The 57671-nt window shown below is 66.6% G+C and carries 48 protein-coding genes (2 of these 48 running past the window's edge); 34 read left to right on the top strand and 14 right to left on the bottom strand.

Going from position 1 to position 57671, the window contains the following annotated elements; all coding sequences use genetic code 11:
* From OR37_RS02580 to OR37_RS02570, 3 genes are all read left to right on the top strand, one after another.
* Positions 1-705, top strand: partial view of a TonB-dependent receptor plug domain-containing protein gene (locus OR37_RS02580; protein ID WP_004615612.1) — the final stretch only. 1578 nt of this gene lie to the left of the window's left edge; 705 of the gene's 2283 nt are visible here — the last part of the coding sequence; the start codon falls outside the window, past its left edge; its stop codon occupies positions 703-705.
* 238 nt (positions 706-943) lie between these two features.
* Complete coding sequence (locus OR37_RS02575) at positions 944-1792, top strand: LytR/AlgR family response regulator transcription factor (RefSeq protein ID WP_004615611.1); 849 nt, start codon at positions 944-946, stop codon at positions 1790-1792.
* A gap of 95 nt (positions 1793-1887) precedes the next feature.
* The gene (locus OR37_RS02570) at positions 1888-2814 is read left to right on the top strand and encodes a DUF6615 family protein (RefSeq protein WP_131368801.1); all 927 of its coding nucleotides are present in this window, start codon (positions 1888-1890) and stop codon (positions 2812-2814) included.
* A gap of 157 nt (positions 2815-2971) precedes the next feature.
* On the opposite strand, the gene OR37_RS02565 is transcribed toward OR37_RS02570, so the two are convergent.
* Positions 2972-3628 carry an NADPH-dependent F420 reductase gene (locus tag OR37_RS02565; RefSeq protein WP_004615607.1) on the bottom strand — a complete coding sequence of 219 codons (657 nt, stop codon included), beginning with the start codon at positions 3626-3628 and terminating at the stop codon, positions 2972-2974.
* A 637-nt stretch (positions 3629-4265) separates the two neighbouring features.
* A complete protein-coding gene (locus tag OR37_RS02560) occupies positions 4266-4466 on the bottom strand; it encodes a hypothetical protein (RefSeq protein WP_004615605.1) in 201 nt (66 codons plus the stop codon).
* Between the two features lie 223 nt (positions 4467-4689).
* Here OR37_RS02560 and OR37_RS02555 point away from each other — a divergent pair, with 223 nt between their 5' ends.
* The 16 genes from OR37_RS02555 (at position 4690) to OR37_RS02480 (ending at position 18842) form a co-directional block, all read left to right on the top strand.
* Positions 4690-4887: a Flp family type IVb pilin gene (locus OR37_RS02555; protein WP_035016819.1), complete on the top strand. Its 198-nt coding sequence runs from the start codon at positions 4690-4692 to the stop codon at positions 4885-4887.
* An 81-nt stretch (positions 4888-4968) separates the two neighbouring features.
* Positions 4969-5412: an A24 family peptidase gene (locus tag OR37_RS02550; protein WP_054508489.1), complete on the top strand. Its 444-nt coding sequence runs from the start codon at positions 4969-4971 to the stop codon at positions 5410-5412.
* 194 nt (positions 5413-5606) lie between these two features.
* Positions 5607-6497 carry an RcpC/CpaB family pilus assembly protein gene (locus OR37_RS02545; protein WP_004615601.1) on the top strand — a complete coding sequence of 297 codons (891 nt, stop codon included), beginning with the start codon at positions 5607-5609 and terminating at the stop codon, positions 6495-6497.
* A gap of 32 nt (positions 6498-6529) precedes the next feature.
* The gene (locus OR37_RS02540) at positions 6530-7765 is read left to right on the top strand and encodes a type II and III secretion system protein family protein (protein ID WP_268743938.1); all 1236 of its coding nucleotides are present in this window, start codon (positions 6530-6532) and stop codon (positions 7763-7765) included.
* A complete protein-coding gene (locus OR37_RS20575) occupies positions 7765-8850 on the top strand; it encodes a CpaF family protein (protein WP_004615599.1) in 1086 nt (361 codons plus the stop codon). Before OR37_RS02540 ends, OR37_RS20575 begins: the two co-directional genes overlap by 1 nt.
* Complete coding sequence (locus tag OR37_RS02530; protein WP_004615598.1) at positions 8847-9548, top strand: type II secretion system F family protein; 702 nt, start codon at positions 8847-8849, stop codon at positions 9546-9548. The genes OR37_RS20575 and OR37_RS02530 overlap by 4 nt, the downstream gene beginning before the upstream one ends.
* Positions 9545-10018, top strand: coding sequence for a type II secretion system F family protein (locus OR37_RS02525; protein WP_004615597.1), 474 nt, complete (start codon positions 9545-9547; stop codon positions 10016-10018). Before OR37_RS02530 ends, OR37_RS02525 begins: the two co-directional genes overlap by 4 nt.
* 102 nt (positions 10019-10120) lie before the next feature.
* A complete protein-coding gene (locus OR37_RS20570; protein ID WP_004615596.1) occupies positions 10121-10492 on the top strand; it encodes a hypothetical protein in 372 nt (123 codons plus the stop codon).
* A 56-nt stretch (positions 10493-10548) separates the two neighbouring features.
* Entirely contained in the window at positions 10549-10734 is a 186-nt protein-coding gene (locus tag OR37_RS02515; protein ID WP_131368800.1) for a hypothetical protein, read from the top strand.
* A 494-nt stretch (positions 10735-11228) separates the two neighbouring features.
* Positions 11229-11591 (top strand): hypothetical protein, encoded by a 363-nt coding sequence (locus OR37_RS21600; RefSeq protein ID WP_131368799.1) that lies wholly within the window; start codon positions 11229-11231, stop codon positions 11589-11591.
* Between the two features lie 454 nt (positions 11592-12045).
* Positions 12046-12441 (top strand): Zn-ribbon domain-containing OB-fold protein, encoded by a 396-nt coding sequence (locus tag OR37_RS20910; RefSeq protein ID WP_081612851.1) that lies wholly within the window; start codon positions 12046-12048, stop codon positions 12439-12441.
* The gene (locus OR37_RS02500; protein ID WP_004615591.1) at positions 12438-13598 is read left to right on the top strand and encodes a thiolase C-terminal domain-containing protein; all 1161 of its coding nucleotides are present in this window, start codon (positions 12438-12440) and stop codon (positions 13596-13598) included. Before OR37_RS20910 ends, OR37_RS02500 begins: the two co-directional genes overlap by 4 nt.
* Positions 13598-14836, top strand: coding sequence for an NAD(P)/FAD-dependent oxidoreductase (locus OR37_RS02495; RefSeq protein ID WP_004615590.1), 1239 nt, complete (start codon positions 13598-13600; stop codon positions 14834-14836). The genes OR37_RS02500 and OR37_RS02495 overlap by 1 nt, the downstream gene beginning before the upstream one ends.
* 59 nt (positions 14837-14895) lie before the next feature.
* The gene (locus tag OR37_RS02490; protein ID WP_004615589.1) at positions 14896-16077 is read left to right on the top strand and encodes an aromatic ring-hydroxylating oxygenase subunit alpha; all 1182 of its coding nucleotides are present in this window, start codon (positions 14896-14898) and stop codon (positions 16075-16077) included.
* Positions 16078-16114: 37 nt separating this feature from the next.
* Complete coding sequence (locus OR37_RS02485) at positions 16115-17614, top strand: class I adenylate-forming enzyme family protein (protein WP_004615588.1); 1500 nt, start codon at positions 16115-16117, stop codon at positions 17612-17614.
* A 10-nt stretch (positions 17615-17624) separates the two neighbouring features.
* The gene (locus tag OR37_RS02480; protein WP_004615587.1) at positions 17625-18842 is read left to right on the top strand and encodes a cytochrome P450; all 1218 of its coding nucleotides are present in this window, start codon (positions 17625-17627) and stop codon (positions 18840-18842) included.
* A 19-nt stretch (positions 18843-18861) separates the two neighbouring features.
* Here the strand turns inward: OR37_RS02480 and OR37_RS02475 are convergent, their stop codons facing one another.
* Positions 18862-19548, bottom strand: coding sequence for a TetR/AcrR family transcriptional regulator (locus OR37_RS02475; protein WP_054508488.1), 687 nt, complete (start codon positions 19546-19548; stop codon positions 18862-18864).
* A 220-nt stretch (positions 19549-19768) separates the two neighbouring features.
* On the opposite strand from OR37_RS02475, the gene OR37_RS02470 reads away from it, so the two are divergent.
* The 4 genes from OR37_RS02470 (at position 19769) to OR37_RS02455 (ending at position 25229) form a co-directional block, all read left to right on the top strand.
* A complete protein-coding gene (locus tag OR37_RS02470) occupies positions 19769-22219 on the top strand; it encodes a TonB-dependent receptor (RefSeq protein WP_004615585.1) in 2451 nt (816 codons plus the stop codon).
* 64 nt (positions 22220-22283) lie between these two features.
* Positions 22284-22601, top strand: a complete 318-nt coding sequence (locus OR37_RS02465; protein ID WP_035016814.1) for a 2Fe-2S iron-sulfur cluster-binding protein — start codon at positions 22284-22286, stop codon at positions 22599-22601.
* A 22-nt stretch (positions 22602-22623) separates the two neighbouring features.
* A complete protein-coding gene (locus tag OR37_RS02460; RefSeq protein ID WP_004615583.1) occupies positions 22624-24234 on the top strand; it encodes a GMC family oxidoreductase in 1611 nt (536 codons plus the stop codon).
* A complete protein-coding gene (locus OR37_RS02455) occupies positions 24231-25229 on the top strand; it encodes an acyl-CoA dehydrogenase family protein (protein WP_004615582.1) in 999 nt (332 codons plus the stop codon). Before OR37_RS02460 ends, OR37_RS02455 begins: the two co-directional genes overlap by 4 nt.
* Before the next feature lie 19 nt (positions 25230-25248).
* Here the strand turns inward: OR37_RS02455 and OR37_RS02450 are convergent, their stop codons facing one another.
* Both OR37_RS02450 and OR37_RS02445 read right to left on the bottom strand, forming a co-directional pair.
* The gene (locus OR37_RS02450; protein WP_004615580.1) at positions 25249-26457 is read right to left on the bottom strand and encodes an acyl-CoA dehydrogenase family protein; all 1209 of its coding nucleotides are present in this window, start codon (positions 26455-26457) and stop codon (positions 25249-25251) included.
* Complete coding sequence (locus OR37_RS02445) at positions 26454-27881, bottom strand: aldehyde dehydrogenase family protein (RefSeq protein ID WP_035016867.1); 1428 nt, start codon at positions 27879-27881, stop codon at positions 26454-26456. The genes OR37_RS02450 and OR37_RS02445 overlap by 4 nt, the downstream gene beginning before the upstream one ends.
* Positions 27882-28007: 126 nt before the next feature.
* On the opposite strand from OR37_RS02445, the gene OR37_RS02440 reads away from it, so the two are divergent.
* Together OR37_RS02440 and OR37_RS02435 are read left to right on the top strand one after the other, a co-directional pair.
* Positions 28008-28430 (top strand): GFA family protein, encoded by a 423-nt coding sequence (locus OR37_RS02440; protein ID WP_004615578.1) that lies wholly within the window; start codon positions 28008-28010, stop codon positions 28428-28430.
* Positions 28427-30661 (top strand): CaiB/BaiF CoA-transferase family protein, encoded by a 2235-nt coding sequence (locus OR37_RS02435; protein ID WP_004615577.1) that lies wholly within the window; start codon positions 28427-28429, stop codon positions 30659-30661. The genes OR37_RS02440 and OR37_RS02435 overlap by 4 nt, the downstream gene beginning before the upstream one ends.
* 58 nt (positions 30662-30719) lie before the next feature.
* Here the strand turns inward: OR37_RS02435 and OR37_RS02430 are convergent, their stop codons facing one another.
* The 3 genes from OR37_RS02430 to OR37_RS02420 are packed head-to-tail and all read right to left on the bottom strand — an operon-like array spanning position 30720 to position 35124.
* Positions 30720-32246: a PepSY-associated TM helix domain-containing protein gene (locus OR37_RS02430; RefSeq protein WP_004615576.1), complete on the bottom strand. Its 1527-nt coding sequence runs from the start codon at positions 32244-32246 to the stop codon at positions 30720-30722.
* Positions 32246-32809 carry a hypothetical protein gene (locus OR37_RS02425; RefSeq protein WP_004615575.1) on the bottom strand — a complete coding sequence of 188 codons (564 nt, stop codon included), beginning with the start codon at positions 32807-32809 and terminating at the stop codon, positions 32246-32248. Before OR37_RS02425 ends, OR37_RS02430 begins: the two co-directional genes overlap by 1 nt.
* Positions 32806-35124, bottom strand: a complete 2319-nt coding sequence (locus OR37_RS02420) for a TonB-dependent receptor (RefSeq protein WP_004615574.1) — start codon at positions 35122-35124, stop codon at positions 32806-32808. The genes OR37_RS02425 and OR37_RS02420 overlap by 4 nt, the downstream gene beginning before the upstream one ends.
* A gap of 275 nt (positions 35125-35399) precedes the next feature.
* Here OR37_RS02420 and OR37_RS02415 point away from each other — a divergent pair, with 275 nt between their 5' ends.
* From OR37_RS02415 to OR37_RS02395, 5 genes are all read left to right on the top strand, one after another.
* On the top strand, positions 35400-36440 hold the full coding sequence (locus tag OR37_RS02415) for a LacI family DNA-binding transcriptional regulator (RefSeq protein WP_004615573.1): 1041 nt from the start codon (positions 35400-35402) through the stop codon (positions 36438-36440).
* A gap of 156 nt (positions 36441-36596) precedes the next feature.
* Positions 36597-39452: a TonB-dependent receptor gene (locus tag OR37_RS02410; RefSeq protein WP_004615572.1), complete on the top strand. Its 2856-nt coding sequence runs from the start codon at positions 36597-36599 to the stop codon at positions 39450-39452.
* A 117-nt stretch (positions 39453-39569) separates the two neighbouring features.
* Positions 39570-41102 carry a tryptophan halogenase family protein gene (locus OR37_RS02405; protein ID WP_004615571.1) on the top strand — a complete coding sequence of 511 codons (1533 nt, stop codon included), beginning with the start codon at positions 39570-39572 and terminating at the stop codon, positions 41100-41102.
* A 20-nt stretch (positions 41103-41122) separates the two neighbouring features.
* Complete coding sequence (locus tag OR37_RS02400; RefSeq protein WP_004615569.1) at positions 41123-43408, top strand: beta-glucosidase; 2286 nt, start codon at positions 41123-41125, stop codon at positions 43406-43408.
* Complete coding sequence (locus tag OR37_RS02395) at positions 43408-44811, top strand: glycoside hydrolase family 30 protein (RefSeq protein ID WP_004615567.1); 1404 nt, start codon at positions 43408-43410, stop codon at positions 44809-44811. The genes OR37_RS02400 and OR37_RS02395 overlap by 1 nt, the downstream gene beginning before the upstream one ends.
* Positions 44812-44951: 140 nt before the next feature.
* Here the strand turns inward: OR37_RS02395 and OR37_RS02390 are convergent, their stop codons facing one another.
* Genes OR37_RS02390 through OR37_RS02370 form a run of 5 tightly spaced genes read right to left on the bottom strand, consistent with a single transcriptional unit; the run spans position 44952 to position 50342 of the window.
* On the bottom strand, positions 44952-46274 hold the full coding sequence (locus OR37_RS02390) for an aminotransferase class III-fold pyridoxal phosphate-dependent enzyme (protein WP_004615566.1): 1323 nt from the start codon (positions 46272-46274) through the stop codon (positions 44952-44954).
* Entirely contained in the window at positions 46271-47305 is a 1035-nt protein-coding gene (locus tag OR37_RS02385; protein ID WP_004615565.1) for an asparaginase, read from the bottom strand. Before OR37_RS02385 ends, OR37_RS02390 begins: the two co-directional genes overlap by 4 nt.
* Positions 47306-47328: 23 nt before the next feature.
* The gene (locus tag OR37_RS02380) at positions 47329-48312 is read right to left on the bottom strand and encodes a dipeptide epimerase (RefSeq protein ID WP_004615564.1); all 984 of its coding nucleotides are present in this window, start codon (positions 48310-48312) and stop codon (positions 47329-47331) included.
* Between the two features lie 2 nt (positions 48313-48314).
* On the bottom strand, positions 48315-49496 hold the full coding sequence (locus OR37_RS02375) for an acetyl-CoA C-acyltransferase (protein ID WP_004615563.1): 1182 nt from the start codon (positions 49494-49496) through the stop codon (positions 48315-48317).
* Between the two features lie 24 nt (positions 49497-49520).
* Positions 49521-50342 carry an enoyl-CoA hydratase/isomerase family protein gene (locus OR37_RS02370; RefSeq protein WP_004615562.1) on the bottom strand — a complete coding sequence of 274 codons (822 nt, stop codon included), beginning with the start codon at positions 50340-50342 and terminating at the stop codon, positions 49521-49523.
* Positions 50343-50453: 111 nt separating this feature from the next.
* Here OR37_RS02370 and OR37_RS02365 point away from each other — a divergent pair, with 111 nt between their 5' ends.
* Both OR37_RS02365 and OR37_RS02360 read left to right on the top strand, forming a co-directional pair.
* Positions 50454-51665, top strand: coding sequence for a pyridoxal phosphate-dependent aminotransferase (locus OR37_RS02365; RefSeq protein WP_004615561.1), 1212 nt, complete (start codon positions 50454-50456; stop codon positions 51663-51665).
* A gap of 23 nt (positions 51666-51688) precedes the next feature.
* Positions 51689-52003, top strand: a complete 315-nt coding sequence (locus OR37_RS02360) for a DUF1330 domain-containing protein (protein WP_004615560.1) — start codon at positions 51689-51691, stop codon at positions 52001-52003.
* A 7-nt stretch (positions 52004-52010) separates the two neighbouring features.
* Here OR37_RS02360 and OR37_RS02355 read toward each other — a convergent pair whose 3' ends face one another.
* Complete coding sequence (locus tag OR37_RS02355) at positions 52011-53621, bottom strand: class I adenylate-forming enzyme family protein (RefSeq protein ID WP_004615559.1); 1611 nt, start codon at positions 53619-53621, stop codon at positions 52011-52013.
* Positions 53622-53735: 114 nt separating this feature from the next.
* Between OR37_RS02355 and OR37_RS02350 the strand changes: the two genes are divergently transcribed.
* Positions 53736-55133 carry a serine hydrolase domain-containing protein gene (locus OR37_RS02350; protein ID WP_004615558.1) on the top strand — a complete coding sequence of 466 codons (1398 nt, stop codon included), beginning with the start codon at positions 53736-53738 and terminating at the stop codon, positions 55131-55133.
* On the top strand, positions 55130-57671 hold the 5' portion of the coding sequence (gene pepN, locus OR37_RS02345; RefSeq protein ID WP_004615557.1) for an aminopeptidase N. It continues 47 nt past the right edge of the window; only the first 2542 of its 2589 coding nucleotides appear in the window; it begins with the start codon at positions 55130-55132; its stop codon lies beyond the right edge, outside the window. Before OR37_RS02350 ends, pepN begins: the two co-directional genes overlap by 4 nt.

Raw genomic sequence — 57671 nt, 5'->3', positions numbered from 1 at the left:
CATAATCTCAGCGCCGGCCTGGTGGTGACGCCAGCCGCAGGCTTCTCGTTCACCGCCGACGTCTTTCGGATCAGGATCGAAGATCGCATCGCGCTCAGCGAAACCCTGAGCGGCGCCGCCGTGACCGCCGTCCTGAAGGCGGCCGGGGTCACCAACGCCAGCCAGGCGCGTTTCTTCACCAACGCCGCCGACACCACCACGCGCGGCTATGAGCTGACGGCGAACTGGCGCGGGCGGCTGGGCGCGAACGGCCGGTTCGACGTGACCGCAGGCCACACCCAGACCGATACCGACCTGGACCGGCTGCGAGCCAATCTGGTCTTACCGTCCTTGCCCTTACTGGGTGTCGCCGCGATCGACCTGATGGCCGACGCCCTGCCGCGAACCAAGACCACACTGACCGCGCGCGCCGACTGGCGGGCTTGGAGCGCGGGCGTGAATCTGGCTCGCTTCGGGTCGTTCCGCGCTGTTCAGGTGGCTAGCGAGCAGGTCTTCGGGCCGATCACCACGATCGACCTTACCCTCGACTACGCCGTCAATTCGCGCCTGAAGGTCGGGTTGTCGGTTCTGAATCTGAGCGACGCCTATCCCGACAAAATCGCTGACCGGGCCCTGACACAGGGTGGCGGCATCCAATATCCTGAGGTCGGTGGCGTCGGCACGAACGGTCGCGAGTACGTGCTTCGACTATCATCGCGCTTCTGAGGGCGGCCGCCGGCATTCAAGGCAGGTGAACGTCCGTCTCCAGACAATGCACGAACGTCCGCGTCTGGCGCTGGCCGGCCGGCGACGCCGACCTGCGGATCGGCAGAGTAATGAAGTCCTGCAAACGGCGCTGGCGACGGTCGGGCGATAGCAAGCGCACGCAGATCTCGGGTAACTATTGCGTCCTGAAGAGTGTCGTGAGGGGACTGTCATTGTGGAAGCGCCGAGCTCGCCCCTCATGCGTACTGGTTTAGCGCTGGGGTCACGCGCCTTCGACATGCTCGCGGTCGCTGTCATCGGCTGCGCCTATACGGTGACGATCTTCGTTGCGCGTGACGATACCAATCTTGGCGCCGCGATTGTGGGCGGCATTGCCAACACGGTGCCCGTTATCCTCTTCGGCGGCTTGGTGCGGCGCTTAGTCATCGAGAAACTAGTCGGTCGCGGCGCGGTCCGCCAAACCCTAGGCCACGCCGTTCTGTGCACGGCGTTTTCGGTGTTGTCGTTCTGGGTTCTGATCATACTGCTGGGCATGGCGAACGACGCCTCTCCCTTCGCCTTCGAAGTGAAGCCATTTGGGAAGGGAAGCGCCTGGCAGTTGCTGGAAAACGCGACGACCTATGCCGTCATCGCCGCCTTGTCCTATCTCCAAGCCTGGCGGCCTGTTCCGAACGCCAAGTGGGCAACCGGTGAATTGGAGGTCACGCTTCCCGCACCGCCTTCGGATCGGGAAGTCCCGCGCAAACGGCAGGCGTCACGCCATTTCATCCGTAGCGGCGAGGACATCCTCCCGGTGGACGTCAGCCGTGTCGTCTGCATCACCGGCGCCGACGACTATTCCGACGTGGCGACGCTCGATCGCAATAATCTCGTCCGAATGACGCTAGCCGAGTTCGAGAAGACCCTCGACACTGCCCTGTTCGTGCGTGTGCACCGCTCGTCGATCGTCAATGTCGATCTGATCGAGCGTGCGGAACCAGCCGGCGGGGGCCGGATGCTGCTTCATATGGCCAATGGCCAGACTATCCAGTCGAGTCGTGATCTTCAACAGCGCCATCGGCCGTCTCCCTCGAACGGCAAAGGTTAACATGGATATTCGTGTTATGCGAATTTTCGTGCAACGTTCGCGACCTGAGGGTGAAATTCGGCGCCGCCGTGACCGCAAACGTTCTACGAGACTGGATGGGACTTATGACGCTGGCGCCGCTGTTCGACTCCCCCTGCGATCTGGCCCAGCGCATCCCATCGATGGTCTCCTACTTCCTCGATCTGGAGGCTAAAATCGGCCGCCGCTTTCGCGAGGATAGCGTCACCGATATCGTCATCGCCTCGCTGCTGAAGATCGCCGGCTCCAACGCCACGGTCCTCGTGCCGCCGGAGGTGAAGACCGGCGGCGACTTCGACATCCTCATCGTCGAGCCAGCGACGGGCGAGGCGATCCAGTACAGGATCCAAGCCAAGCGCCTTTCGCCGCATCCGACCACCTGGGGCTGGGGCTCCTATCGCGAGCTCGACCATCCCCACGGCCAAGGAAAGCAGGCTTCCACCCTGATCCGGTCTTCGGCCAAGGAGGCGATCAAAACCATTCCGCTCTATGCCTTCTACAATCCCGAGACCGGGTGCGCGGCCTCCGGTGGCGAGATCTCCGGCATCGAGCTGGCGGACGGGCGAGAGATCAACCAGATCGTAAAGACCCTGGTGAAGGCCAAGGCCGCCTCCAAGCGGCCGCGCCTGAAGCGCCTAGATCATCTGCGCGATCTCTTCTTTCCCCTATCGACGATACTGTGCCCGCCGTTGGGCGCGGAGAGGCCCGCGTCGACGGGGATCATCCCACCCCGAACCTCCCGTCTGGCAATCGAGACCCGGGGTCGTCCTCATTGGATGTGGGTCAAGAAAATCCCCCGACTGCCGCGTGACCGCCAGGAGAACCTAGCCCTGCCGTCGCCCACCCAAGAAACGTCGCGGCGATCGCGCGGCGCGCGCCAAGTGTCCGCGGCTCGCCGGTTTCCGGCGGTGGTCGAGCGCGCCTTGGCGCGGCGCGAGGAGGAGGCGATCCAGGTTGCTCTGGTCAAGCGGCCGAAGATCGTCCTCGTCTCCAAGGGTGGCTAACAGACCCCGCATGGGTCGGAGAAGAGCCGTTCGCTGCCAGCGGCGCCGGCCTGAAGGTCCGGAGCTTGGCAAGGTGCCAACGTCCGCAATTGGCGCACTGTTGCCTCGAAGGGGCTTAGTTCAGGGCCTTAGGCGTCCTAGCAATTGAACCGAGCTCCTATCGCCAAGAACCTTCGGGCAGGAGCACGTTGCGATCCGCATGGACGATGGCTTCGTGCAACGCGGCCTTGCTGAGTGGCAGGCAGTAGGCTGGTCTCGCGCGTTCAAACCGCCAGCTCTCACCTAGCGAGCCTGCATCATACGGTTCGAATCCGAATTGCGCCACGAGCTCGGACACGACGCGTTTTGCATCGTCGTCGTCGCCTGCCAGCGGCAGTGCGCGGCGCGCCCCTGAGGTCAGCCGGGATCCCGTATGGTTCAGGTCGCGGGCCAGGATAGCGTTGAACGCCTTGACGAGGCGGGCGCCGGGAAAGCGCTGCGCGACGAGCTCACTGGTTGTTGTGCGGTTTGCGTCGAGTTCGACGATCGCGCCGTCACGATCCGGATAATAGTTGTTTGCGTCGACGACGATCTTGCCGGCTAGGCCTGGATGTTGAAGTTCTAGTGCCCGGGCAAGAGGGATGGCGATCAGGACGATCTCCCCATAAGCGACCGCGTCGTCAACGCCGCCAGCCCTAGCGCCAATTTTCTGCGCGAAGTCGTCTAGCGTCACCGGGTCACGCGAGTTGCTCACCATGACTTCGTGTCCGGCGTCGACCGCAAGTCTAGCGAAGGCGCGGCCGATGTTCCCCGCGCCAATCGTGCTGATCCGCATTGCAACGCCCTCTTCACTGTTCGGGACAGGTGGTGGCGTCCTCTCGCTCGCTCAAGCTTTAGGCGCTGATTTCAGCGGCGTTGGTTGGGGTGAGAGGCGCCTGTCCGACGAGATACCAAGGTCTCAGGCGCTCAGGCCGACCTCATCATCGGCTTGGCGGAGTCGTTTCCTGTCAGCGGCGTCGCTAGCTGAAGGTCCGGAAGCTGGCAAGGTGCCAATGTCAGCAAGTGGCGCGCCCCGGCCAACCCACCTACAGCGATCAGCGCGCGGAGTGCGGACCCTGCCTATGGTGGAGAGGGGGGATGAAATCCTACCTCGCGGCGAAAAGATCTTCGAACTTACGCAGCAGGTCGAAAGTCACCTTCGCCAATGTCGTCGGGAGAGGGCGGCTACGCGCCATTAGCGGGCGCTTGTAGCTTCGCAACCACAGCTTCTCGGGGCCGGACCGAATGGACAACCTATTGAGAGCTCGCATCTAGATGGCCAGGGGCCATTCACAGTTCTCACGGGTGTCCGCTTCAGCGCACCTACGCCCCAAGTACGCACCGACGCTCGTGCGGTACGTTTAAGGCGCATGTGTGTGCGGGGAGGGGGCTTGAACGGCCGCTTGCCTCGTAACCGGAGCGTTCGGATCACCCTAGCCGCCTGGCGCGATCATCCGCTGAATGGCCGCGTCCTGCGCCGCGCGCATGGCATGAGCGCCCCAGACGATCAATCCCGACAACACCCCCCCGGCCGTGCAATATTCCACGGCGGTCAGCCCTTCCTCGTCGCGCCAGAGCGCGATCAAGGCCTCATTCAAGCGGAGGCGACGAAGGTGGGCGATCACGAAGGTCATGGGCCTTTGGCTTGAAGCTGCGTCCCGCCAAACCTCCCACCTCGGACTTAAGATCGCGCCAAGCAACGTGGTTGAACCGTCTTAACGCCCCCTCGGCGCGGGCGCTGCGGGACCGCGATGCTGCCCAATTTGGGCGGTGGGGGCGTTGCCGCGCGGGGGGCGCGTCGGCCAAGGTTTTAATTATTGAGCAACCATGCTCAGGGGTTTCTGGGGAGTGGGCGACATGCTTCGCGAATTCATCAATCAAGTTTCGGCGCTGCTGAAGGACGAGTCGGGGCTGACCTCGACCGAATATTCGACCATGGGCGGCGCCATGGCCGGCGGCGTGTTCACGATGTCGGACGCCCTGTCGCAAGCCTCGGGCACGGCCTTCGACAACGTCGTCAACGCCGTGGCCGGCGACGACGGTTCGGCCGGTTAAGCGTAACGGCGCGCCCGGGTCGCTTCACGAGCCGGGCGCGTTGAAGCCATGATTGGCGTTAATAGGGTCATAGACGCGACTTTGGTCGCACTGCTGGCCGGCTGCATCTTCTCGGATGTCCGTCGACGGATCATTCCGAACGGTCTTTGCCTCGCGGTTGCCCTGCTGGGCCTGATCGCTGGACTGATCGAGGATCCCGCCGCCGTGATCTATCCGGTCCTTGGCGGCGCCTTGCTGATCGTCGGTGGTCTCGCGTTGCATCGCAAGGGCGTGCTGGGCGGCGGCGACGTCAAACTGATGGCCGCCTTGGCCATCTGGCTCACCCCGATCGAGATGGGGCGGTTCGTTCTGTGCACCATGATGGCGGGCGGCGTGGTCGGAGCGGCCTATCTGCTCGCTGGTTTCGCACGGCGCTTACGCGACAAGACCGCGCCGGCCGCGAGCGGCGTGCCCTACGCCTTGGCGATCGTGGTGGGGTTCTATTTCCTGCGCCCTGATCGCGTACTTCTTCTCCTGCAGGCCTAGGGACGGGAGACAGTCGCCATGAGCCAGAATGAAACCGGCGCTTCGCCGCGGGGTGGTTTTCTCCTGCTCTTGAAAAACGTTGGAATGTTCGTCCTCGCCGCGGTTGTCGCTGGCGTAGTTATACAGCTGGGCAAGCACATCGCGCCCTCGTTGTTTGGCCGCCCCGCAGAGCGCCCTGTCCAGGAACAAGGTCGATGACGCCCTCCGACCCTTTCGGGCTCGGCCCGACAAGCGCTCCGGCCAAGCCGACCTCGTCGCTGCTGACCGGCCTGAAGAATATCGGCATGTTCTTCGCGGCCCTAATCGCGACCGTTCTAATCGCCAGCCTCTTCAAGTCGGCCCTGGCCTCGACCGGCGGCCACGCGGCCGGCCGCTATTATTTGGAGACGTCCACGGCGATCCGGGCCGGCGAGACCCTCTCGCCAAGCAATACCGTCTGGCGGGCGGGCGCGGCCAAACGCGGTCCCGATGTGTTGTCTTCCGACACCAAGGGCGCCGATGTCTACTGGGGTTGGCAGGCGCTCGCGCCCATCCGCGCGGGCCAGGCCGTGACCAAGAGCGCCGTCGTCGATGCGCGGGCCGATGCCGCGACGCTGTCGCCGCCGCCCGGCAAGGTCGGTTTCATTCTCGCCGGCGATGAACTGACCTCGGTCAGCCAGGTTCTGCGTCCCGGCGCGCGCGTCGACGTTATCGCGGTCGCCGGCGGAGGTCGCAACGCTAGCGCTGCGGCCGCCGTCGCCACCTTGGTGCAGGCCGCGCCGGTGCTGCATGTGCGAGGCGGACTGAAGCGCGGCGGCCGCGGGTTGGACGCTTCGGTGACCCTGGCGGTCTCGCCCGAGGAGGCCGAGGACATGGCCGCCTGGCGGCGCAATGGCAGCCTCGTCCTCACGGTCTCGGGGCCGAACAGCGCCGATCCGTCGCGACTGGGGCAATGGCGTGCGCTTTATGACGACGCCGAGGTCGACGCCAGCGACGCCGCCGAACATGCCTCGAGCGGCGCGAAAGGGTCGGTCGCGACGCCGCCTCCGTCTTCCAGCGTCGCGGTGATCACGCCCAGTGGCGCCCGTCAGCAGGCCTTGCCTTGACCCTCAAAGCCTTTTTCGTCGCGTCCGCGACAGTGTTGTGGACCGTCAACGCGGCGGGGGCCGAGCGCGAAACGCTGCGCGAGGGCTCCGTCTTGACGTTCAAGCCCGCCAGCGATGTCGCGTCGGTCGTGCTGTCGAACGAGGACGCCCTGGCGGTCGATGTGCGCGGCCCGCGTCAAGTGGTGGTGTTCGGCAAGAAGGAGGGGGTGGGCGAGCTTCTGCTGCTCGACGCGCGCGGCCGCGACATCGAGCGCCACGCCTTCACTGTGGTGGGCGACCTGTCCAATCTCGAGTCGGTGCTCAACGGCGCCTTGCCCGGCGCCAGGATCCACGCCGAGCGCGCGAGCGGCGTCGTCGTGCTCAGCGGCGAGGCGGCGACCAGCGCCCAGGTGGCTACCGCCGGGACCATCACCGCCGGGGCGTTTCCGGCCCTGAAGCTGGTCAATCTGGTGCGAAGCCGCGCCAGCGACCAGTTGGCGGTGTCCGTGCGGGTGATGGAGGTGCGCAAGAGCCGCCTCAAGGCCCTGGGCATTCGCTGGTCGGCGATGAACCGCTTCAACCAGGGGACAGGCGCGGTGGGCAACACCTTCGCCTCGGCCTTGGGGCAGCCGGGGTCGGCCGATTTGTTCGCCTCGGCCAAGTTCACGCTCAATCGTCTGACCCTGGACGCCTATATCAACTTCCTGCGGACGGAGGGGGCGGCCACCATGCTGGCCGAGCCGACCTTGGTGGCGACCAGCGGCCAGAAGGCGCGCTTCCTGGCCGGCGGCGAGATCCCGGTGCCCACCCCCTATATAAATGGCGCTGGGGTGAGCAATTCTCTTGGCTACACGTTCAAGCCCTACGGCGTGACTCTGGAGTTCACTCCCGAGATTCTCGACGGCGAGCGGGTCAAGCTTGAGCTCGCCCCCGAGGTCTCCGCCATCGACGATAGCCACGTGGTCGAGTTCGGCGGCGCCAAGGTGCCCGGCCTCGTCAGCCGGAAGACCGCGACCACGGTGACCTTGCGTTTCGGCGAGAGCCTCGCCATTGCCGGTTTGCGCACGCGCGACACTCAGAAGGACCGGCGTGGACTGCCGTTCAAGACCCCATTCAATCTGGGCGACGCCCTGGCCGGGGCCAATAACACGCAAGACTCCGACACCGAGCTGGTGCTGATCGTAACGCCCGAGACCGTGGCCGACGCCCAAGGTCGGATGCCGACCGCCCGGGAAGCGGACCCGCCGCCGGTGTCGAACCCGGCCAGCCACGCTCCAGGGCGGCCCTGATGACCGACGCCGAACGGTTGGTGGCCGGACTGGTCGACGCCGCCGCTCGCGCCTTTCCTGGCGATGATCATGGCGAGCTCGTCGTCGAGCGTCCGGCGCTGGAGGCCCATCTGTCCAGGATCATCGCCGGGCGTCGTGATTTAGCGGGCTCCGAGGCGGAGGCCCTGGTGGACCGGGCCTGCGACGAGATCCTCGCCTTTGGACCGATCACCGCCCTGATGACCGCGCCGGGCGTCACCGACATCCTGATCAACGGTTGGAACCGGATCGTCTATGAGCAAGATGGCCGACTCCATGATTTCGACGGGCGCTTCTTTGGCCCTGAACACCTGAACAGCTTCGTGCATCGCCACGTGGCCAGGGCCGGCCGGGCGGTCAATCGCGCCAATCCGTGGGCGGACGTCGAACTGCGTGACGGCTCGCGCATGCACGTCGTCAGCGCTCCCGTCGCCCAGGGCGGCCCCTTCGTGTCGATCCGACGCTTTCCCGAACAGCCTTTCAGCCTGGAGGCTCTTGAAACGCTCGGCGCCATCGATCGGGCCCAGCGATCCTGGTTGGAGAGCGCCGTGCGCGACCGGCTGAACCTCGTCATCGCCGGCGCGCCTGGAGCGGGCAAGACCACCTTGCTCGGCGCGTTGCTGGCCAAGGCGCCGCCGCATGAGCGCATCGTGCTGATCGAGGATGTCAGCGAGCTCAAGGTCGAGCATCCTCATTGCGTTAAGCTTCAGACGCGCCGCATCGCGCATGGCGAGGGCCAGCCGGCGTCGATCCGTCAGTTGGTGCGGGAGACGCTGCGGATGCGGCCCGACAGGCTCGTCGTTGGCGAGGTCCGCGGCGAGGAAGTGTTCGACATGGTCGCGGCCATGTCGATCGGCCTGGCCGGCTCGCTGAGCACCCTGCACGCCGGTTCGGTGGATGGCGCGATGCGGCGGCTGGCGTCGCTCTATGCCGCGGCGGCTCTTGGCCAGGCGGGTGTGGAGCCGCGGGCGGCCATCGCCCACGCCGTCGACGCCATCGTTTTCCTGGCGCGCGATGAAGCAGGCCGCCGCCGCGTGGTCGATATTCGCGGCCTGGTGGGCGTGTGAGCGGCTGGGCCGACCGACTGGGCGTGACGCCACGCCCGGAGGCCGCGCTGGCGGCCGCTGGGGCTGGCGTGTTCGCGGGACTATGGAGCGGGGTGGCGCCGTTAGGCTTGGCTCTGGGTTTGGGCGGCGGCCTCTTGATCGGACAGGTCCTCCACCAGCGCAGGGACGCGGGCGAGGCGCGCGATCGCGACCAGGTTCGGCGATTGATCGAGACCGCCGCGCCCCTCGCGCGGGCCGGGATGTCGCTGGACGCGGCCCTGCGGCGGGCGGCGCGGGCGGCCAGCGGCCCCGGCGCGTCCGTCCTCGCCGACGGACTATCCGCCCAGGCGGCTGGCCGCTCGGTCGATATGGAAGCCTTCCGACCCTATCCTTACACCACCCTGCTGTTCGAACTGCTGCGGTTGCATCGTGAACAGGGCGGCGATCCTCAACCCTTCCTGACCGCGTACCGAACGGCCTTGGGCATGAGCGAGGATCTGGCCAAGAAAAAGCAACTCGCCCTGACCCAGATTCGCTGGCAGGCCAATGTCATCACCGTGTTCTTTTTCCTGGTGCTCGGCTTCTCGGCCGCCCATGCGGGCGTCTTCGTCTCGGCGCTGCTGGAAAGTCCCGACGGTCGCTGGATGACCACCCTGGCCGCCACGCTGGTGATTTGGGGCCGCGTGGCGTTGAACGGTCTCGCCAGGACCATGTCATGAGCCTCGAGGAGCGCTACCAGGGAGAGATCGAGGCCGCCTGCGAATTCGTGGCCATCGCGGCGTTGGCCGCGGCCGAGGCCGGCGCTCCGCCCGCCTGGGCTCTGGGTCTTGGTCTGAAGCTGGCCGATGCGCGCGAGATGGACATGTCCGCGGCCGCCGCGCATTGGCGGCGACTGCGCGCCGCGCCCGACCCGGGTCTTCTGCCCGCCATGTCGGACGCGCCAGCCCCGGTCCGGGCCTTGCTGGCGCTAGCGATCGAGGCCGAGGAAAACGGCGATGATCTGCGCGAACGCTTGCGCATCTACCTGGCCAACAGTTTCGAACGACGTGAGTTTTCGTTGCGGCGGCGGATCGAGACCGTGCCGGTCTATATGATCATCGTGCTGGTGCTGTTCTTCATGCCCGCCATCCTGCTGATGCTGATCGGCCCCTCTTTCCTGGCCCTGTTGCGCGCTCTCTACGCGGCCTGAACATGCCGCCCAATCTGGGCAGTCGTCGCATGGAGAGCCAACTGGCCACTCCCTATAGTTTACGAGATGTCACCATAAGGGTGCGGGGGTTTAGGGGGTATCATGTTCAAGCTCTTCCGTGCGGCCGTCGTCGCCTTGGCGGCCCTCTTCGCCGTCTCCACGATCGTGCCCGACGCGACCGCGCAGGCCGCGACCACGCCTTCGGGCAAGACCCTGACGAAGGTCAAGAAGTCGCCCGTCAAGAAGAAGGCCAAGAAGGTCAAGAAGGACCCGACCAAGCGCGGCGCCAAGAAGGTCAAGAAGGACCCGACCAAGAAGGGCGCCAAGAAGGTCAAGAAGACGCCCACCAAGAAGGGCGCCAAGAAGATCAAGAAGGCCCCCTCGAAGAAGAAGAGCGTCAAGTCGACCAAGAAGCCGGTTAAGAAGGTCGTGCCGAAGCCCGGCTCGACCCCGTCCAAGACCAATACGCCCTAACCAGGGCGCTCTGGCGAACCATGTCGCGCGCTGTCTTCTGGCGGGACGAAAAAGGCGTGGCCTCAGTCGAGGCCACGATCCTTTTGGCGGTCCTCGGCATGGCGCTGCTGGCCGGCGGATATCGCCTAGGGCCGGCTATCAAGGCCTACAGCGATCGATTGTCGGCCGCCGTGCGCGAAGCGCGTTGTCTGGCGGCCGGCGATCCCAGCGCCCCGCCGCCGCCCTGTCAGGTCGGGGTCTAAGGCGGTGTTGGGGGTTCAGGTGCTCATTCTGTCGCTGGTGTTTTTCCTGATCGGAGCCGAGGCGGCCGCGCCGGGCGTGAGCCGAAGCGTAGTGGTCGCGGCCGCCGAGACGACGGTGGCGGTGCGTGATCACACCTACGGTCATCTCTGCGCCCGCTTGTCCGCGCATGGCCGGCCCTGCCCAGCTTCAGCGGCCGAATCCAAAGTATAGGCGAAGGCAATTTTGCTTCGGCGCTATAGGGTGTCCTACAGGTGTAGATTTAAAGCGAAGCGAGCTTTATCTCCGAATATCGGAGTCTTTTCTCGTATTCGTCGATCGTCCGCCATCAATATACTCATACTGAGTGCAACTATAAATTAAGTTATCCATAATTTCCTGTTATTTATTTCAACCTGCAATAAAAGCCTCCTCGGGGACATGTTCGGGGGCGAGCAATATGCGGTGCGCGGCGCCGGTCAGGCAGCGTCAATCAGACGCGCCTTTGGGTTTGGACTTGGTTGGGCTGCGACTGCAGGTCGCCTCTCGGCTTTTCAACTATTTTTCGAGAGTGCGGCGCCGGCTTGGCCTCGATAGCGACAGTCAACAGATCCTGTTCTCGTTCATGCTGACAGGGCTGGCGGAGGCAAGTCGGGTGCGCGGGTCGCAGGCCACGTTCGCGCCCGAAGACTTCTGCGCCCGCCTCAACGCCTCGACCATCGCCGACATGACCGGCATCCCGCGCGAGACTGTGCGCCGCAAACTGATCAAATTGGGAGCCGAAGGCTTCTTGATCAACGAGGGGCTCGGCGTCTACGTCATGGATCGCTACTGGAGCGATCTGGACATTGTCGAAGCGCTGGCCTGGATCCTGCGCTAGCCAAGCGGAGCCTTCTCAACCGCTTCTCAAGCCTTTGCGATGCCGCGATCACCTACAATGCCCGGAAAACGGCCTCCAACGAACGGACGCTCAGCCCCGGGGAACTGACAACTTAACTGCGCGGCGCCGATCGAAGGCGTTATAGTAAGCGTCGCGCGATAATGCCCAATCGGTTTCATCTGCGCGCGCCACTCCGGTACGCGAGAAGGAATTGCGACGCCGCAGTCTTCACGCGACTCGAAGCCGCCAGGGATCGAAGCCGTTCGTCCAGGCAGCCGGCGACTTCCAAATCCACCTTCACCTGATCTCGACGCGCAGGACGATGACATGCTCGGTCGCGTGGCGCTGCGTGCCTATAAATCTAACGATATTAGGAAACCATTTGATCCCGAAACCTAACGGCTTTAAGTGATCGACTAAGAACGTCGCGAATGGCGTCGCCAGGGAGATCGCCGTGAAGGGACTGGGTCAGGACGGCCGGTACTGGGAGGCCTTGTCGCGAGGCCGGCTGGAGCTGCCGCGTTGCGCGGCCTGTGGGCGGTGGCGTTGGCCCGCGCCGTTCCGCTGCGGCGATTGCGGGAGCTGGAGTTTCGACTGGCGACCAGTCGAGATGCGCGGCGTCATCTATTCGTGGACCCGCACCTGGCACCCGTTCGAGGGGACGGAGGCCTTTGGTTCGCCGTTCGTCACCCTGTCGGTGACGCTGCCGGAGGCCGGCGACATCCGCCTGATGGGCGTTCTGGATGGCGAGGGTGAACCGATCATCGGCGCCCCGGTCGTCGGCCATGTGGCCGAGGCCGAGGTCTACGGCCGGGTGATCCCGGGCCTGCGCTGGGCGGTGACGGCATGAGCGCGTTCCCCGTCAGCACGGCCGTCGTCGGCCTGGGCGTCCGCCAGTACAAGCGCGGCGCCGCGCCGCTGCCTGAGCAGGGCGTCCTGGTCGGCGCCATCGTCGACGCCTGCGCCGACGCCGGCCTCGATCCATCCGAGATCGACGGTTTTGTCTCATACGGCGACGACAAGAACGAGCCGATCCGCATGGCCCCGGACCTGGGGACCGAGGATCTCTGCTGGTCGGCCCAGGTGTTCGGCGGCGGCGGCGGCGGGGTCGCGGCGGCCTTCGGCCTCGCGGCGGCGGCGATCATCAGCGGCCAGGCCAAGACGGTCGTGGTGTTCCGCGCCCTGGTGCAGGGCGACAGCGGCCGGCTCTCCGGCGCGGTCATGGCCCACCACCTGAACGATCACATCATGGCCGCCGGCAATGTCGCCCCGGCCATCGAGTGCGCGATGCGGGCCCAGCGGCTTCTGGAACACCACAAGGTGCCGCGCCGATGCCTGGAGGACCTCGTGCGGGCCTCCTATCACCACGGCGCGCGCAATCCGAAAGCGGTCAGCTACGGCAAGGATCTGGACCTTGATGTCTACCGGTCGTCGCGGATGATCTGCGAGCCGTTCCATCTGTTCGACTGCAGTCGCGAGAACGACGGGGCCGGAGCCCTGATCCTGACATCCGCCGAGCGGGCGCGGGATCTCAAGCAAAAACCGGTGTATCTGAAGGGTGTGGCCCAGGGCGCGGGGCGCGGCTGGGGGGATCTGCTGCAAAACGACGCCCACTATGCCTCGGCCGGGTTCGAGTCGGTGGCGCGGCGGTTGTGGGCGCAGACGGGCCTGACGCCGGCCGACATCGACGTCGTGCAGCTCTACGAGAACTTCAGCGCCCAGGGCGTGGCCTCGCTGATCGACCACGGCTTCTGCACCTACGACAGTGTCGGCGAGGTGGTGCGCTACGAGAACTTGATCGCGCCGAGCGGCAAGCTACCGGTCAACACGGCGGGCGGCAACCTGGCCCAGGGCTTCATCCATGGGATTGGCATAGCGGTCGAGGCGGTGGAGCAGCTACGCGGGACCTCGGCCAATCCGGTCGCCGGCGCGCGACACTGCCTGCTGGCCGGCGGCCCTGGCGCCCCGACCGTCAGTTCGGCGGTCTTCTCGACCGAGGCGCGCTGATGCGGCGCTATGACGTCGTGATCGTCGGGGGCGGCCACGCGGGCGGCCAGGCGGCCATCGCCCTGCGTCAGGGCGGCTACGCGGGCTCGATCGCTTTGATTTCCGCCGAGCCCGAAGCGCCTTATGAGCGGCCGCCACTGTCCAAGGGCTATCTGGCCGGCGAGAAGACCTTCGAGCGCCTGTTGCTCCGCGCGGAGAGTTTTTGGAGCGAACGCGAGATCGCTTTATGGCTGGGGCGCGTCGTCGTCGCGGTTGATCCCGAGGCGCGCGCCGTCACCCTCGCTGACGGCGAGACCTTGGGTTACGGTCGGTTGATCTGGGCGGCCGGCGGCGAGCCTCGCCGACTGACCTGCGTTGGCCACGATCTCCGAGGCGTCCACGCCGTGCGCAATCGCGCCGACGTTGACCGGATGATCGCCGAACTGCCCGCCGTGGACCGGGCTGTGGTCATCGGCGGCGGATATATCGGCTTGGAGGCCGCCGCGGTTCTAACCAAGCTCGGCAAGCGCGTCGTGCTGCTGGAGGCGCTGGATCGCGTGCTGGCGCGGGTGGCGGGCGAGGCGCTTTCGCGCTTCTACGAGGCTGAACACCGCGCGCATGGCGTCGATCTGCGGCTAGGGGCGAAGGTCGAGCGTCTGGAAGGCGCCGAGGGCGGCGTCAACGGCGTCCGGCTGGCGGACGGCGCGTGGATACCGGGACAGATGGTTGTCGTCGGCATCGGCATCGAACCCGCGGTCGGGCCGCTGCTCGCGGCGGGGGCCGAGGGCGGAAATGGCGTGGCGGTCGACGCCTGGTGCCGAACAAGTCTGCCCGGCGTCTTCGCCATCGGGGACTGCGCCCTGCACGCCAATCGTTATGCCAACGGCGCGCAGATCCGGCTGGAGTCGGTGCAGAACGCCAACGACCAAGCCGCCGTCGCGGCGACCGTCATCCGGGCCGGGGAGGGCGCGCCATATGACGCCGTCCCGTGGTTCTGGTCCGACCAGTACGACCTCAAGCTCCAGACCGTCGGCCTGTCGATCGGCCATGACCGGGCCGTGCTGCGCGGCGACCCCGCCAGCCGGTCGTTCTCGGTTATCTATCTGCGCGAGGGACGGGTCGTGGCGCTGGACTGCGTCAATGCCGTCAAGGACTACGTCCAGGGGCGCAAGCTCGTTGTCGACGGCGCCCGCATCGCGCCCGAAGAGCTGGCCGACGCCGCCGTTCCGCTCAAGGAGATGAGCGCCTTATCGGCCTAAAACTATTGTCATTAGATTTTTCCGTGCTACGGTTCTGGCAACGAAAGAGGGAGGCGATCATGGACGTCGTCGCGGAACGGAAACCCGAACATCGCAAGGTCACGACCCTCGCCGCGCTCAACGCCAACCAGCAGGCCGCCATCCGGAAGATCCCCGCCGAGGTCGATGCGGTAGTCGAGCCGCTGGAGGCCACGCGGCCCAACGCGATCTTCACGGGCCAGGCGCGCTTCGACGCCGAGCAGGCCCGAATCTTTCGCCGCTTCCCGGTCCCGGTGACCCTGTCGGCGCTTCTGCCAGAACCGGGCATGGTCACGGCTCATGAAGGCTATGGCGTGCCGCTGATGATCGCCCGCGCCAAGTCGGGCGAGATCAAGGCCTTCGTCAACGCTTGCCAGCACAAGGGCTCTAAGCTGCTGGAGGACTGCGAGGTCCACAAGCGAGGGCGGGTGACCTGCCCGTACCATGCCTGGACCTACGGCATAGACGGCAAGCTGATCGGGGTGGCTCGCAACGAGGCCTTCCTGAACCTGGACAAGGACAAGCGCGGCCTGGTCGAGCTGCCGGCCCGCGAATGGGGCGGGGTCATCTATGTCCAGCTAGACGGAAATCCGAACCCGGACTGGTCGCAGTTGAGCGACCAGATCGCCGCCGACTTCGCCTCCCTGGGCATTCCCGACGCCCATGTCTATGGCCGCAAGACCTTCGAGCTGAAGGCCAACTGGAAGGTGATCCTGGAGCCTTTCCTGGAGGGCTATCATGTGCAGCGCCTGCATGCGGCCTCGATCGGCGACCTGTTCCAGGACGCGCCCAACATCGTCGACATGTTCGGAGTCAATATTCGCCAAGTCTCGGGCCGTATCGGCTATGTTCCGGCGATGCTGGACGAGGATCCGGCCCAGAACATCCATAAGCTCGTGACCCACGCCTATACGGCGTTCCCGAACTGCGTGGTCGTGACCAGTCAGTATTATACCAGCGTGATGATCCTGATGCCGCGCGCGGCCGGGCGCACGACGGTCGAGTACTTCATGCTGACACCCGGCGCGCCGACCACGGACAAGGCCCGCGAGGTGTTTGCGCGGTCCTACGAGCTAATCCTGAACGTCTTTGGAGGCGAGGACTTCCGCGCCGCGGAGATCAGCCAGGTTGGACTGGAGGCCGGCGTGCCGAGGGAGACCGTCTACTGCGGGCTCGAGAGCAACATCGTTCGCTACTACGAGGCGCTTGAAGCGCTGCTTTGACCGCGAGGCCGGCGAAGACCGGCCAGGGAGGAATTTCATGGCGCAGACCTTGCCGGACGCGATCGCTTGGTGGGCTCGAATGCGGCCCGACCAGCCGGCCGTCGTTCTGGATGGCGATACCCTGACCTATGCCGAGTACAAGGCGTGGTACGATCGGGTGGCGGCCATGCTGATCGCCGACGGCCTGGCGCCTGGCGACCGGGTCGCGGTCTGTTCGCTCAACAGCTTGGCCTACTGCGCGCTGATCATGGGCGTCATCAGGGCCGGTGGCGTCGTGAGCCCTGTCAACTTCCGCTACACGGCGCGCGAGATCGCCGAGCTCTGCGAGGACACCGAGCCGCGCTTCGCCTTCGCGACGCCCGAATTCGCCGAAAAGATGAACGTGACGAACGCCCGCGCGCGATCGTTCGCCGAGATCGAGGCGTTGCGCGAGGGCGAGCCGGCGGTTGTCGATCATGACCTCGATCCCGAGGCCCGCGTGGTCATCATCGCCACCTCGGGCTCGACCGCCAAGCCCAAGGGCGTGGTGTTCACCAACCGCTCAATGACGGCCTACGCCGCCAACTGGGCGCTGGAGGAGACCTCGACGGCGGCCGGTTCGCGGATCATCAGCCTGGCCCCGCTCAACACCTCGGCCGGCTTCGTGCAGCTGATGCACTACCTCACCCAGGGCTGCACCCTGTTTATGGTTCCGCGGTTCGAGCCCGCCGAGACCCTGAAGTTGATCCAGGAAAAGAAGATCACCTGCTTCGCGGCGGTGCCGGTTTTCTTCGAGGCGATCTCGGCCTTGCCTGAGTTCGACGCGGCGGATCTGTCGTCGCTTCGACTGGCCACCGTCGGGGGCGCGCGGGTCAGTCGAGCCCTGCTGGAGCGGTACAAATCCAAGGGCGTGATCCTGCGTCAGATCTACGGCCAGACCGAGGTGGGAGGCAACGCCACCATCATGCCGACGCACTTGGCGCTGGACGAGCCGGAAAAGTGCGGTTGGGGCGGCCTCTTCATCGAGCTGCGGGTGGTGCGTCCGGATGGAAGCGACTGTGCGCCGGGCGAGACGGGCGAGATCTTGATGCGCTCGCCCGGCATGATGAAGGAATACTGGCGCAATCCCGAGGCAACGGCCCAGGCGATCCGGGACGGCTGGCTCTATTCCGGTGATATCGGGGTGTTGGACAAGCGCGGACTGCTGACCTTCGTCGATCGCCTGAAGGACCTGATCATCTCCGGCGGCCTGAACATATCGGCGGCCGAGGTGGAGCGCGTGGTCTGCGAATTCCCGGGCGTGGTCGAGGCCCTGGCCATCGCCGCCCCGGACCCCAAGTTCGGCGAGACGCCGATGGTCGTCTATCATGGCCCGGTCGAGGTCGATGTCGAGGCGCTGATCGCCCACTGCAACGACAATCTCTCCAACTACAAGGTGCCCCGGTACGTCGCCTATTCGGCCGAACCGTTGCCGCGCCTGGCCACTGGAAAGCTCTCCAAGCCCGCCGTGCGCGAAGCCTATGCCGGCGCGCACCAGACCCTTGCCCGCGTCCGCTAAGGAGGCCTTCATGAACGCGCCCGCCAACTTGCCGGCCAAGTCGCCGGCCCACGTCCCCGATCATCTGGTGTTCGACTTCGACATCTACGGCGACGCTCGGATCGGCGAGGATGTCCAGGGGGACTATGCCAGGACCTTGGCCGATGCGCCGGATATCTTCTGGACCAACCGCAACGGCGGTCACTGGATCGCGAAGGGTTTCGACGCCATCACCGCCGTCGTCACCGATCCCGAGCACTTCTCGGTGCGCGAGATGCAAATTCCGCGCGTCGAGAACCCGCCGTTCTTCATTCCGCTGAGCCTGGATCCGCCGGAAAATCTTCCCTATCGGCGGGCGATGATGCCGATGTTCGGCCCGGTCGCGATCAAGACCCTCGAGCCTCGCATCCGCGAATGGGCCGCCGAGATCGTCGGACGAGTCGTCGACAAGGGCGCCTGCGACTTTCAGGTCGAGGTCTCGAAGATCTTTCCGGTGACGGTGTTCATGGAGCTGATGGGCATGGACCTGTCGCGGCTCCAGGAGTTTCGTCATCTGGCGGAGGGCTTTTTCGAGGTCCAGAACGACGCCGCCGAACTGGGGCGTCTCAGCGCGCAGATCCTGGGAATCCTCAAGGCCCTGATCGACGAGAAACGCGCCAATCCCGACGACAAGCTGATGAGCCATTTCATCACGGTCGACATCGACGGGCGGACCATGAGCGAGGACGAGATCCTTGCCATGAGCTTCGTGCTGTTCCTGGGCGGCATGGACACCGTGACCAACGTCACCGGCTTCGCCTACCAGCAGTTGGCCCAGATGCCGGACGTACAGGCCCGTCTGGCCGCCGACCCGTCGCTGATCCCGGCCTTCGCCGACGAGGCCGTTCGACTCTACGGCGTGGTCAACACCCCGCGCTTGGTGGTCAAGGACCGCGATATCGGCGAGGCTCGTCTGCGCGAGGGAGAGATGGTCTTGAACGTCCTCTGCGTGGGCAGCCGCGACCCGCGCAAGTTCGAGGCGCCCAACGCCTTCGATCTGGATCGCAAGCGCGCGGCGCACCTGACCTTCTCTTCGGGGCCGCACCTGTGCGTCGGCCATGTCCTGGGCCGAGCCGAGCTGCGTATCCTGACCGAGGAGTGGCTGAAGCGGATTCCCGCGTTTGAGGCCACGCCGGGCCAGCGGCATGCGTTCCGAATGGGCACGGTGATGGCGCTGGAGTCGCTACCGCTGCGCTGGCCGGCCTCTTAGGTCCTAGACTTTCAGGCGTCTAGGAAGCCAGCGCCGCGTCAGGCGTCTTGGCGCGGTCCAGTTGCTGGCTGTCGCTGACCGGCTGGCCGAGCGAGCCGCGCCGATAGCGCTCGGCCACGCCGGTGAAGAAGATCCGCAGGGTTTCGACGAACAGCGCTTCCTCGTCTCGGAACGGATTGACTTCGAGAGCCTTGGCCAGGCGTGGCAGCTTTTCGGCGTCGGCCTCTGGCATCGGCGCGATGCCCCTGGCCTCGGCGGCGGCGGCGAACAGGGCGGAGCCGAACGTCAGCTTCTCGGTTCCCTCGATCACCGCCATGTGGAACTCGGGCGGGTAGGGGTCGCTACCGGCGGCCTCGTCATAGGCGGCCAGCAACAGGTTGCGGGGAAAGAACTGCAGCATCAGAAGCGCCGCGTTCGGATGTCCGAGCAACGACCGGCGCGCCGAAACGCACAAGGTGATGATCCGCTCCTCGTAGGGCAGTTCGGTCTTCTCGAGGCCGGGCAGGTTCAGCAGCAGCAGGCGGGCGACTTCCTCGAGAAGCGCCGCCTTGTCGGCGAAATGGTGATACAGCGACGGCGCTTGCACGCCCATCTTGGCCGCGACCCGCGCCAAGCTGAAGCTGGATAGGCCCACCTCGTCGATAACGGCCAGAGCCGCCTCCGCGGCGCCGCCGCGAGAAATCAGGGGAGAGGAGGGACGAGCCAAAAAACCATTCCAATCATTGAAGAGTCTCATTTTTGCATTCGCGTGATCCCGGCTCAAGCGGGCCGTGTGACGAAGACGCGCTTCCTCGGAGATAGGCGCACGCAATGATTTTAATCAATCGATGAAGTAAAAATCGCCAAATCCTGTTGACCTCTAATCTATGGCTATTAGGATTAGGTTTAGGTCCCGGTAGTGGGCCATGGGAGAGGGAGCTCCGGAAATGACGGGGAAGGGCTATCGCGCGGGCCTCATGGCCGCTTGCGCCACGATCGCATTCGGCGCCGAATGGGCGTTAGCGGCTCAGGCCATGGCCAAGGAAGGGCCAGCGCCAGACGCGGTCGCCGCGTCGCAACCGGCGCCGACCGTAACGGAGGTCGGCGAGATCATCGTCACCGCGCGCCGTCGCGACGAACGCCTGATCGACGCGCCGGTGGCCATCTCGGCCTTGGGCGGCAAGGCGTTGGCGACCTATTCGGTGACCAAGGTTTCCGACCTCGCGACCATGGTGCCCAGCTTGATCGCCGGCAAGGCGGCTTCGGGCTCGTCGGCCAGCATCTTTCTGCGTGGCGTGGGGTCGACCGCGCTGAGCGCCGGCTTCGACCAGTCGGTGTCGTTCGTGATGGACGGCCTGCCGATGAGCCGCGGTCGCGAACTGAGTCTTCCGCAGTACGACGTTCAACGCGTCGAGGTGCTGAAAGGGCCGCAGGCTCTGTTCTACGGCAAGAACACGACGGGCGGTCTGATCAGCATCGTTTCCAACGACGCGACGAAAACGCCCGAGGCTGGGATCAAGGCCGGCTACGGTTTCAAGGCCAAGGACCGCTATGTCGAAGGCTATGTCTCCGGTCCGCTCACCGACACGCTGCGCGCGCGCCTGGCCGGTCGCTATTCGAAGTCGGATGGCGCTTTCACCAACAGCGCGGCCCAGACCTATCTCGACCCGCTGGGCATGCAGCGCCACCGTAACAGCGACAAGCGCGGCGGTCAGGAAGTCTATAGCGTGCGCGGCACGGTCGACTGGGACGCGTCCGAAAACCTGACCTTCCAATTCAAGGCGGGTCTGACCGGTCTCAAGGACGGCGGGCCAACCGACACCTTGGAGCGCATCTGTGGCGGCGGTCGCACGACCCCGTTCGCGGCCAACGGCGTTCCGCCCAGCCCGAACGCCGACTGCGCCATCAACGGCGTGGCCGACAGCTCGACCCTGCCGGCCCAGGTCGCCGCCGCGAACTATCGCTACGCTCGCGACGGCAAGATGTACGCCGACTTCGCTTCCCAGTTCGCGGCGCTGACCAGCAACCTGACGCTTGGGAAGTTCGGCATCACGTCGATTACCTCCTACTATCACTTCAAGCAGACCGACCTGAACAACGTGTCAGGCGAAGCCTATCCGGCCTCGTTCTCGCAGTTGGCGGACTTCGAACAGTTCGCCGAGGAGGTGCGCGTCCAGTCGAAGTTCGAGGGGCCTTTCAATGTGTTGTTCGGCGCCTTCTACGCAAAGGGCGATTTCGACTTCAACACCGACGCCTACATCTTCCCCGTGCCTCTGGATCCGAACACCGGGACGTACACGACCTTCAAGCGGAACAACGGCTTCAACAGCAAGTCGTTCTCGGTCTTTGGCGAAGGCACCCTGAACCTGGCCAGCAAGATCGAGCTGTCGGCCGGCGCGCGCTGGTCGCACGAGGCGCGGGATTCTTATCAGTATTCGCTGCCCGCCAACGCCGCCTTCGCGGCCGTGTTCCCGGGTAACATCCGTCTCGCGGACAAGTTCAAGGACGACAACCTCTCGCCGCAGGTCAGCCTGCGCTACAAGCCCGAAACCGACACCACGATCTACGCGGCCTACAAGCAGGGCTTCAAGTCGGGCGGATTCAACATTTCCCAGGCTTTGACCCCCGCCGCGAGCGTCGCCGCCGGCCGCTTCGGCAGCGAGACCGCCGAGGGCGAGGAAATCGGTCTGCGGACGATCCGTTTCCATCATGACGTGCAAGTGAACATCACGGCGTTCGACTACCTCTACAAGAACCTGCAGGTGCAAACCTTCGATCCGCAGTCCGTGTCGCTGATCGCGGCCAACGCCGGCCGCCTGCGCACGCGGGGCGTCGAGGGCGATGTCAACTGGCGCGTCTCCGCGGTCCCGGGGCTGAGCCTCCGCGCGGCGGCCGCCTACGACGATGTCAAGTACGAGGACTATGTCGGTCAATGCTACAGCGGTCAGACGATCGCCCAAGGCTGTAACCAGCAGATGGTGGGCGGCGCCTATACGGCCCAGAACTATGACGGCCGCACGCCGCCCAAGGCTCCCAAGTTCGCGGGCCGCGTTGGCGGCAGCTACGAGCGGGAGCTGAACGAACGGATGACGCTGCGCCTATCCGGCGACGTCAGCCGCACCAGCCGGTACAACTTCACCGACACGCTGCGGCCCGACGGGTGGCAGTCGGCCTTCACCAAGGTCGACGCGTCCGTCAGCGTCAGCGGCCCGGACGACCGCTGGACCCTGGCCCTGATCGGCAAGAACCTGACCAACGCGCTGGTGGTGACCTCGGCCAACGACATTCCGTTCGCCGGCGGTACGGGCACCGGCACGAACACCGGCGTCTTGGCCGACATGTCCGCCTTCGTCGAGAACCCGCGCGAGATCATTCTCGAACTGTCGCTGAAGTTCTGACGATCACGAGCGGGCGTCTCCCCACGCCCGCTCGTTCCCTTCCTCCAAAGATTGAAAGTCCCTCTTGCCCAGCTTGACCGTCATCACCCGCGACTCGACCCGGCGCCAGATCGAGGCCGAGGTCGGTCTCAGCGTCATGGAAATCATCCGCCGAGCGGGAATCGACGAACTGGTGGCCCTATGCGGCGGCTGCTGCTCGTGCGCGACCTGCCACGTTTATGTTCGCGATGAGGACCTCGACCGCCTCCCGCCCGTGGCCGGCGACGAGAACGATCTGCTCGACAGCTCCGAACACCGCCTCGATCGCTCGCGTCTGTCCTGCCAGCTTCGGTTCGAAGCCAGCATGGACGGCCTGGAAGTCGCGATCGCGCCAGAAGACTGACACCCCATCGGGAGATCCGGCCATGGCCGACTACGACTATGTGATCGCCGGGGCCGGGGCGGCCGGCTGCGTGCTGGCCTATCGACTGAGCCAGGACCCCTCGGTGCGCGTGGCGCTGATCGAGGCGGGACCGCGCGACAACCATCCTTTCATCACAATGCCCAAGGGTCTGGCGAAGGTCATGGCCGACCCCAAGCATCTGTGGGCCTACGCCAGCAAGCCCGAGGCCTCGACGGCGGGGCAGTCCGAAGTCTGGGTGCGCGGCCGGGTGCTAGGGGGCTCCACCTCGGTCAACGGCATGATGTATGTGCGCGGCCAGCCCGCCGACTTCGACGCGATCGCTGACGTTTCCAGCCAGGACTGGAGCTGGGAGCACATTCAGGAGGCCTACCGCGCGCTCGAGAGCCATGAACTCGGTGGTAACGAGACGCGCGGGGCGAACGGCCCGCTGAAGGTCTCGATGCCCACGCTGAAGGATCGCCTGTCGGCGGCGCAGATCGCGGCGGGCCAGGCGCTGGGCTGGACGTTCAAGAGCGACATCAACGCTCCCGACGACGCCGTGTCGATCGGGTATGCGCCACGCACCATTCACAAGGGCAAACGTCAGAGCGCCGCGACGGCCTTCCTGCGGCCGGCCGAGAAGCGGGCCAATCTAACGATCTTCACCGAATGCACGGTCGCGCGCGTGCTGTTTGAGGACAAGCGCGCTATCGGCGTCGAGGCGTTGCGCGACGGCGCGATCCAGATCATCCGGGCTCGGCGCGAAGTGATCGTCTGCGGCGGCGCCATGGCCAGCCCCGGCATCCTGGAGCGCTCCGGCGTCGGCGACGCCCAGCGTCTGACCCGGCTGGGCATACCGGTCGTCCACGACAATCCCGAGGTCGGCGAGGGTCTGATCGAGCATCGCGGCGTGATCATGCAGTGGAAGCTGAAGCGGCAGGTCTCGCAGAACCGCGAGTTCTCCGGCTGGCGGCTGCTGCGGGCCACGGCGCGCTACTACCTGACCGGCGATGGACCCATGTCGTCGGCGGCCTACGAGTTGGGGGGATGGTTCAAGACGCGGCCAGGGCTGAACCGTCCCGACGCCCAAATGCTGATCGCGCCCTACAGCTTCGACTTCGCCAAGCAGCGCACGGCGCTGGAGCCGTTCCCGGGCATGAACGCGGTGGTCTATCCGCTGCGTCCGACCTCGCGCGGGAGCATTCATATCGAGACCACGGATCCCGACGCCGCCGCGCGGTTCTCGCCGAACTACCGCGCCACGGAACAGGACCGACTTGCGATGGTGGGCGCTATCCGGGTGATGCGCGACTACGCCGCCCAAGCGCCGCTGGCCGACCTGATCGCCGAGGAGACCATGCCCGGGGCGGCCTACCAGACCGACGCCGAGATCCTGGCCGCCTACGACCAGTTCGGCACCTGCGGCTATCACGCGGTGGGCAGCTGCCGAATGGGGGCGGACGAGGGGTCGGTGGTCGATCCGCGCCTGCGCGTGCGCGGGGTCGCGGGTCTGCGAGTGATGGACACCTCGATCATGCCCGCCATTCCGGCCGGCAACACCAACGGTCCGACCATGGCGATGGCCTGGCGCGCCGCCGACCTGATCCTGGCCGATGCGAAGGCGGCGGTATGAGCTTCGACCACGTTCAACTGAAGAACGCCCTGCTGGGGCGGTTGTCGAAAGCGGAGCCGGCGGAAGCTTGGCGCGAATTGCTGGCGGCCGGCGTGCTTGGGCTCCGGGCGCCGGAGGCGCAGGGCGGTCTGGGCTTGGCCTTCGCCGATGCGGAGCCTGTCCTGGAGGCGTTGGGCGAGCTGTGTCTGCCGACACCATTTCTGGAGACCGCGATCATCGCCGCGGGCATCATGGCGCGGACGGCGAGGCAGGACGCCTTGCTGGCCGAGATCGCGCAACGCGGCGCGGTGGTGGCCGTCGCCGGTCTGGAGCGCGCCGATACGATATCCGCCGTTCGGAATGGCGACGTCTGGCGCTTGCGCGGCGAGGCCAAGGTCGTGGTCGACGCCCCGGCGGCGCGGACGTTGCTCGTCGCCACCGACGCGGGCGTGTTTCTCGTGGATCCGAGCGCGGCGGGTCTATCCCCGCGGCCGGTGGCGACGATCGACGGGCGCATGGCCGCGGACATCACCTTCTCCGACGTGGATGTCTCGACGCCGATGGCCGTCGACCTCGATCTCGTCCGCGACGAGGCCGTCGCCGCTCTCTGCGTCGAGGCCGCCGGCCTGATGCGCCGGCTGGTGCGGGACACGGTCGAATACGCCAAGCAGCGTCGCCAGTTCGGTCAGGCGCTGGGCCAATTCCAGGTGGTGCAGCACCGCCTCGTCGACATGAATATCCACGCGCGCCGAGCCTCGGCCATCGCTCGCCGGGCGGTCGCCGCGATCGACGGGCATCCGTCCGCGCGCGCTCGGATGGTCAGCGCCGCCAAGGTCACGATCTGCCGCGCCGGCCGCTTCGTCGGCCAGAACGCGGTCCAGCTGCATGGCGGCATGGGCATGACGGAAGAGCTGCCGATCGGCCGCTGCTTCAAGCGCCTGACGGTGATCGAGGGGCAGTTGGGCGGCGCCGATCATCACTTGCTGAGGTTCTCGGTGACTGGCGCGGCGGCTTGAGCCGCGGCGCCTCCTTTTGTCACAGACCTAGCTCCGCCTTGGCCAGGATTCCGCGCTGGATCTCGTTGGCGCCGGCGTAGATGGTGCCGGCGCGTTCGTTCAGGTAGCGTAGCGGCGCGATCGCTTGCCAGACTTCGCCGCTGGCGTGGTCATCCTGGGGCAGGGGATGGCCGATCACGGGCCCGCCCGGAACGGCGACGCCGGGCTGCCAGGCGCGGGCCAGGGGGCCGGCAGCGTCCAGCGCCAGCTCGGTGACCCGCTGCTGCAGCTCGGTGCCCAGGATCTTCATCATCGAGGCGTCCGTGCCGATGGCCTTGTCCGCGGAAAGCGCCGACAGGATCTCGGCCTCCAGGGCGTCCAGCACCTCGACCTCGACCTCGGTCTCGGCCAAGCGGGCGGCCAGCAGCGGATTGGCCGCCAGCGCCTCGGCGGCGTCGCGGCGCAGAGCGGCCAGCTTGACCTGCAGTTCGGGGGCGTAGGCGCTGCCGCCGCGTTCGTACTCCAGGAGATATTTCGCCACCGTCCAGCCCTGGCCAAGCCCGCCGACAACGTTCTCGATGGGCACGCGGACCTCATCGAAGAACACTTGGCTCTGGACCGCCTCGCCCGAGGACATGACGATCGGGCGAACGGTGACGCCGGGGCTCGTCATGTCGATCAGCAGGAAGGTGATGCCCTGCTGCTTGCGGCCGCTGGCGTCGGTGCGCACCAGGCAGAACATCCAGTTGGCGACATTGGCGTGGGTGGTCCAGATCTTGGTTCCCGTGCACACCAGATGATCCCCGTCGCGCTTGGCCTTCATGGCCAGGGCCGCCAGGTCCGAGCCGGCCTGGGGTTCGGAATAGCCCTGGCACCACAGGTGCTCGCCGCTGAGCATCCGGGGTAGGAAGAACGCCTTCTGGGCCGGATCGCCGAACGCCATGATCGCCGGGCCGACCATGTTGATGCCCAGGGGCGAGGTCGGGGCTCCGGCCAGCAGCCGCTCGCGGGCGAAGATGTAGCGTTGGACCGCCGACCAGCCGCAGCCGCCATACTCGACCGGCCACGACGGCGCGGCCCAGCCCCGCTTGTAGAGCAAGGCTTGCCACTCCAGCTGGGCCTCGTGGTCGCAATAGACGCTGGTCATCAGCGTTCCCGCGCGCCGCAGCTTGGGCGTCAGCGCTTGGTCGAGGAACGCTCGAACTTCATCGCGGAAGGCGGCGTCCTCGGGAGAGAGGCCGGCGCTCATTTGCCGGCCTTGGGGATGTAGATCGCCTTCGGACGCGTGAATTCCAAGAGGCCCGGCAAGCCGTTTTCCTGGCCGAAGCCCGACTGCTTGGCACCCGCCAGCGGCGTGAACGGCGTCGATTGGAGGTTCTGGTTGATCCAGACCGTGCCGGTGTCCAAACGATGGGCGATGGCGACAGCCTGCTCGACATCGGCCGACCACACCGCCCCAGCCAACCCGTATTCGGTGTCGTTGGCGCGGCGCACCACATCATCGATGTCGCTGAATTTCAAAAGCGGCAGCACCGGGCCGAAAGCTTCCTCGGTGACCACGCGCGCATCGTCCGGGGGATTGTCGACCAGGGTCAGGGGCACGAAATAGCCGCGTTCGGGGACCGCGCCGCCCTCCAACAAGGTCAGGCCCTCGCGACGGGCTTCCTCGATCAGGCCCACGACCCGACGGTATTGCGGCTCGTTCTGCACCGGACCGTAGCGCACGCCCTGCTGGGTCCCGTCACCGACCGGGAGATCCTTGGCCAGTTGGTGCAGGCGGTCGCGCAGACGGTCGTAGATGTCTTCGTGGATGAACAGTCGCTTGGTCGCCACGCAGACCTGGGCGGTGTTGTGGAAGGCGCCTTCGAATAGCTGCGCGGCCACGGCGTCGACGTCGACGTCGGGCAGCACGATCGCGGCGTCGTTGCCGCCCAGCTCAAGGGTGATGCGCTTGAGGTCGCGAGCCGCGCTTTCCATCACCCGGCGCCCCGTCGCGGTCGAACCGGTGAACGAAATCTTGGCGAAGCCCTTGTGGGCGGTCATCAAGGGTCCGAGTTCGTCGCCGCCGCAGATGACATTCAGAACGCCAGGCGGAAAGACGTCGGCCAGCAGCTCGCCGATCCGCAGGGTCGTCAGGGGCGTGAACGGCGACGGCTTCACCACGATGGTGTTGCCGGCCAGCAGGGCGGGACCGATCTTCCAGATCGCCAGAAGAACGGGGAAGTTCCACGGCACGATGGCGCAGACCACGCCCAGCGGCACATGATGCACCTCGATGCGTCGCGTGGCGGTGTCCTCGGTGACCTCGACGGGGATGTCCAGCATGGTCCCGGCCTTCAGCCACATGGCCGCGCCCTTGATCTCGGCGGCGGCGCCGGGGAGGGGGCGGCCCTGCTCGCGCGTGAAGAGCGCGGCCAGCTCGTCGGCGTGGTCGTCGATGATCCGCGCGGCCTTCACGAGAAGCGCCTTGCGTTCCGCAACGGGAGTACGACTCCACTGCTCGAACGCATGGCTCGCCGCCGCGACGGCTCGATCCAGATCGTCCGCGCCGGCGGCGGGCGCCTGGGCGAACACCTCTCCGGTGGCGGGATTGCGCACATCGATCATCGCGGCGGTCCGCACCGCCTGGCCGTCAATCGTCAGCGCGTAGGTCTGGTTGGATGGGGTCGACATGAACGTGATCTCCTCGCCGTGGTCGCCTTCGGAGTCCATCGCCCCGCGGCCGCTTGTTGGTTCAATCTAATGACGTTAGATAAGTCCGAAATCAAGATGGCCATAGAGCCTCGGGAGGAGAGAGCGATGACCGATCAGCAAACCCTGAGCGGCGGCTGCAACTGCGGCGCCGTGCGTTACGCCTTGGCCGGTGCGCCGCTGGCGGTGATCGCTTGCCACTGCACGAGCTGTCGCCGGCAGTCGGGCGCGGCCTTTTCGGTCAATCTGATCGTCCGCGCCGATGCGATGAGCGTCGAGGGCGAACTCGCCAGCTACATGGACCCCGACACCGAAAGCGGAGCGCCGATCCAGCGGCAATTCTGCGCCGCGTGCGGCTCGCCGATCCGCTCCGTCCCGACCGCCGCGCCGAAGATGATCGCGCTCAAGGCTGGCTCGTTGGACGCGCCCGAGGCTTTCGCCCCGGCGATGCACATCTGGACCCGTTCGGCGTTGCCCTGGGTGACTATTCCGGAGGGCTTGCCGCGTTTCGAAAAGGGGCCGGCGGCGTGAGCGGCGTCGATCGTCCGCTCTCGGGAATCCGGATCATCGATCTGGTGCGCGGCCCCCTCGCGGCGACCACCCGTTATCTGGCCGAGCTGGGCGCGAGCGTGACGCGGCTCGACGATGGCGAAACGGAGCCGTCCCTGGACGATCTGACCGCCAATATCGGAAAAGCGCGCGCGGCGAGCTTGACGGACGGCTTGCTGGAAAGCGCCGACGCCATTGTTTTTGACGCCGCCGGGGCGGTGGACGTGGAGGCCCTGCGCCGTCGCCGTCCGGCGCTGGTGACCATGGCGGTCAGCGACTTTGGGACCGATACGCGCTTTTCGAGCTGGAAGGGCAGCGACCTCGTTCTGCACGCGCTGAGCGCCGAGTTGTCGCGCTCGGGGATCGCCGGTCGTCCGCCGCTGCCGCCGCCGGGCCAGCTGGCCTATCAGTGCGCCGCCTCGCAGGCGGCCTACGCCCTGACCGTGTCGCTCTACCACGCGCTGCGGACCGGGAAGGGCGACCACCTGGACTTCTCGGCCCTGGACGGCGCGGTGCAGGCGCTGGATCCAGGCTACGGCATTAACGGCAGCGCCACCTTGGGCAAGCCGGCCCACCTTTTGCCGCGCGACCGTCCACCGAAAGGCTTCCAGTATCCGATCCTGCCGTGCGCCGACGGCCACGTGCGCATCTGCCTGCTGGCCAAGCGCCAGTGGCAGGGCATGTTCCGCTGGATGGGCTCGCCGGCCGCCTTCGCCTCGCCGGAGTTCGAAAAGGTCGGCGTCCGCTACAAGTCGCCAGACCTGATCCCGGCCATCGCCGCCTTCTTCGCTGATCGCGGTCGCGCCGACCTGGAGCGCGAGGGGCAGGCGCACGGCGTGCCGATCTCGGCCGTCCTGACCCTGCCGGAGTTCATGGCTTCGGACCATGTCGCCGCGCGCGAGGCTCTGATCGAGATCGACGGGGCCAAGCTGCCAAACGGCGTCGTGACCATTGACGGCGCAAGGATGGGGCCAAGCCTCGTCGCGCCGCGCGCTCAGACTTGGCCGGCCCCCGTCGCCGCGGGGCGGCGGGCGTTCGAGGGGCTCAAGGTCCTGGATCTGGGCGTCATTGTCGTTGGCGCCGAGCAGGGACGTCTGCTGGCCGACCAGGGCGCCGAGGTGGTCAAGGTCGAGAGCCGCGCCTTTCCGGACGGCAGCCGCCAGTCCTATCTGTCCTACGGCCTCTCGGTCAGCTTCGCCGCCGGACATCGCAACAAGCGCGGCCTGGGCCTGAACCTGCGCGATCCCCGGGGACGGGCGCTATTTCTGGAGATGGCGGCCAAGGCCGACGTCATCCTTTCGAACTTCAAACCGGGGGTGATGGAAAGCCTGGGGATCGACCATGCGACGATCTCGAAGATCAATCCGCGCATCATCATGTCCGACAGTTCGGCCTTCGGGGCCACCGGGCCTTGGGCCGAACGTATGGGTTACGGCCCGCTCGTTCGCGCCGCCACTGGCCTAACGACCGCCTGGCGCTATGACGACGATCCGGAAAGCTTCAGCGACTCCATCACGATCTATCCCGACCACGTGGCGGGCCGGATCGGGGCCATGGCGGTGACGGCCCTGCTGATCCGGCGACTGCGCACGGGACGGGGGGGCAGCGCCAGCGTCGCTCAGTCGGAGGTCATGCTGAACCACTTCGCCGTCGATGTGGCGCGAGCCTCCCTGGGGCGGACGGAGGCGGCTGCCGGGTGGCGAGACGCGGTCTTTCCGGCCGCCGGCGACGATGAGTGGTGTGTCGTGAGCGCGCCGAGCGAGCCTGCCCGTCGCGCCCTGCGCGCGGTGGTCGGCGGAGACGATCAGGCGTCGGTCGGCGCCTGGATCGCGGCGCGGACGGCGGATGAGGCCATGCATGAGTTGCAGGCCGCGGGCGTCGCGGCCGCGCGAATGCTGCGCGTGTCCGAACTTCCAGACTTCGCCTATTTTCGAGAGCGTGACTTCTACCGCGTCGAGCGGCATCCCTATCTCGCGGAGCCCGTCGTCGCGGAGCGCAACCACGCTCGCGGAGCGGCCTTGGATGACGCCCTATCGGCTCCCGCGCCGCTGGCTGGCGAGCACACCAAGGCGTTGGTCGGCGCGTGGCTGGGTTTGTCGGAGGTCGAGGTCGAAGCGCTCGTCGACGCGGGTGTCCTGGAGCCGCTGGAGCCACAGATCCTGGCCTCGGCGACGGCCGCTATCCAGGGCGAGGGCGATCCGAAGGTGGCTTGATGCAAGCCCCTTGCTCCATGGCCTTCATGCAAACGCGAACGAGAGATGGCGCTTCGCCTCAGTCGAACTTCCGCGCCCGGAAAACCTTCGGCGTCTGGACCCTCGTTGTCGCCCCGAGCCCGAGCGCCGTCGCCAGCAGCGCCGCATCGACGATCCAGCCCACCGGGTCGGCCATCTGGCGCGCGTGGAGCGAGACGTGCGTGACAGCGACCATGGCGATCAGGGCGGCGCTGATCCGGCGAAGCGCGATGGAGAGCGCGGCCGGAGCGGCGGCGACGGCCAAGGCGCAGGCCGCCAAGGTTGCCAGGCCCCAGGCCGCCACGGGTTTCGGCGTGGGCGAGCACAGGCTCACCAGGGCGGAGAAGGCGTAGGCCACGGGCTGGCTCCAGACCAAGGCGATCCAGACGCGCTCCCAGCGTGGAGCCGGGCGGCCCTTGTCGCGGCGTCGGGCCAGCCAGATGGCGACGCCGCTGGAGGTCACCGTCGTTAGGCCCAGCCCCAGCAGCAGATAGGCGACCTTCACCGGCCAGCCGCCGAACCAGCCGAAATGCAGCGGGGTCATGGCCGAGAGCAGGCGCATTCCGACCGAACCGCTCTCGTAACCGACCTCACCGAGAATCTTGCCATCGGCGTCGAGGACCACGGTCTCGCCGCGCGACAGGCGACCCTCGCGGACGATGTTGCCGCTGGCGTGCTGCCCAACCTCGCCGGGGTGTTCGACGACCAGATAGGTCGCGCGTCCGTCCGGATAGACGACCCTTAGACGGGCCAGGATATCGGCGACGTCGATGACCTTTTGAGCCGGTCGCGGATCGTCCTGGACCGTCGGGCCTCGGAACAGGGCATAGGCCTTGCTGGTGTCGCCTCTGAAGGTGGCCAGGGCCAACACCCCGACGATGATCACCGTCAGGCCCAGAAAGGCGCCGGTCAGCGACACGACGAGATGGAATGGCAGGCCCCAGACGGAAATCCGGTTATGCAGGTCGGCTTCCTGCAGGCGCTTGGACCCGCCCCATCGCAAGGCGAAGGCGTCCTTGAACACCCGTGGGTGCGAGAGCACACCCGAGACCAGCGAGGACAGCAGCGCCACGCCCGTCAGGCCGACGATGAAGCCGCCCCAGGCGCGAGGCAGGTGCAGAGCGGTGTGAAGCTCGGCCTGGAAGGTGCTCCAGGGCGTATTCTGCTCGGCGACGATCTTGCCCGAGGCGTCGGCGATCCAGGTGCGCTCGTGACCCTTAGTGTCCTCGGCCCGCACGCTGAGGCGCGGAGCGGCGGGTTCTGGCAGGCGCAAGAACAGTTCATGGGCGCCGGGGGTCTTGGCCAGCGCCTCCCGGAAGGCGGCGTTGGCGGCCCGCGGCGAGACCTCGCGCAGGACCGGACCCGCTGGCTGTTCCCAGCGCTGGTACTCATAGGTGAAGACCGCGATCGAGCCGGAGAAGCACACCAGATAGATCAGGGCCGCGAAAGCCAGCCCCAGGGCCGAATGGCCGGCGAGCATCGCGCGGACGAACGCGGCTGGGATCTTGGGCCAGATCGGCTTGGCGGCCTTGCCCTTTGTCCGAGCGGCGGCGCTCGAGCCGTCCATTAGAGCGCTCCCTTGAGGAACGCCGCGCCCAGAGTCACGGTCGCGACGCCAGTCAGAACGGCGAAGGCTCGCAGGATCTTGTCGTCCGAGAGCGTCCACGCCATGCCGCCAGCCCACAGGAACGGGATCATGAAGCCGCCGACCACCATACGGCTCTGAATCTGGCCTGGCGCGCAGATGGCGACGGCCAGCCCGCAGCCCAGGGCCGCGACGCCCGCCAGCGGGCCCGCCAGGAAACCTCGCAACCAGCCCCGCCAGACGATACGCTTGCGATCGGAAGGCTCGGGCGCGAGTTCGCGGACGACTTTTTTCCTGGCGTCGCGACGCTCGAACCCGGCGGCGACCAGGGCCAGGGCGGCGACTGAACCCAACGTCAGCACGGAGAAGGGGCCGCGCGCCCCGCCGATCAGCGGAACCGAAGCGGCGATCGCCAAGGTCATCACGCTCCAGCCCGCTAGTATGAACCACGCACGGTTCTGATCGGGTGTGGCCCAGGCGCGTTTCAGCAGATAAGTCCCCGCCAGCGGCAGGGGCGCCAGCGCAAGACTCCAGAGAGCGTTCACCAGCGGGTCTCCAGCGTAAGGCCGATGATCCGGGGTTCGCTCAGTAGGGCGACCGGAATGTCCGTGCGCGTATATTGGCTGTACGTCGCGTTCAGCAGATTGCGGCCGTACACATAGGCGCCCCAGCGGGCGCGCTCGTAGCCGAAGCGGCCGTTGAACACGAGGTGCTTCTTGATCAGCGCGGTCCGGGCCTGGTTGATGTCGGCTTCAGAAAACGCGTTGCTTCGGTAGTTGCCGTCCAGATGGGCGATCAGGCCGTTGTCCCAGCGCTGGTCGACGCCGGCCGCCGCCGTCCAGTGCGGGGCGTAGGGGAATTCCGAGCCCGATAGATCGCTGACGAGCGCGCCCGCGGTGACCTTGAAGTCGTCGAACTTGGTTCGGGTGTGACCCAGAGAGACGTACCAGGACAGTCGCGGCGTCAGTCTTTGGGCGACCTCCAGTTCGAAGCCGTAAAGGTGCGACTTGCCAGCGTTCCGGACCTCGGAGTCATAGGCGTTCAGGCCGAGGTTCACGACGACCTGCTGTTGCGTCCAATCGGTGTAGAAGGCGTTGGCGTTGAGGGTCAGCGATCCGTCCAGCCAGGCCGTTCGCAACGCCGCCTCGTAGTTCCAGGTGTATTCCGGATCATACGCGGCGACGCTTGAGCGGGCCTGGTTCACGGTCGAGCCGCCCGACCGATAGCCGCGCTGGGCCGTCAGACTGCCGCCAATGTCCGGGGTCCATTGATATTTGACCCCAAACTTCGGCAGGAACGCGTTGAATTCTCGGGTCCCTTCCGGCGCGGAGGCGTTGGCCTGGGCGATCATGCCGGCGACGAAGGCGTTCACCTGGGCCACGTAGGAGGCGTAGGGTCCGAAGGACGCCGGGGTCGGATAGGTCCCGGCGAAACTGGCCGTCTGCGCGCTGCGGCCGGTGTTCTCCTCGTGGTCGTAGCGGAAGCCGCCGAGTAGCGAGAGCTTGGCGGTCAGGGCGAAGGTGGCGTCGGCGAAGACGGCGCTGGTCTTTATCGTCGAGGGCTGGCTGCCGCTGTAATTTACCGGAATGACCGGCAGGCTGGCGACATAGAGATTGGCGAAGGCGCTGGCCTGCGCCGCGGCGGCGGCCTGCTGCGCCGGCGTCGGATTGCCGACACCCGACAGTAGGGACGGGGTCAGCACGCTCACCAGGGTGGCGCGCGGGAAGGGCACGTTGGTCAGGCTGCTCGACAGGTCCCGGGCGTCGCGCGTGGCGTGATAGGCGCCCAACAGGCCCTTTAGCCGCTGGCCGTCGTAGTTCAGGCGCAGCTCCTGGGAGTCGGTCTTGGTGGTCTGGGCGCGCGTGCCATACGAACTGTGGGCGGGGGCCATGTCGAAGTCGATGGTGGCGTCGGTATTGACCGCGTTGAACGAAGCGATGGCGTTCAGCGTCAGCTTGTCGCTCAGCTTGTAGGCTATGTCCGCCGTCAGGATATCGGTCTTGGTCTTGGTGCGGCTGGGATCGCCCGAGAGGTCGATACGATGATCGTAGTAATCGGGCCGATCGGTGCGCGAATAGGTGAATTCGTAGCCGCTGTCCCGATCGTTGTGGGCGTAGGTGAGCAATGCCCGCAGGCCAGGTAGGGCGCTCGGCGTGAGCAACAGCTTGCCGCGGATGTATAGATTGTCGACCGCGTCCATGTCCCGCTTGAGGTTCGGATTGTAGATAAAGCCGTCGCTATCCTTCTTTTCGACGGCGAAGCGGAAGGCCATCTGGTCGGCGACGATCGGACCGCTCGCGGCGATGGCGTAGACAAGCTCGTCGCCGCTGGCGAGGTTCGCGCGAGCGCGGAACTGCGGGGTGTAGGTCGGGTTGGCCGAGGTGATAATCACGGCGCCGGCCAAGGAGTTGCGGCCCTGCAGGGTGGATTGGGGACCACGCAGGATCTCGACTTGGCCGATGTCCCACATCTCCAGCGGGCCACCGTAGACGGCTTCCTGGGGCAGGGCCGCGCCGTCGACATAGACCGTGGCCAGCCCGCCCGTACCGCCGCCCGAGACGTTGCTATTGCTGACGCCCCGGATCGTGAAGCCGGTCTTGCCGTAGGTCTCGCTCATGTTCGCGGTGCGGGCGACGACGTCGTAGAAGTCCTGGATATTCTCGCGTTCAATGCGGGCGGCGGTGGTCACCGCCACGCTGGAAACGGTTTGCTGAAGCCCGCGGGCGGTCTTTTCGCCGGTGACGACCACGGCCTCGACAGCATTGGCGGGATCATCGGCGGCTGCGATCTCGGCCGCCTGGACGCCTTGCGCCATCGCCAGCACGCTCAGCGCGCTCGCCGCCAACCCCATCCGCTTCATGCCCGGAACCCCGCTTGAAAGAACGGTTAGGCGCTTACTTTGTGTTGAGTATGCGAGTCAATATCATTTGCATCTAGGTTGATCGCATCCGTCAAATGGAGCTGAAGCGGCTTCGCCCGCTCAATCGCGGCCGCCAAATGTCCAGTTCCGCGTCGTCTCTAGCACTGGCCTGCGAGCCCACGAGGCAGGCGTCGCCTTGGGCCGGCATCGGGCCAAGCTGGCTTGTGCCGCGGAAAATTCCTGACCATCTTCCCGGCCTTTCGAGGGAGTTGCGTTTGACCACCAGGAGACCGACCATCGACGATGTGGCCCGTCTGTCGGGCGTGGCGCGCGTGACCGTGTCCCGGGTGCTGAATGGCGGCCCCAATGTTCGCGATGAGGTGCGCTCGCGCGTTATGCGGGCCGTCGAGGCGCTGGATTACAAGGTCAATCCCCAGGCTCGCGGCTTGGCGGGCGGTTCCAGTCGGCTGCTGGCTTTCGTCTTCGCCTCGGACCCCGAGAACGATCCCAACTCGTACTACGAGTCCGCGCTCGAACTGGGCGCTCTGCGCGGATGCCTGGCCTTGGGTTATCAGGTGCTGGTTCAGAACGTCCCAAACCAGACGCCGGACTGCCATAAGCGCGTCCTTGAGTTGATCACCACCCAGCGCTGCGACGGCCTGATCCTATCTCCGCCCTATAGCGACGATGTGGCCCTGATCGAGGCCGTTCTGGCCCAGGGCTGCAAGGTCGTGACGGTGTCGCCGGGCGGTCCGGCCAAAAACCGGTTCGATGGGGTCGGCGTCGATGACGAGGCGGGCGGCTATGATCTGGCTCGCGAACTCCTGCGTCTGGGTCATCGCCGATTTGGTTTCATCGCCGGACTGGAGGGGCACCTGTCGGCCGATCTGCGTCTGAAGGGGTTCCAGCGCGCCCTGGCCGAGCAGGGGCTGGGGGAGGGCGATTACGCGATGGTGCGCGGTGACTTCACCTTCCGCTCGGGGACCCATCTTGCCCCCGGGCTTCTGGATCATCCCCTGGGACCAACCGCCCTGGTCTGCGCCAATGACGACATGGCCGCCGGCGCCTTGTCGGCGGCGCACGCGCGGGGACTGAGCATTCCCAAGGACCTGTCGATCACCGGCTTCGATGACGCGCCCGTGGCGGCCATTGTTTGGCCGCCATTGACCACGGTGCACCAACCCGTGAAGGTTCTGGGCCAGCGCGCCGTCGAGCTTCTGGTCGCCCGCTTGACGGGTGTCGACATCGCTCCCGAGCCCGTGTTCCACCAACTGGAGCACGCCGTGGTGTCCCGGCAAACGACCGCCGCGACCTAGTTTTCCCCTGCCGCCGATTTTGTTTCAGCCTTGACAACGTTGTCGCGTCACTGCCAATTGGAAGCGCTTCCATGGAAGCGCTTCCACGGCCATGCTCGGCCGCGAGACAAGAACGAGAGAATCGCCCGCGCGGGGCGAGTTCAGAGGGGAGAGCTTATGCGAAACCGCATGACGCGCGGCGCGCCAGCGTCCATCCGCACACTTTACGCAACCGCCTCGGCGGCCGCCATCACCCTGGTGATCGCGGGGCCGGTCTCGGCGCAAACGACCGCCCCGGCGCCGAAAGCCGACGATGACACGGTCGAGGCCGTGGTCGTGACCGGCATCCGGGCCAGCATCCAGAACTCGATCAACATCAAGAAGAACGAGACCTCGATCGTCGAGGCCGTCTCGGCCGAGGACATCGGCAAGCTGCCCGACGTCTCGATCGCCGAGTCGATCGCGCGTCTTCCCGGCTTGGCCGCCCAGCGGGTCAACGGCCGCGCCCAGGTCATCTCGATCCGGGGCCTGGCGCCGGACTTCACGACCACGCTTCTGAACGGTCGCCAACAGGCCAGCTCCGGCGACAACCGCGCCGTCGAGTTCGACCAGTATCCGTCGGAGCTGCTGTCCAGCGTCGTGATCTACAAGACGCCCGACGCCCAGGTCTCGGGCATGGGCCTGTCGGGCACCGCCGACCTGCGCACCGTGCGTCCGCTGGAATACGGCAAGCGCGCCCTCGCCGTGAATCTGCGGGGTGAAAAGACTTCGGGCAAGAAGCTGAACGAAGACTCCCGCAACACCGGCGGCCGTTTCAGCGTCAGCTACATCAACCAGTTCGCCGACGATACGATCGGCGTCGCGCTGGGTTACGCGCACCTGGATTCGCCCTCGCAGGTGAAGCACTACAAGGCCTATGGCTACGAGGCGTTCCCGCCCGAGTCCACTTCGCCCGACAGCGCCGACGGCGCTCTGATGCTGAACGGCCAGGAAATCTTCGCCACCTCGCGGAACAACAAGCGCGACGCGGTGATCGGCATCTTCGAATACAAGCCGAACGACCGGATCCACTCCACGCTCGACATGTACTACTCGACCTTCAAGCAGAAGGAGACGACGCGCGGGGCTCAGTGGTTCTCGAATCCCTACGCCGACAACGCCACCTTCTCGGGCGTGACCACGGATACAATTGGCGGCTCGAAGTTTGCTTCGGGCGGGACGCTCAATAACGGCGTCCTGCAACTGCGCAATGACTACAACACTCGCCAGGACCAGTTGTTCTCCGCCGGCCTGAACAACGAGTTCCAGATCACCGAAAGCACGCGTCTGGTCGCCGATCTGTCCTATTCGTCGAACAAGCGAAAAGAACAGATCATGGAGACCTACGCCGGCTACGGTCGCGGCGTGGGTGGGGTCACCGGGAGCACGCCGGACGTCGGTCGCACCTATGACACCATCGGCTTCAAGGTCGCCGACGACGGCTTCTCGCAATATCACGAGGGCCTGAACTATGCCGACGCGAGCAAGGTCACGCTGGGCGACCGCGCCCCGTGGGGCGGCTGGGGCCACGACGGCGCGATCCGCTTTCCGCACGTCAAGGAAGACGTCACCGCCGTCGACGTTCGGCTCGAACACGATCTAGACGGCTTCGTCACCCAAGTGTCGGGTGGCGTGAACTACACCAAGCGCGACAAGGGCAAGACCGTCTCGGACAACGACCTGTTCCTGAAGAACGGCCGCCAGCAGGTCTATGTCGACGCGGCCGACCTGACCTCGCCGACCAATCTGGGCTTCGCGGGCTTTGGCAACGTCCTTTCGGTCAAGATCGGCGACGTCTGGAAGAAGTATTACAACGCTTCGCCCATTCTCGACGCCAACTACTACGACAAGAACTGGGACATTACCGAAGAGGTGACCACCTTCTTCGCCAAGGCCAATTTCCAGAGCGGCGCCCTACGCGGCAATGTCGGCGTCCAAGTGGTCAAGCAGAAGCAGGAGTCCAGCGGGGTTGTGATCAACGGTCTGGCCCCGGGGCAGCCGATCGTCCCGACCAAGATCAACGCCAAGGAGGACTATACCGATGTCCTGCCTAGCATGAACCTGATCTACGACCTGGGCGGCGGCCATCGCATCCGCTTCGCCCTGTCCAAGACCATGGCGCGTCCGCGGATGGACGACATGCGCGCCAACGTGACGCCAGGCTTCAACAGCCTGGTGTGTTCCAGCCAGCCCTGCGGCCCCGGCACGACGGTCAATCCGTGGTCGGCCTCGGGCGGCAACCCGCACCTGAAGCCGTGGATGGCCAAGGCCGCCGACCTGGCCTACGAGTGGTACGTGAGCCCGGCGACCTACCTGTCGGTGGCTGGCTTCTACAAGAAGCTCGACACCTACATCTATCAGCAGTCGGGCACGTTCGACTTCACCGGCATTCCGCTGCCGCCGGGCGCGAACATCCCGGCTGGCACGACGATCAACAACATCGGCCAGATCACCCTGCCGGCCAACGGCAACGGCGGCGTGGTCAAGGGCCTGGAGTTCAGCGGCGCGCTCGACTTCGGCCAGTTCGCCGACGTGGTGAAGGGCTTTGGCGTCCAGGGCAGCCTGTCGCTGACCAAGTCGAACCTGAACCCGACGACCAGCACCGATCCCAAGCAGAAAGTCCGCATCCCGGGCCTGTCGGGCACGGTCTACAACCTCACCGGCTACTACGAGCGCGGCGGCTTCCAGGCGCGGATCAGCCAGCGCTACCGCTCGGCCTTCAAGGGCGAGGTGGTGCAACTGTTCGCGACGCGCGGCTTCACCGAGATCCTGGCCGACAAACAGGTCGACGCCCAGATCGGCTACACCTTCCAGGACGGGCCGCTGGAGAACCTTGGCCTTCTGCTGCAGGTCAACAACCTGACGGACTCGCCGTACCGCACCCGTCTGGGTCTCGACGATGGCGGGACCAAGACCAGCAACGGCGGCTCGCTGCCGGAGACCTACGAGAAGTACGGCCGCCAGATCCTGTTCGGCGTGAACTATCGGTTCTAGGCGTTAGGTCGAGCGCTCGTCGTCCCCCCCTTGGCGCCGTGCTCGACAGCGAGAACCATCGGAGGCGGGGCCGCGCTTATCAGCGGCCCCGACCTTTGACCAAGACGGGAGGCGGGCGTGCAGCCGCTCAAGACAATATTGATCGCCGGCGGCGGGTCGGCTGGCTGGATGACCGCGGCGCTGTGCTCGCGTCTTTTCCAGGGCCTCTACGACATCGTCCTCGTCGAGTCCGACCAGATCGGCACGATCGGGGTCGGCGAAGCGACCATTCCCGCCATCAAGAAGTTCAACGAGCTGCTCGGGCTCGAGGAGGACGATTTCCTGCGCAAGACGCAGGGGTCCTTCAAGCTGGGCATCCAGTTCCGCGACTGGTGGCGCAAGGGCGAGAGCTATCTGCACGGCTTTGGCGTGATCGGCCAGGACTTGGGTTGGCTGCGCGCCCACCAGTACTGGCTCCGGATGCGGGAGCTGGGCCGCGCGCCGCCCTTCGATAACCTGGCGATCAACAACGCCATGGCGCTGAGCGACAAGTTCATGCGCGCGAGGGCCGACATGAGCGAGTCGCCGATCGGCCATATCGCCCACGCCTTCCATTTCGACGCCGGCCTCTACGCCAAGCACCTGTCGACCTACGCCCAGGCGCGCGGGGTCAAGCGGCGCGAGGGCAAGATCGTCGAGGTGACGCTGCGCCCCGCCGACGGCTTCGTCCAGTCGGTCACGCTGGACGACGGCGAGACGGTCGCCGCCGACCTCTTCATCGACTGCTCCGGGTTCCGGGGCCTGATCATCGAACAGGCGCTCAAGACCGGCTACGAGGACTGGACGCACTGGCTGCCCTGCGATCGGGCCATCGCCGTGCCGTCCGAGCGCTCGGAGCACTTCACGCCCTATACCCGCTCGACCGCGCACGACGCCGGCTGGCAATGGCGCATTCCGCTGCAGCACCGCACCGGCAACGGCCATGTCTATTGCAGCCGCTTCATCGACGACGACGAGGCCGAGCGCGTCCTGCTGTCGAACCTGGACGGCGCCCAGCGGGCTGACCCGCTGCGGATCCGCTTCACGACCGGCAAGCGCAAGAAGATCTGGAACAAGAACTGCGTGGCCGTCGGCTTGGCCGCCGGCTTCATGGAGCCTCTGGAGTCGACCAGCCTGCACCTGATCCAGTCGTCGGTGATCCGCCTGGTCCGTCTGTTGCCGGACGCCGGCTTCGACCAGGCGACGATCGATGAGTTCAATCGCCAGACCGACTTCGAATACGAGCGCGTCCGCGACTTCATCATCCTGCACTACAAGGCCACCGAGCGCGACGACACGGCCTTCTGGCGCCACTGCCGCGACATGGAGATCCCCGCGACGCTGCAGCGGAAGATGGACCTCTTCCGCGCCAATGGCCGAGTTTTCCGAGAGGACGACGAGCTCTTCACCGAGGAGAGCTGGATTCAGGTGTTCCTGGGGCAGGGCGTGATCCCGCGCGGTTACGACCCGCTGGTCCGAGTCCATTCGGACGAAGAGATCGCCCGCCACCTTGGCAATATCGAGACGGTCATCGGGCGGTGTCTGGCCGTCATGCCCAGCCACGCCGAGTTCGTGTCCCGCGCTTGCGCGGCGCCGGCCCCGGTCGCCTCGACCTTAGTTCCCACACCATGACGATGGCACGGAGTACCGCCATGACGACCGCCCAGCCTTCATCCGCCCTGCGGATCCTGTGCCGGACCACCGCCGCCGTGGCGTTGCTTTCCCTCGCGCCGGTCGCGGGCGCGCTCGCCGAGGTCATGCCGACCAAGGACAGCGCTCCGCTGGCGCCGCGCGCCAACGACCCGGCGTGGGCTCGCGCTGATGCGCTGGTCAAGCAGATGACGATGGATGAGAAGATCCAGTATCTGCACGGCCTCTTTCCGCCCAACACCAAGCCCGCGCCCGCCGACATGATCCCCTCGGCCGGCTATGTCCCCGGCGTCCCGCGGCTGAAGATCCCGACCCTGCGCGAAAGCGACGCCAGCCTCGGCGTCGCCAATCAGGTCGAGCAGCGCAAGGGCGACGTCGCCACCGCTCTGCCTTCGGGCCTGGCGCTGGCTTCGACCTTCGAGCCGAAACTGGCCTATGCGGGCGGAGCGATGATCGGCGCCGAGGCGCGCGCCAAGACCTTCAACGTCCTGCTGGCCGGCGGCGTCAACCTGACCCGCGACCCGTGGGCCGGTCGCAACTTCGAGTATCTTGGCGAGGATCCGCTTCTGGCCGGCGAGATGGCGGGCGAACAGATCAAGGGCGTGCAATCCAACCACATCGTTTCGACGATCAAGCACTTCGCCTTGAACGCCCAGGAGACCGGCCGGCACGTGATGGACGCCCAGATCGGCGAGGCCGACCTGCGGGAGAGCGATCTGCTCGCCTTCCAGATCGCCATCGAGAAGAGCAACCCCGCCTCGGTCATGTGCGCCTACAACAAGGTCAATGGCGACTGGGCCTGCCAGAACGACGTCCTGCTGAACAAGGTGCTCAAGCGCGACTGGAACTATCCGGGCTTCGTGATGTCCGACTGGGGCGCGGTGCACAGCACCGTCAAGGCCGCGCTGGCGGGCCTCGACCAGCAGTCTGGCCAGGAACTCGACACCCAGATCTTCTTCGGCGACGACCTGAAGGCCGCCGTCGCCAAGGGCGAGGTGAGCCAGGCCCGCGTCGACGACATGGTCCGCCGGATCCTGCATGGGGTGATCACCTCGGGGCTGATGGACAATCCGACGCCGACCACCGCCCAGCCGATCGACTATGACGCCCACGCCAAGGTCGCGCAAAGCGTGGCCGAGCGCGGCGCGGTGCTGCTGCAGAACGAGCGCAACCTGCTGCCCCTGGCCAAAACGGCCAGGAAGATCGTGCTGATCGGCGCCCATGCCGATGTCGGCGTGCTGTCGGGCGGCGGTTCGTCCCAGGTCCGCTCGGTCGGCGGCGCGCCGGTCGAGATCCCGCTGAACGGCGGCGAGGCCGCCTCGTTCGTCCGCGTCACCTGGCACGCTTCCTCGCCCTTGGAAGCGATCAAGGCCGCCGCGCCGGGCGCGCAGGTCGTGTATGTCGACGGCAAGGATCCTGCGGCCGCCGCCGCGGCCGCCAAGGACGCCGATGTCGCCGTCGTCTTCGCTCGGCACTGGCAGACCGAAGCTCAGGACGCGCCCTCGATCGCGCTGCCGGACAATCAAGACGCTCTGATCGACGCGGTCGCCGCCGCCAACAAGAACGCCGTCGTGGTGCTGGAGACCGGCGGCCCGGTGCTGATGCCGTGGCTCGATCGCGTCGGCGCGGTGCTGCAGGCCTGGTATCCCGGTCAGCGCGGCGGTCAGGCCATCGCCCGCCTGCTGTTCGGCGAGGTCAATCCGTCGGGCCGCCTGGCCATGACCTTCCCGAAGACCGCCGACCAAGCGCCCCGCGCCAGCGCTCCGGGCTTCGCCGAACAGGCCGCTATCGACGACGCCCGCCGCGCCGGCCAGACCGTTCCAGGCATCAAGGGCTTCCCGGTGAAGTACGTGGAAGGCGCCGCCGTCGGCTATCGCTGGTACGCCCAACAAAAGCTCAAGCCGCTCTATCCGTTCGGCTATGGCCTTTCTTATACGTCGTTCGCCTACAAGAACCTCAAGGTCGAGGACGCGGCCGGCCTCAAGGTCAGCTTCGACGTCACCAACACTGGCAAGGTGGCCGGCGCCGACACGCCCCAGCTCTATGTCACCGCCGGCAAGCGCAAGCCGATGGTCCGCCTGGCGGGCTTCCAGAAGGTCGACCTCGCGCCAGGCCAGACCCAGCGCGTCACGCTGACGGTCGAGCCTCGAATCCTGGCCGACTACGATGTCGCCAAACCCGGCTGGTCGATCGCGGCCGGGAGCTATTCGCTCTTTGTCGGCCGAAATGCCGGCGAGCCCGTCCTGACGGGCAAGGCTAAACTCAAGGCTTGGTCGAGGAAGCCCTGATGCGCAAGCTTTGCACCGCCGTCGCCGCTCTGACGATCGCCTTTCCAGCGGCGGCCGCGCCCAAGCTGCGCGCCTGGGTGACGACCGGCGACAAGAGCCAGTTGATGGCCGCGCGAGCGCCGTCTGGTCCAGCTTCGGCGAAGGCCGTTGAAGGTCTGCCGCTGATCGCGGTCGACCCCAACGAGCGCCATCAGACGATCGTCGGCTTCGGCGCGGCGATCACCGACGCCTCGGCATGGCTGATCCAGAACCGGATGAGCCCCGCGCAGCGCGACGCCCTGCTGCGCGAGCTGTTCGGGCGCGCCAACGGCGGCCTGGGCTTCAGCTTCACCCGCGTCACGATCGGCGCCTCGGACTTCTCGCTGGACCATTACAGTCTGGACGAGACGCCAAACGGCGCACCCGATCCGAAGCTGGAGCATTTTTCGCTAGCGCGCCCGGAGCAGTTCGTCTTCCCGACCGTCCGCGCGGCCCTGAAGATCAATCCGGATCTCAAGGTCATGCACTCGCCCTGGAGCGCCCCGGCCTGGATGAAAACGACCGGATCGCTGGTGAAAGGCGAACTCAAGCCGGAGGCCTATCCGGTCTATGCCGACTTCTTCGGCCGCTACATCAAGGGCGCGGCCAAGGTCGGCGTGCCCGTCGATTATCTCAGCATCCAGAACGAGCCGGACTTCGAGCCCGACAACTATCCTGGAATGCGCTGGAAGCCCGAGGGCCGCGCGCGCTTCTTCGGCGAGAACCTGGCGCCGGTGTTCCAGCGCGAGGGCATCGCGACCAAGGTCCTCGACTGGGACCATAATTGGGACAAGCCCGAGCAGCCCATGACCGTTCTAGCCGATCCCAAGGCCAACGCCTTCCTGACCGGCGTAGCCTGGCACTGCTACAAGGGGGACGTTTCGGCTCAGGAACCGGTGCGGGCGGCTCATCCGGACAAGGAGGTCTTCCTGACCGAATGCTCCGGCGGCGAGTTCGCGCCGAAGTTCGACGACAGCTTCTCCTGGATGATGGAGAACCTGATCATCGGCTCGACGCGCGGCGGCTCTCGGGGCGTCCTGATGTGGAACCTGGCCCTTGATGAAGGGTTCGGACCGCACAACGGGGGCTGCGGCGACTGCCGGCCCGTCGTGACGATCAACAGCCAGACCGGCGCCGTGACCCGGACGCAAGAATACTACGCCTTTGGCCACGCCAGCCGGTTCGTGAAGCCGGGCGCGACGCGGATCGGCTCGCCGGCCAAGGTCGGGGAGCTGCGCACGGTGGCCTTCGAGAACCGCGATGGCGGGCGGGTACTGCTGGTGCTGAACACCGGCAAGGCGCCTGCCAGCTTCGCGATCTCGGATGGCGCTCGCCGGTTCAAGGCGATACTGCCCGCCCGATCGGCCGGCACCTTTACCTGGTGAGATTCCGCGCCTTTAGGGCCTTTAGCCTGAAATCGGAATCGATTTCAGGCTAAAGGCCTCTAAATCAGATGTTTAGAGCGTGAGATAAGCTGAAACCGGTTCCCACTTTCAGCCTCACGCTCTAGCCGCTCGCGCGCCCGCTATCCGAGCCGGGCGAAAGCGCGTCCCAGCCTCGAGAAGATGTCCTCGAGGTCTTCGGGGCGGCTGGTCAGGATGGGCGCTATGGCGATGGTGTCGCCGTTGGCGCGGATGGAGAGGCCTTCCTCGTAGGCCGCGAGGAAAAGCGCTTGTCCGCGTCGACCCGGGCCTTCCGGATCGGCCGCCAGAGTCAAGCCGCCGGCGAGACCGAGATTTCGGATGTCGATGACGTGAGGCTTGTCGCGGAGGCCGTGCATCAGGTCCTCGAACAGGGGCGCGAGCGCGGCCGCCCGCGCGTAGACGCCCTCTTCTCGCAGCACGGCCTGCGTCGCCAGGCCCGCCGCCACGGCGAGCGGGTGCGCCGAATAGGTGTAGCCGTGGAAGAACTCGATCCCGAAGGCGGTCGCGTCCATCATCGTGTCGTGGATTTGGCTGGACGCGATGACCGCCCCCATCGGCGCGGCGGCGTTGTTGACGCCCTTGGCCATGGTGCAGAGGTCGGGCTCGACGCCGAAGAAGGTCGCGCCGTTGGGCGAGCCCAGTCGGCCAAAGCCGGTGATCACTTCGTCGAAGATCAGCAGCACGCCATGCTTGGCGGTGATCTCCCGCAGGCGCGCGAGATAGCCCGCCGGCGGAATGAAGACGCCCGCCGAGCCGATCATGGGTTCGACGATGACCGCGGCGATCGTCGAGGCGTCGTGCAGGGTGATCAGGGCTTCCAGTTCGGCCAGATAGGCCATGGGATCGCGATCGGGCTGCCCCCGGGTGAAGCCCGAGACCTTGGCGTCATAGGGGAAGGGCAGGTGGTCGACGCCAGGTAGCAGCGGGCCGAAGGCCTTGCGGTTGTTGGGCATGCCGCCGACCGAGACGCCGCCGAAGCCGACGCCGTGATAGCCGTTGATCCGGCCGATCAGGCGGGTCCGCGAGCCTTCGCCCCGCGCGCGGTGATAGGCCAGAGCCATCTTCAGCGCCGTGTCGACCGCCTCCGAGCCCGAATTGGTGAAGAAGACGTGGTTCAGCGCGCCAGGGAACTGGTCGGCGATCTCCGTGGCGAGGCGGAAGGCGTCGGGCGTGGCGAAGTTGAAGGCCGGCGAGTAGTCGAGCCGTCGCGCCTGCGCGGCGATGGCCTCGGCGATGCGCGGGTGGCAGTGGCCCAGACCCGAGCACCACAGTCCCGAAAAGCCGTCCCGGACCTTTCGGCCATCGGCGGTGAAATAGAACTGCCCCTCGGCCGCGACGAACAGTCTGGGGGCCGCCTTGAACGCCTTGTTGGGCGTGAAGGGCATCCAGTAGGCGGAGAGATCGTTGGCGGGGGCTTGGGTCATGAGGATGCGGTCTCCGGCGGAGAGTAAGGGGCGTTGGATAAGGTGTCGTCGCGGACCGCGACGGCGAGTTGGACGAAACGACGAGCGACATCGCCTCGGCCGTCTCTAAGCAGGGCCAGAAGCGCCACGCGCGCCTTGGCGGGGCTTAGCGATCCGCCTCCCAGCAGACCGCGCGACAGCAGGTCGATCTCGGCGCCCGCATAGCCATAGGTGCGTTCGCATAGAATTCCGCCCGTCCGACTGCACAGCACGACGGGAGCCCTGCTGGCGAGGCGGCCCAGCACGGGGGCGAGCTTTTCCGGGACGTGGCCGGCGCCCAGCGCGGCGATGACCCAGCCGTCTATGCCCGCGTCCTCGCCCAGCGTGAAAAGCGTCTCGTCCATGTCCAGGCCGATCGTCGCGATCCAGACGCGCGGCGAAGCTCGCCCGCGCGCGGGGGCGACGCTGGGCAGGGGCGGGAAGGCGGGGCGAAGGGCGATAAATCGGCCTTCATGCAGTCGGCCGCGCGGGGCGTGGTCTCGGCTCGAAAAGGCGTCGAGCGCGGTGGTGTCGGTCTTCTGGACGTGTCGCGCGGCATGAACCTGGCCATTCATCACCACGACGACCTCGGCCCCGGCGCTCGGAGACGTCACGAAGGTCAGGGCGTCGGCGAGATTGGCCGGACCGTCGGGGCTGTCGGCCGAGGCGCCGCGCATCGCGCCGGTGAAAGCCACCGGCAGGGAAGGCGTCCCCAGGAGCTCGGTCAGGAACGCGGTCTCTTCCAGCGTATCGGTGCCCTGGGTGACGATGACTCCGTGACCGCCCTCGGCGGCGAACTCGGCGATGAGGCCCGCCAGGCGCTCGACCAGGGGGAAGTCCAGGTTGGCGCTGGCGGCGCGGCCGAGGTCCTGGCGGATCAGCTGCGCCCGCGGCGTCCGACGCGCCAGATCGGCCGTCAGCGCTTCGGCGCCCAAGGCCGGGTTGAGCCCCGCGCCGTCGGAACGCATCGAGATGGTGCCGCCCAGCGAGATGATCTTGATCTTCGGCCGCATGGTCGTTTCGTCGAGATCCGACGTCAGCCCCAGAGATCAGAACCGAAGCGGAGCAGCCGGCCTTGCTCGTAGCGCATCGCGCAGGCGCGATCGTCGAGAAGCAGCGCCGGACCGTCCAGATCGACGAAGTCACAGCGGGTGCCCAGCACATAGGCGGGCGCGGCGCCCAGCGAGGTCGGGCCGCTGCAACCCAGCATGACCTTGAGCCCAAGGGCGTGGGCGGCGCGGTTGAGCGACAGGCCAGGGGTCAGACCGCCGACCTTGTCGAGCTTGATGTTGATGGCCTGATAGAGTTTCGAAAGGCGGGGCAGGTCGTCCTCGCCCGAACAGCTCTCATCGGCGCAAAGCGGAATGGCGCCGCGATAGTCGACCAGAGCCTCGTCTCGTTTGTGATGCAGGGGTTGCTCGATCAGCTCGACCCCGAGGCGCGCCAATTCGGGCGATAGGCTATTCAGCGTCTCGATCGTCCAGGCCTCGTTGGCGTCGACGATGAAGCGAACGCCTGGACAGGCCGCCGCGATGGCCTCCACGCGCTCCAGAACGTCCTCGCTATTGGCCTTGATCTTGATGATGCGATAGCCGCGTTTGACGGCGGAGACCGCGTCGGCCCGCATCTTGGCGGTTGGATTGATGCCGATGGTCAGGTCGACCTCGATGGAGTCGGCTCTTTCGACGCCGGTCAGGGTCCAGATATCCTTGCCCGAGGTCTTGCATTCGAGATCCCAGAGCGCGCAGTCGAGCGCGTTCCTGGCCGAGGTATTGGCGACCCGGCGGGCGACCGCCTCTCGCGTCGCGCCCTCATGGAACCACTCTCGCGCCGCCTCCAGCGCGTCGGCCACGTCCTGCGCCGTCTGGCCATACTGGGGCAGGGGCGCGCATTCGCCTCTGCCGACGTGACCGCCCGCCCGCACCCAGACGGTCAACAGCTCGGAGTTGGTCTTGGCGCTGCGCGAGATGCGGAACGTTTCGGCGTAGGGCCACTCCTGATAAGCGAACAGAAGCTCCATGATCAGGCGACCTCGAACAGGCCGGCGGCGCCCTGGCCGCCGCCGACGCACATGGTGACGATGGCGTACTTCTCACCGCGACGACGAGCCTCGCGCAGGGCGTGGCCGACCATGCGCGCGCCGCTCATGCCATAGGGGTGGCCGATCGAGATGGCGCCGCCATTGATGTTCAGCCGTTCGTCCGGAATGCCCAGACGGTCGCGGCAATAGAGCACTTGGCACGCGAAGGCCTCGTTCAGCTCCCACACCCCGATATCGTCCATCGTCAGGCCATGACGGGCGAGCAGCTTCGGGATGACGAACACCGGGCCGATGCCCATTTCGTCCGGTTCGCATCCGGCGACCGCGACGCCAAGACACCAGCCGAGCGGCGCGAGGCCGCGCTTTTCGGCCATCTCGGCCTCCATCACCACCACCGCCGCCGAGCCGTCGGACAGCTGGCTGGCGTTGCCCGCCGTGATCGTGCCGCCGTCGCGCACAGGGGCCAGGGCGGACAGGCCCGCCAGCGTCGTGTCGGCCCGCGCGCCTTCGTCCTTGGTCACCGTGATGGCGCGCTTGGAGGTCTCGCCGGTCGCCTTGTCCGTCACGACCATTTCGCAGGTAACGGGGATGATTTCGTCGTCGAAGACGCCCGCCGCCATGGCCGCCGCCGTCCGCTGCTGGCTCGAGAGCGCGTAGAGGTCCTGGGCCTCGCGCGAAACGCCATAGCGCGCCGCGACGATTTCCGCCGTGTCCAGCATGGGCATGTGAATGGCCGGCGCCAGACGGATCAGGCGTGGATCGGGGACGCGGGAGATGTTCATCGCCTTGGTCTGGGCCAGGCTGATCGACTCGACGCCGCCGGCCACGACGCAGCTCATGCCGTCGATCGCGACCTGCTTGCAGGCCGTGGCGATCGCCATCAGGCCGGAGGAGCACTGGCGATCGATGCTCATGCCCGCCACGGAGACCGGCAGGCCGGCCGCCAGCGCGCCGAGCCGACCAATGTTGAAGGTTTGGGTGCCTTGCTGGATGCTGCAGCCCAGCAGGCAGTCCTCGATCTCGGCGCCCTCAAGCCCGGCGCGCTCGATGGCGGCGGAGATCGCGTGCCCGGCCAGCGTCGGGGCCTCAAGGTCGTTGAAGGCGCCGCGATAGGCCTTGCCGATGGGGGTTCGAGCCGTCGAGACGATGGCGGCGCGCTTCATGAGCTTCTTCCTTGTCGCGTGGGGTCAGTCGCCGGTGAATTTCGGCGGGCGTTTCTCGAAAAAGGCGGCGACGCCTTCGCTCAAATCCTTCGAGCGGGCGGCGACCAGATACTGGTCGCGGTCCATGACGCTGACCGCTTGGGCGTTGGCCAGGGCGGCGGCGTTGACCGCTTCCTTGGTCATCCGGACGGGCAGCGGCGGCAGGGCGGCCAGGCGCGCCGCCCAGCGGCGGGCCGCCTCCAGCGTGCCGCCGCTTGGCGCGGCCTCGTCGCAAAGCCCCCAGGCCAGGCAGGTCTCGGTGTCCAGCTTGTCGCCGAACAGGGCCATCCGCTTGGCGCGGGACGGACCGACGAGGGCGGCCAGTCGGGGCAGGGTCTGCCAGCTCATGTTCATGCCGAGGGGGATTTCGGGCAGTCTCATGTGGGCGCCGTGGCCCATGATCCGGAAATCGCAGGCCACGGCGAGCGCCGCGGCGCCGCCGATGCAGAAGCCTTCGATGGCGACCACGGTGGGGGCCTCGATCTCCTCCCAGGCGCGGCAAAGGTCCGGTCCGGCGGCGACCTGGCAGCGGAGGTCGAGCAGGGTGTTGGCAGAGCCGTTGCGGCCGCGCGCGGCGCCCAGATCGACCCCGGCCGAGAAGAAGGTCGCCTCGCCGCGCAGGATCACCGCGCGCGAGGCTGGATGGCGACGGAGCCGACGCGCCAGCTCGGTCAGCTCCAGCATCATGGTGGGATCGAGGGCGTTGCGCGCCTCGGGTCTCGCCAGGGCGACCTCAACCACGCCGTCCGAGGCCGAAACCTGGAGTCGGGTCCAGTTGTCGGTGATGTCCGCTCCTATAGAGCCCATGGCAAGCACCTGAAAATGCGCCGAAAATTCCTTTGTTTTGGAATTTTCTTGCACCCTGAATATAGACAGTGATTACATGTGGCTCGCGAGATTGCAAGAGAGGCCGGCGAAATGAATCCCCATGGTTCCACGCTCCTGGAAGGCGCGCCGGCCAGGCTGGAAGCGCGCCCGGCCGTCCGTGCGCTACCGACGTCGAAGATCCGGGAAATCGCCAACGCCGGCTTTGGAAAGACCGATCTGGTCAAGTTCTGGTTCGGTGAAAGCGATGCGCCGACGCCGGACTTCATCAAGGCCGCCGCGATCGAGGCGTTGAACGCCGACGCGGTCTTCTACAGCCACAACAATGGCGTCGCGCCGCTGCGCGAGGCCCTCGCCGACTATCTGGGCGGCCTTCATGGGAAGGGCTTTTCGCCCGCCCAGATATCCGTGACGAGCTCGGGCGTCTCGGCCCTGATGATCGCCACGCAGGCGCTTGTTTCCCCCGGGGACGAGGTGGTGGTCATAACGCCCGTCTGGCCGAACGTGACCCAGATCCCGGCCATATTGAACGCCCGCGTCACGCGCTTCGCGCTCAGCCCCTCGGCGGAAGGCTGGAAGCTCGACCTGGACCGCCTGCTCGCCAGCGTCACGTCCAAGACCCGCCTGCTTGTTCTCAATTCGCCGGGCAACCCCACGGGCTGGACCATCGAGGCCGATGACCAGAAGGCCATCCTGGAGCACTGCCGGAAGCTGGGCGTTTGGATCCTGTGCGACGATGTCTATGAGCGCCTGACCTATCGCCCGGGGCCGTCGACCGCGCCCTCCTTCCTCCGGATCACCGAGCGGGAGGACCGGGTGATCAGCGCCAACAGCTTTTCCAAGGCCTGGCTGATGACCGGCTGGCGGCTGGGCTGGCTGGTCGCGCCGCCCGAGCTGGAAGAGGACCTGGGCAAGCTGATCGAATTCAACACCTCGTGCTCGCCGGTCTTCGTCCAGGCCGCCGGCATCGTCGCCCTGCGCGACGGGGAGTCCTTTGTCGCCGGGCTGCGGGACGAGCTGCGGGCCAAGCGAGACTTTCTGACCGGACGGCTGGGCGCGCTGAAGGGCGTCGTCGCGCCGCCCCCCGAAGGCGGCATGTACGCCTTCTTCCGCATCGAGGGCGAGGACGACTCGGTCTCCCTGGCGCGGCGGCTGATGGAAGAGGCGCGCATCGGCCTCGCGCCTGGAGCGGCCTTCGGTCCCGAGGGCGAGGGCTGGTTGCGCTGGTGTTTCGCCGTCAGCGACGCCCGGCTCCAGGAAGGGGTTCGCGGTCTGGAGGCCTGGCTCTCGGCCAGGGCGGGCTAAGGGGCGATCGAGGAGCAGGCGTCATGTCGAACAATTCCAAGGGCCCCAAGGGCTATGTCATCGCGCGGGTCACCGTCACCGATCCGGAGGCCTACCAGCGTTACGCCGACGGGGCGCGCGAGGCGATGCGAGAGCACGGCGCGAAAATCCTGGCGCGCGGCGGGCGCTTCGACGCGATGGAGGGCGAGGCCCGTCCTCGCAATGTCATTCTCGAATTCGACAGCTTCGAAGCGGCCCGGAACTACTGGCGTTCGGAGACCTATCAGGCCGCGCGGGCTCATCGGCTGGGCGCGGCGGAGATCGAACTCTGCATCGTCGAAGGCGTGGAGGAGAGCTGAGCGGGGCTCAGCGCTCGGCCGCCTTTTCGGACCGCTCTTCGCGCGCGAGCTTGGCCGCTCTCTGGCGCAGAATCTTCTTGTCGATCTTGCCCAGGGTGACGCGAGGCAGATCCTCGACCAGCACGATCGTTTCGGGGCGCTTGAAGCTGGCCAGCTTGTCGGCGCAAGCCGCGAACAGGGCCGGGCGAGGATCGGCCGAGCCCGGCGCGGCGATGACGAAGGCCATCGGGGTCTCGTCCAGCATGGGGTGCGGCTTGCCGACAACGGCGACCTCGGCGACCAGTCCGGTGGCCAGGAGCACGCGCTCGATCTCCGACTCGGCGACGTTCTCGGCGCCAACCCGCAGCATGTCGCGGTCGCGCCCCTCGAAGGTGACGCCCGTGCGGTGCAGGCTGACCCGATCTCCGGTCTTGAACCAGCCGCGTTCGTCGAAGGCGGCGGCGGTGGCCGTCGGATCGTTCAGATATTCCTGGAACAGGGAAAGGCCGCGCACGCCGCGTATCCAGAGATGGCCGGTTTCGCCGAAGCCGACCGGCGCGCCGGCCTCGTCGCGAATCTCGATCTCGTAGCCCGGCGTCGGGGTTCCCATCGATCCGATCCGGCTTTTGAGATTGGTCGTCGAGACCAGCGGCAGGGAGACGGTCTCGGTCATGCCGAACCAGCCGAGGCACGGGATGCCAAAATGGGCGAGCACGGTCGGCGGATCGACCCCGCCCAGGCCCCATAGCCGGAAGCTGTTCGCCGGCACTGGCTTCGCCATCAGGGCCTTCAGCGTGAACGGGATCTGGATGCCCCAGGTGCATCCGTGCTGGGTGACGCAATCCCAGAACCGGCTCGCCGAAAAGCGGCGCTGGAAGACGAGCGTCGCGCCCGCCCACAGCGTGCTGAGGTGTGAATAGGACAGCGCGTTCGTGTGATAGAGCGGCAGGCAGGCGTGGCCGATATCCTCCGGTCCGACCTGACAGGCGAAGGCGCCCATCCGTCCGCCCCACAGCGCGTTGGCGTGGGTCCAGACGACGCCCTTGGGTCGTGAGGTCGATCCCGACGTGTACTGGACGCTGTTGAAGGCGAAGGGTTCGGGGGCGCGCAGCGGCGCCAGGGCGGGATCGCCGGCCGCGAGGTCCTCGAAGGGCGTCAATCCCGCGGGGGGAGGCGTGTCGGGCGTCTCGCCGCCATCGGTGGCGGTGCAGGCGACCTCCGCGAGGTCCGGTCCAGCCTTGATGACGTTCGCGGCGTGGCAGGGTTCGGTCAGGGCGATGCGCGCGCCCGAATGGCTGATGAAATAGGCCAGTTCGTCCACCGAAGACCGGGTGTTGGTCGTGACCGCCACGGCGCCGAGGCGCGAGCAGGCGTGCCAGGCCATCAGGAACTCGATGCAGTTGTCCATGTGGATGAGCACGGGCTGGCCGAGGCCGACCCCTCGCGCGGCTAGTCCCCCGGCGAGTCGCGTGACGGCCTCATGAAAGGCCGCGTAGGACCAGGTTTGCGGATCGCCCGCGACGGGATGGTAGATCAGAAAGGGGTGATCGCCCCGGCGCGCGGCCTGGTTTTCCAGCAGATGCGGAAGGTCCTGCCCCATGAAGGGGTGTAAGGCGGACGGTTCCAGGCCAACGGTCACGACGTCTCTCCCTTTTTATATGAGCGGTGATTACATTGACAGGGTCGCGAAAGCAAGGCTTGATATGATCACTGTTAATATGTTCGGGCTCGCGATATGCCGCTTAGCGATAGAATGCGCCGCTTCTCCGAGGCGCTCTTGCCGGTCAATCCCGTCGCTGGCGTCGACGAGACCTGGTCCGCGGCCGAGCGGTTGGCTCACTACAACTGTCCGGGCTTTTCGGTCTGTGTCATCGAGGACGGCGAGGTCGCCGACGCGGCGGGCTTCGGCGTCAAGACGCCAGGCGGAGAGGCGGTCGAGGCCGACACCGTTTTCGCGGGGGCTTCGATCAGCAAGCCTCTGGCGGCCGTGCTGGCCCTTCAGCTCGTCGACCAAGGCGAGGTGTCGCTGGACGCGCCGATCAACACCTATCTGAAGTCCTGGCGTCTGCCGGAAAACGACCTGACCCGTCAGGTTCCCGTGACGCTGCGGCACCTGCTCAGCCATCGGGCCGGCACGACCGTTCACGGCTTTGGCGCCTATCCGCATGAAAAGCCCGCGCCGAGCCTGCTCGACGTTCTGAATGGAACGCCGCCTTCGCCAACCCCCGCGGTGGTGGTCGACAAGCTGCCAGGGATCTCCGTGCGCTATTCGGGAGGCGGAACATCCATCGTCCAGCTGCTCCTTGAGGACCTGACCGGCAAGCCCTTCGCGGCGCTGGCGCAAGAGCGTCTGTTCTCGCCGCTGGGCATGACGCGCACCACCTTTGAACAGCCGCTGCCGGAGCGGCTTCGGCCCTTCGCCGCCGTCGGCCATCATCCGGACGGCTCACCGGTCGCCGGGCGCTACACGTTCACGCCGCAGCTGGCGGCGGGCGGGGTCTACACCACGGCGCCCGACTACGCGCGCTTCATGATCGCGTGTCGCAAGGCCTGGCTCGGAGAGCCCAACCCGCTTCTCTCGCGCTCCATCGCGCGAGAAATGATGACGCGCCAGGGCGGCGGCCAGTTCGGCCTCGGTTGGGAGGTGTTCGGCGAGGGCGCGTCAGCGCGCTTCGGGCACGGCGGTTCGAACGAGGGCTATCAGTGCAACACCGTCTGCGGCTTGGAAAAAGGCTGGGGCGGCGTGGTCCTGACCAATAGCCTGAGCGGCCTGATCCTCTATTACGAGGCGCTGAACGGCCTGGCGCGAGCCTTCGATTGGGACGGTTATCTGCGGCCGCCCCGCGAAATCCGGACGCTGAGCGCCGAGGAGCAGGCGCGCTATGTCGGCCGCTTCCGCATCACGGCGGGCATCGACGCGCCCCATATCGACATCTGGAGCGAGAATGGCCAGCTGCACAGCCATATCGTCGGCCTGATCCTGCCGCCTCGCCCGATCTATATGGACGAGAACGGCCGCTTCTTCTCGCAGCAGACGCCGGGTGAAAGCCGCATCGAATATGGCCCCGATGGGCGGGCCCAGCGCCTGATCGCCTATGCCGAGGGCGAGACGGAACTGCTTCGGGCCGAGCGGGTGGAGGAGGCCGCGTGAACGCTTCCGCCGTCGTCCGCCTCGCCGACTACCATCCCTATCCGTTCCATGTTCCCGACCTGATGCTGGACATCGCGCTCGACCCGAAAGAGACGCGGGTGCGTTCGGTCCTTCGGATAGAGCGGCGCGAGGCCGGGGGCGGCGAGCCCCTGACGCTCGACGGTCAGGACCTGGAATTCGTCTCGGCGTGGCTGGACGGCGTTCCGCTGGATCCTTCCCGCTTCGAGGCGACGCCGGACCGTTTCGTTCTGCACGCCGCGCCCGACGCCTTCACCCTGGAGCTGGAGGTGCTGATCCGTCCCGACCAGAACCCGGGCAAGAAGGGCCTTTTCTGGCACGCCGGCGTCCTGGCCACCCAATGCGAGGCCGAGGGCTTCCGCCAGATCACCTATTTCCCGGACCGCCCGGACGTGATGACCCGCTATCAGGTCAGGCTGGAGGCGGACGCGGAGCGCTTCCCCGTCCTTCTGTCGAACGGCGATCTCGTGGAGGAGGGCGTCAAGGGCGGACGCGCCTTCGCCCTTTGGAAAGACCCCTATCCCAAGCCGAGCTATATCTTCGCCGTGATGGCGGGCGAGTTCGGGATCGCCCGGGATAGCTGGAAGACGCCCTCTGGCCGCGAGATCAAGATCGCCATCCACGCCCGTCCGGGAGAGGAGGGGCGTTGCCGCTTCGCGCTGGAGGCGCTGAAGTCCGCTCTGGCCTGGGAGGAGCGAACCTTCGGTCTCGAATACGATCTGGATCTCTACAATATCGTCGCGCTCGACGACTATTCGGGGGCGCAGGAGAACAAGGGTCTGAACCTCTTCGGCGCCGAGGGCGTCATCGCCGACCCCGCCATCACCACGGACGAAGAGTTCTCGCTGATCCAGCGGATCATCGGGCACGAATATTTCCACAACTGGACGGGCAACCGCGTCACCTGCCGCGATTGGTTCCAGCTCAGCCTCAAGGAGGGGCTGACGCGCCTGCGCGACCAGCTTTTCATGGAGGACGTGCTGGAGCCGGGCGCCTTCCGGATCGAGCAGGTCAAGGCGCTGCGGCGCAACCAGTTTCCCGAGGACGACGGCCCGGCGGCTCATCCGGTGCAGCCGGACAGCTTCTCGGAGATCGAGAACTTCTACACCAACACCATCTACGAAAAGGGCGCAGAGGTCCTGCGCATGTTGCGCAGTCTGGTCGGACCCGAAGCCTTCGCCGCGACGATCCGCGAGTATCTGGCGACCTTCGACGGCCAGGCCGTGACCATGGAGGACCTGTTCGACCTGTTCGCGCGGCGCAACGGGCTGGACCTTGGCCTTTTCCGCAAGTGGCTGAAGCAGGCGGGTCGGCCGACGCTCACGGCCCGGGGCGCCTATGACGCCGCGGCCCGGCGTTACACGCTCACCCTTTCCCAGACGGCGCCCGACAAGCCGGGGCCGGGCGGCCCCCTGCACATCCCGGTGAAGGCGGCGCTATTCGCGCGCGACGGCAAAAGGCTTTGCGAGCCGCGTCTTCTCGAGCTGAAGGCCGAGGCCCGGAGCTTTGTTTTCGAGGACGTCGCGGAGGCGCCGATCCCCTCGATCCTGCGCGAGTTCACCGCGCTGGTCAGCCTGGATCTCGATCTCGCCGACGCCGACCTCGCGGTATTAGCCCTCCGCGACGACGATCCGTTCGTGGCCTGGAACAGCGTCCAGGACCTTATGATCCGCGCCATCCGAGCCATGAGCCGCGAGGAGCTGGCGGGGCGATCGGGCGAGCCCCCCGAGGCCGTTCTCGACCTCGTGGCGCGCCTGCTGGAGCAGGCGGAGAGCGCGCCCATGCTCACGGCGCTGAAGCTCGCCCTTCCCGACGAGCCGGTCCTGAGCGAGGGGCTGGAAGAGATCTCACTTGATGGCCACATGCGCGCCCGAGCGCGGCTCCGCCAACGGCTCGCCGAGCGGTGCGGCGCGCGACTGTTCGCCTTGCACGAGGCGCTGGGCGGTCTCGACCCTCAGGACCGTTCGGCTCAGGCCATTGGCCGCAGGAGCCTGAGATGCGCCTGCCTCGACCTCATGCTTGGCGCAGGCGGCGACGCGGCGGTGCGGGCGGCGCTGGACCAGATCGAACACGGGCCGTCGATGACCGAGCGGTTCGAGGCGCTGAGCCTTATCGCCCATGTCGACTCTCCGGCGAGGCGCGTGGCGTTCGAAAGCTTCTACCAGCGCTACAAGGATCAGCCCCTGGTCATCGACAAGTGGTTCAAGGCCTACGCGCTTTCTCGCGCGCCGGACGCGATCGACGAGATCATGGCGCTGGAAGCCCATCCCGCCTTCGACATCCGCAACACCGCTCGCGTCGTCGCCTTCTATGGCAGCCTGTTCCGGCAGAACCGCGTGACCTTCCACGACCCCTCGGGCAAGGGCTACCGCTTCCTCGGCGACCGGCTGCTGATGATGGATCAGATGGGGGGAGGGCGGCCCAGCTATTTCACGCCCCAACTCGACCAGTGGCGGCGCCATCTTGAGCCCCGGCGGGGCCTGATGAAGGCGGAACTCGAACGTCTGGCCGCGACGCCTG

The sequence above is a fragment of the Caulobacter vibrioides OR37 genome (assembly GCF_000372645.1).
Lineage (GTDB): Bacteria > Pseudomonadota > Alphaproteobacteria > Caulobacterales > Caulobacteraceae > Caulobacter > Caulobacter vibrioides_E.
Note: the sequence above shows the minus strand (reverse complement) of the source record. Positions and strands in the feature narration are given on the sequence as shown.

Coding starts and splice junctions, on each gene's coding strand:
- OR37_RS02575 (WP_004615611.1), top strand. CDS start 944: ATGCGTACTGGTTTAGCGCTGGGGTCACGCGCCTTCGACATGCTCGCG.
- OR37_RS02570 (WP_131368801.1), top strand. CDS start 1,888: ATGGGACTTATGACGCTGGCGCCGCTGTTCGACTCCCCCTGCGATCTG.
- OR37_RS02565 (WP_004615607.1), bottom strand. CDS start 3,628: ATGCGGATCAGCACGATTGGCGCGGGGAACATCGGCCGCGCCTTCGCT.
- OR37_RS02560 (WP_004615605.1), bottom strand. CDS start 4,466: ATGACCTTCGTGATCGCCCACCTTCGTCGCCTCCGCTTGAATGAGGCC.
- OR37_RS02555 (WP_035016819.1), top strand. CDS start 4,690: ATGCTTCGCGAATTCATCAATCAAGTTTCGGCGCTGCTGAAGGACGAG.
- OR37_RS02545 (WP_004615601.1), top strand. CDS start 5,607: ATGACGCCCTCCGACCCTTTCGGGCTCGGCCCGACAAGCGCTCCGGCC.
- OR37_RS20575 (WP_004615599.1), top strand. CDS start 7,765: ATGACCGACGCCGAACGGTTGGTGGCCGGACTGGTCGACGCCGCCGCT.
- OR37_RS02525 (WP_004615597.1), top strand. CDS start 9,545: ATGAGCCTCGAGGAGCGCTACCAGGGAGAGATCGAGGCCGCCTGCGAA.
- OR37_RS20570 (WP_004615596.1), top strand. CDS start 10,121: ATGTTCAAGCTCTTCCGTGCGGCCGTCGTCGCCTTGGCGGCCCTCTTC.
- OR37_RS02500 (WP_004615591.1), top strand. CDS start 12,438: ATGAGCGCGTTCCCCGTCAGCACGGCCGTCGTCGGCCTGGGCGTCCGC.
- OR37_RS02495 (WP_004615590.1), top strand. CDS start 13,598: ATGCGGCGCTATGACGTCGTGATCGTCGGGGGCGGCCACGCGGGCGGC.
- OR37_RS02490 (WP_004615589.1), top strand. CDS start 14,896: ATGGACGTCGTCGCGGAACGGAAACCCGAACATCGCAAGGTCACGACC.
- OR37_RS02485 (WP_004615588.1), top strand. CDS start 16,115: ATGGCGCAGACCTTGCCGGACGCGATCGCTTGGTGGGCTCGAATGCGG.
- OR37_RS02480 (WP_004615587.1), top strand. CDS start 17,625: ATGAACGCGCCCGCCAACTTGCCGGCCAAGTCGCCGGCCCACGTCCCC.
- OR37_RS02470 (WP_004615585.1), top strand. CDS start 19,769: ATGACGGGGAAGGGCTATCGCGCGGGCCTCATGGCCGCTTGCGCCACG.
- OR37_RS02460 (WP_004615583.1), top strand. CDS start 22,624: ATGGCCGACTACGACTATGTGATCGCCGGGGCCGGGGCGGCCGGCTGC.
- OR37_RS02455 (WP_004615582.1), top strand. CDS start 24,231: ATGAGCTTCGACCACGTTCAACTGAAGAACGCCCTGCTGGGGCGGTTG.
- OR37_RS02450 (WP_004615580.1), bottom strand. CDS start 26,457: ATGAGCGCCGGCCTCTCTCCCGAGGACGCCGCCTTCCGCGATGAAGTT.
- OR37_RS02445 (WP_035016867.1), bottom strand. CDS start 27,881: ATGTCGACCCCATCCAACCAGACCTACGCGCTGACGATTGACGGCCAG.
- OR37_RS02440 (WP_004615578.1), top strand. CDS start 28,008: ATGACCGATCAGCAAACCCTGAGCGGCGGCTGCAACTGCGGCGCCGTG.
- OR37_RS02430 (WP_004615576.1), bottom strand. CDS start 32,246: ATGGACGGCTCGAGCGCCGCCGCTCGGACAAAGGGCAAGGCCGCCAAG.
- OR37_RS02420 (WP_004615574.1), bottom strand. CDS start 35,124: ATGAAGCGGATGGGGTTGGCGGCGAGCGCGCTGAGCGTGCTGGCGATG.
- OR37_RS02410 (WP_004615572.1), top strand. CDS start 36,597: ATGCGAAACCGCATGACGCGCGGCGCGCCAGCGTCCATCCGCACACTT.
- OR37_RS02400 (WP_004615569.1), top strand. CDS start 41,123: ATGACGACCGCCCAGCCTTCATCCGCCCTGCGGATCCTGTGCCGGACC.
- OR37_RS02395 (WP_004615567.1), top strand. CDS start 43,408: ATGCGCAAGCTTTGCACCGCCGTCGCCGCTCTGACGATCGCCTTTCCA.
- OR37_RS02390 (WP_004615566.1), bottom strand. CDS start 46,274: ATGACCCAAGCCCCCGCCAACGATCTCTCCGCCTACTGGATGCCCTTC.
- OR37_RS02385 (WP_004615565.1), bottom strand. CDS start 47,305: ATGCGGCCGAAGATCAAGATCATCTCGCTGGGCGGCACCATCTCGATG.
- OR37_RS02380 (WP_004615564.1), bottom strand. CDS start 48,312: ATGGAGCTTCTGTTCGCTTATCAGGAGTGGCCCTACGCCGAAACGTTC.
- OR37_RS02375 (WP_004615563.1), bottom strand. CDS start 49,496: ATGAAGCGCGCCGCCATCGTCTCGACGGCTCGAACCCCCATCGGCAAG.
- OR37_RS02370 (WP_004615562.1), bottom strand. CDS start 50,342: ATGGGCTCTATAGGAGCGGACATCACCGACAACTGGACCCGACTCCAG.
- OR37_RS02365 (WP_004615561.1), top strand. CDS start 50,454: ATGAATCCCCATGGTTCCACGCTCCTGGAAGGCGCGCCGGCCAGGCTG.
- OR37_RS02360 (WP_004615560.1), top strand. CDS start 51,689: ATGTCGAACAATTCCAAGGGCCCCAAGGGCTATGTCATCGCGCGGGTC.
- OR37_RS02350 (WP_004615558.1), top strand. CDS start 53,736: ATGCGCCGCTTCTCCGAGGCGCTCTTGCCGGTCAATCCCGTCGCTGGC.